Source organism: Streptomyces sp. NPDC017056 (assembly GCF_044332485.1).
Classification (GTDB): Bacteria; Actinomycetota; Actinomycetes; order Streptomycetales; family Streptomycetaceae; genus Streptomyces.
On record NZ_JBIRPD010000015.1, the window covers coordinates 112132 to 168815 of the forward strand.

The 56684-nt window shown below is 72.1% G+C and carries 49 protein-coding genes (1 of these 49 running past the window's edge); 20 read left to right on the top strand and 29 right to left on the bottom strand.

Features of this window, described 5'->3' with window-relative positions; genetic code table 11:
* Nucleotides 1-381: 381 nt before the first annotated feature.
* The 3 genes from ACH4OW_RS26430 (at nucleotide 382) to ACH4OW_RS26440 (ending at nucleotide 5211) form a co-directional block, all read left to right on the top strand.
* Complete coding sequence (locus ACH4OW_RS26430; protein ID WP_398030311.1) at nucleotides 382-2055, top strand: ABC-F family ATP-binding cassette domain-containing protein; 1674 nt, start codon at nucleotides 382-384, stop codon at nucleotides 2053-2055.
* Nucleotides 2056-2342: 287 nt separating this feature from the next.
* Nucleotides 2343-3470, top strand: a complete 1128-nt coding sequence (locus tag ACH4OW_RS26435) for a Vms1/Ankzf1 family peptidyl-tRNA hydrolase (RefSeq protein ID WP_360129762.1) — start codon at nucleotides 2343-2345, stop codon at nucleotides 3468-3470.
* Nucleotides 3471-4005: 535 nt separating this feature from the next.
* Complete coding sequence (locus tag ACH4OW_RS26440; RefSeq protein WP_398030312.1) at nucleotides 4006-5211, top strand: amidohydrolase; 1206 nt, start codon at nucleotides 4006-4008, stop codon at nucleotides 5209-5211.
* Here the strand turns inward: ACH4OW_RS26440 and ACH4OW_RS26445 are convergent.
* Nucleotides 5175-5375, bottom strand: coding sequence for a hypothetical protein (locus ACH4OW_RS26445; RefSeq protein WP_398030313.1), 201 nt, complete (start codon nucleotides 5373-5375; stop codon nucleotides 5175-5177). The two genes, ACH4OW_RS26440 and ACH4OW_RS26445, sit on opposite strands and share 37 nt — an antisense overlap.
* Nucleotides 5376-5554: 179 nt before the next feature.
* On the opposite strand from ACH4OW_RS26445, the gene ACH4OW_RS26450 reads away from it, so the two are divergent.
* Both ACH4OW_RS26450 and ACH4OW_RS26455 read left to right on the top strand, forming a co-directional pair.
* The gene (locus tag ACH4OW_RS26450) at nucleotides 5555-5674 is read left to right on the top strand and encodes an LPFR motif small protein (protein WP_360129771.1); all 120 of its coding nucleotides are present in this window, start codon (nucleotides 5555-5557) and stop codon (nucleotides 5672-5674) included.
* Between the two features lie 255 nt (nucleotides 5675-5929).
* The gene (locus tag ACH4OW_RS26455; RefSeq protein ID WP_398030314.1) at nucleotides 5930-6658 is read left to right on the top strand and encodes an ANTAR domain-containing protein; all 729 of its coding nucleotides are present in this window, start codon (nucleotides 5930-5932) and stop codon (nucleotides 6656-6658) included.
* Between the two features lie 52 nt (nucleotides 6659-6710).
* Here ACH4OW_RS26455 and ACH4OW_RS26460 read toward each other — a convergent pair whose 3' ends face one another.
* Entirely contained in the window at nucleotides 6711-8810 is a 2100-nt protein-coding gene (locus tag ACH4OW_RS26460) for a catalase (protein ID WP_360129776.1), read from the bottom strand.
* A gap of 354 nt (nucleotides 8811-9164) precedes the next feature.
* On the opposite strand from ACH4OW_RS26460, the gene ACH4OW_RS26465 reads away from it, so the two are divergent.
* Together ACH4OW_RS26465 and ACH4OW_RS26470 are read left to right on the top strand one after the other, a co-directional pair.
* Nucleotides 9165-10004, top strand: coding sequence for a SigB/SigF/SigG family RNA polymerase sigma factor (locus ACH4OW_RS26465; protein WP_360129779.1), 840 nt, complete (start codon nucleotides 9165-9167; stop codon nucleotides 10002-10004).
* A gap of 88 nt (nucleotides 10005-10092) precedes the next feature.
* On the top strand, nucleotides 10093-10890 hold the full coding sequence (locus ACH4OW_RS26470) for a VOC family protein (protein ID WP_398030315.1): 798 nt from the start codon (nucleotides 10093-10095) through the stop codon (nucleotides 10888-10890).
* An 18-nt stretch (nucleotides 10891-10908) separates the two neighbouring features.
* Here ACH4OW_RS26470 and ACH4OW_RS26475 read toward each other — a convergent pair whose 3' ends face one another.
* The 8 genes from ACH4OW_RS26475 to ACH4OW_RS26510 all read right to left on the bottom strand — a co-directional run bounded on the left by ACH4OW_RS26475 (nucleotide 10909) and on the right by ACH4OW_RS26510 (nucleotide 21761).
* On the bottom strand, nucleotides 10909-11667 hold the full coding sequence (locus ACH4OW_RS26475) for a class I SAM-dependent methyltransferase (RefSeq protein WP_398030316.1): 759 nt from the start codon (nucleotides 11665-11667) through the stop codon (nucleotides 10909-10911).
* A 99-nt stretch (nucleotides 11668-11766) separates the two neighbouring features.
* Nucleotides 11767-12978, bottom strand: coding sequence for an aminotransferase class V-fold PLP-dependent enzyme (locus ACH4OW_RS26480; RefSeq protein ID WP_398030317.1), 1212 nt, complete (start codon nucleotides 12976-12978; stop codon nucleotides 11767-11769).
* Nucleotides 12979-12984: 6 nt separating this feature from the next.
* On the bottom strand, nucleotides 12985-14331 hold the full coding sequence (locus ACH4OW_RS26485; RefSeq protein ID WP_398030318.1) for a pyridoxal-phosphate dependent enzyme: 1347 nt from the start codon (nucleotides 14329-14331) through the stop codon (nucleotides 12985-12987).
* Nucleotides 14328-15824 carry a Y4yA family PLP-dependent enzyme gene (locus ACH4OW_RS26490; RefSeq protein ID WP_398030319.1) on the bottom strand — a complete coding sequence of 499 codons (1497 nt, stop codon included), beginning with the start codon at nucleotides 15822-15824 and terminating at the stop codon, nucleotides 14328-14330. Before ACH4OW_RS26490 ends, ACH4OW_RS26485 begins: the two co-directional genes overlap by 4 nt.
* Before the next feature lie 104 nt (nucleotides 15825-15928).
* A complete protein-coding gene (locus ACH4OW_RS26495; protein ID WP_398030320.1) occupies nucleotides 15929-17572 on the bottom strand; it encodes an APC family permease in 1644 nt (547 codons plus the stop codon).
* Nucleotides 17573-17873: 301 nt separating this feature from the next.
* The gene (locus ACH4OW_RS26500; RefSeq protein ID WP_398030321.1) at nucleotides 17874-20213 is read right to left on the bottom strand and encodes a collagenase; all 2340 of its coding nucleotides are present in this window, start codon (nucleotides 20211-20213) and stop codon (nucleotides 17874-17876) included.
* Nucleotides 20214-20390: 177 nt separating this feature from the next.
* Nucleotides 20391-21050 (bottom strand): GntR family transcriptional regulator, encoded by a 660-nt coding sequence (locus tag ACH4OW_RS26505; protein WP_360129800.1) that lies wholly within the window; start codon nucleotides 21048-21050, stop codon nucleotides 20391-20393.
* Nucleotides 21051-21182: 132 nt separating this feature from the next.
* The gene (locus ACH4OW_RS26510; protein ID WP_398030322.1) at nucleotides 21183-21761 is read right to left on the bottom strand and encodes a TetR/AcrR family transcriptional regulator; all 579 of its coding nucleotides are present in this window, start codon (nucleotides 21759-21761) and stop codon (nucleotides 21183-21185) included.
* Between the two features lie 98 nt (nucleotides 21762-21859).
* Between ACH4OW_RS26510 and ACH4OW_RS26515 the strand changes: the two genes are divergently transcribed.
* Nucleotides 21860-22318: a nuclear transport factor 2 family protein gene (locus ACH4OW_RS26515; protein WP_398030323.1), complete on the top strand. Its 459-nt coding sequence runs from the start codon at nucleotides 21860-21862 to the stop codon at nucleotides 22316-22318.
* A 75-nt stretch (nucleotides 22319-22393) separates the two neighbouring features.
* Here ACH4OW_RS26515 and ACH4OW_RS26520 read toward each other — a convergent pair whose 3' ends face one another.
* From ACH4OW_RS26520 to ACH4OW_RS26535, 4 genes are all read right to left on the bottom strand, one after another.
* On the bottom strand, nucleotides 22394-24004 hold the full coding sequence (locus tag ACH4OW_RS26520; RefSeq protein ID WP_398030324.1) for a M4 family metallopeptidase: 1611 nt from the start codon (nucleotides 24002-24004) through the stop codon (nucleotides 22394-22396).
* A gap of 293 nt (nucleotides 24005-24297) precedes the next feature.
* The gene (locus tag ACH4OW_RS26525; protein ID WP_398030325.1) at nucleotides 24298-24825 is read right to left on the bottom strand and encodes a DUF4232 domain-containing protein; all 528 of its coding nucleotides are present in this window, start codon (nucleotides 24823-24825) and stop codon (nucleotides 24298-24300) included.
* Between the two features lie 232 nt (nucleotides 24826-25057).
* Nucleotides 25058-25663 carry a hypothetical protein gene (locus ACH4OW_RS26530; RefSeq protein WP_398030326.1) on the bottom strand — a complete coding sequence of 202 codons (606 nt, stop codon included), beginning with the start codon at nucleotides 25661-25663 and terminating at the stop codon, nucleotides 25058-25060.
* Between the two features lie 131 nt (nucleotides 25664-25794).
* Nucleotides 25795-26949 carry a right-handed parallel beta-helix repeat-containing protein gene (locus ACH4OW_RS26535; protein ID WP_398030327.1) on the bottom strand — a complete coding sequence of 385 codons (1155 nt, stop codon included), beginning with the start codon at nucleotides 26947-26949 and terminating at the stop codon, nucleotides 25795-25797.
* A gap of 157 nt (nucleotides 26950-27106) precedes the next feature.
* On the opposite strand from ACH4OW_RS26535, the gene ACH4OW_RS26540 reads away from it, so the two are divergent.
* Both ACH4OW_RS26540 and ACH4OW_RS26545 read left to right on the top strand, forming a co-directional pair.
* Entirely contained in the window at nucleotides 27107-27724 is a 618-nt protein-coding gene (locus tag ACH4OW_RS26540; protein ID WP_398030328.1) for a flavin reductase family protein, read from the top strand.
* 165 nt (nucleotides 27725-27889) lie between these two features.
* Nucleotides 27890-28879: an endonuclease/exonuclease/phosphatase family protein gene (locus tag ACH4OW_RS26545; RefSeq protein WP_398030329.1), complete on the top strand. Its 990-nt coding sequence runs from the start codon at nucleotides 27890-27892 to the stop codon at nucleotides 28877-28879.
* Nucleotides 28880-28891: 12 nt separating this feature from the next.
* On the opposite strand, the gene ACH4OW_RS26550 is transcribed toward ACH4OW_RS26545, so the two are convergent.
* The 4 genes from ACH4OW_RS26550 to ACH4OW_RS26565 form a co-directional block, all read right to left on the bottom strand.
* A complete protein-coding gene (locus ACH4OW_RS26550; protein ID WP_398030330.1) occupies nucleotides 28892-29128 on the bottom strand; it encodes a DUF2277 domain-containing protein in 237 nt (78 codons plus the stop codon).
* Between the two features lie 26 nt (nucleotides 29129-29154).
* Nucleotides 29155-29823 (bottom strand): alpha-ketoglutarate-dependent dioxygenase AlkB family protein, encoded by a 669-nt coding sequence (locus ACH4OW_RS26555; RefSeq protein WP_398030398.1) that lies wholly within the window; start codon nucleotides 29821-29823, stop codon nucleotides 29155-29157.
* A gap of 99 nt (nucleotides 29824-29922) precedes the next feature.
* Nucleotides 29923-30792, bottom strand: coding sequence for a GNAT family N-acetyltransferase (locus tag ACH4OW_RS26560; RefSeq protein ID WP_398030331.1), 870 nt, complete (start codon nucleotides 30790-30792; stop codon nucleotides 29923-29925).
* A 78-nt stretch (nucleotides 30793-30870) separates the two neighbouring features.
* Complete coding sequence (locus ACH4OW_RS26565; protein WP_398030332.1) at nucleotides 30871-31053, bottom strand: hypothetical protein; 183 nt, start codon at nucleotides 31051-31053, stop codon at nucleotides 30871-30873.
* A gap of 477 nt (nucleotides 31054-31530) precedes the next feature.
* Between ACH4OW_RS26565 and ACH4OW_RS26570 the strand changes: the two genes are divergently transcribed.
* Nucleotides 31531-31737, top strand: coding sequence for a hypothetical protein (locus ACH4OW_RS26570; RefSeq protein WP_360129836.1), 207 nt, complete (start codon nucleotides 31531-31533; stop codon nucleotides 31735-31737).
* Between the two features lie 278 nt (nucleotides 31738-32015).
* A complete protein-coding gene (locus ACH4OW_RS26575; protein WP_360129839.1) occupies nucleotides 32016-32522 on the top strand; it encodes a hypothetical protein in 507 nt (168 codons plus the stop codon).
* On the opposite strand, the gene ACH4OW_RS26580 is transcribed toward ACH4OW_RS26575, so the two are convergent.
* Together ACH4OW_RS26580 and ACH4OW_RS26585 are read right to left on the bottom strand one after the other, a co-directional pair.
* Entirely contained in the window at nucleotides 32501-33802 is a 1302-nt protein-coding gene (locus ACH4OW_RS26580; protein ID WP_398030333.1) for an MFS transporter, read from the bottom strand. The two genes, ACH4OW_RS26575 and ACH4OW_RS26580, sit on opposite strands and share 22 nt — an antisense overlap.
* Nucleotides 33796-34134 (bottom strand): hypothetical protein, encoded by a 339-nt coding sequence (locus tag ACH4OW_RS26585; protein ID WP_398030334.1) that lies wholly within the window; start codon nucleotides 34132-34134, stop codon nucleotides 33796-33798. The genes ACH4OW_RS26580 and ACH4OW_RS26585 overlap by 7 nt, the downstream gene beginning before the upstream one ends.
* Nucleotides 34135-34493: 359 nt before the next feature.
* Here ACH4OW_RS26585 and ACH4OW_RS26590 point away from each other — a divergent pair, with 359 nt between their 5' ends.
* Both ACH4OW_RS26590 and ACH4OW_RS26595 read left to right on the top strand, forming a co-directional pair.
* Nucleotides 34494-35489 (top strand): LysR substrate-binding domain-containing protein, encoded by a 996-nt coding sequence (locus ACH4OW_RS26590; RefSeq protein WP_398030335.1) that lies wholly within the window; start codon nucleotides 34494-34496, stop codon nucleotides 35487-35489.
* Nucleotides 35456-37018 (top strand): DUF885 family protein, encoded by a 1563-nt coding sequence (locus ACH4OW_RS26595; protein WP_398030336.1) that lies wholly within the window; start codon nucleotides 35456-35458, stop codon nucleotides 37016-37018. The genes ACH4OW_RS26590 and ACH4OW_RS26595 overlap by 34 nt, the downstream gene beginning before the upstream one ends.
* Here ACH4OW_RS26595 and ACH4OW_RS26600 read toward each other — a convergent pair.
* The 7 genes from ACH4OW_RS26600 to ACH4OW_RS26630 all read right to left on the bottom strand — a co-directional run bounded on the left by ACH4OW_RS26600 (nucleotide 36987) and on the right by ACH4OW_RS26630 (nucleotide 47255).
* Nucleotides 36987-38213, bottom strand: coding sequence for a cytochrome P450 (locus tag ACH4OW_RS26600; RefSeq protein ID WP_398030337.1), 1227 nt, complete (start codon nucleotides 38211-38213; stop codon nucleotides 36987-36989). The genes ACH4OW_RS26595 and ACH4OW_RS26600 overlap by 32 nt on opposite strands.
* A 52-nt stretch (nucleotides 38214-38265) precedes the next feature.
* Entirely contained in the window at nucleotides 38266-39477 is a 1212-nt protein-coding gene (locus ACH4OW_RS26605; RefSeq protein WP_398030338.1) for a cytochrome P450, read from the bottom strand.
* Nucleotides 39474-42650 carry an amino acid adenylation domain-containing protein gene (locus ACH4OW_RS26610; RefSeq protein ID WP_398030339.1) on the bottom strand — a complete coding sequence of 1059 codons (3177 nt, stop codon included), beginning with the start codon at nucleotides 42648-42650 and terminating at the stop codon, nucleotides 39474-39476. The genes ACH4OW_RS26605 and ACH4OW_RS26610 overlap by 4 nt, the downstream gene beginning before the upstream one ends.
* Before the next feature lie 58 nt (nucleotides 42651-42708).
* Nucleotides 42709-43197 (bottom strand): pyridoxamine 5'-phosphate oxidase family protein, encoded by a 489-nt coding sequence (locus tag ACH4OW_RS26615; RefSeq protein WP_360129859.1) that lies wholly within the window; start codon nucleotides 43195-43197, stop codon nucleotides 42709-42711.
* Between the two features lie 248 nt (nucleotides 43198-43445).
* Complete coding sequence (locus ACH4OW_RS26620) at nucleotides 43446-43847, bottom strand: hypothetical protein (protein ID WP_360129862.1); 402 nt, start codon at nucleotides 43845-43847, stop codon at nucleotides 43446-43448.
* 168 nt (nucleotides 43848-44015) lie between these two features.
* On the bottom strand, nucleotides 44016-44945 hold the full coding sequence (locus ACH4OW_RS26625; RefSeq protein ID WP_398030340.1) for a hypothetical protein: 930 nt from the start codon (nucleotides 44943-44945) through the stop codon (nucleotides 44016-44018).
* Nucleotides 44946-44978: 33 nt separating this feature from the next.
* Entirely contained in the window at nucleotides 44979-47255 is a 2277-nt protein-coding gene (locus ACH4OW_RS26630) for a BTAD domain-containing putative transcriptional regulator (protein WP_398030341.1), read from the bottom strand.
* Between the two features lie 170 nt (nucleotides 47256-47425).
* Here ACH4OW_RS26630 and ACH4OW_RS26635 point away from each other — a divergent pair, with 170 nt between their 5' ends.
* From ACH4OW_RS26635 to ACH4OW_RS26645, 3 genes are all read left to right on the top strand, one after another.
* The gene (locus ACH4OW_RS26635) at nucleotides 47426-48946 is read left to right on the top strand and encodes an FAD-dependent oxidoreductase (RefSeq protein ID WP_398030342.1); all 1521 of its coding nucleotides are present in this window, start codon (nucleotides 47426-47428) and stop codon (nucleotides 48944-48946) included.
* 67 nt (nucleotides 48947-49013) lie between these two features.
* On the top strand, nucleotides 49014-49676 hold the full coding sequence (locus ACH4OW_RS26640; RefSeq protein WP_398030343.1) for a GDSL-type esterase/lipase family protein: 663 nt from the start codon (nucleotides 49014-49016) through the stop codon (nucleotides 49674-49676).
* 422 nt (nucleotides 49677-50098) lie between these two features.
* Entirely contained in the window at nucleotides 50099-50260 is a 162-nt protein-coding gene (locus ACH4OW_RS26645; protein WP_398030344.1) for a hypothetical protein, read from the top strand.
* Here the strand turns inward: ACH4OW_RS26645 and ACH4OW_RS26650 are convergent.
* Complete coding sequence (locus ACH4OW_RS26650; protein ID WP_398030345.1) at nucleotides 50229-51473, bottom strand: helix-turn-helix domain-containing protein; 1245 nt, start codon at nucleotides 51471-51473, stop codon at nucleotides 50229-50231. The genes ACH4OW_RS26645 and ACH4OW_RS26650 overlap by 32 nt on opposite strands.
* A gap of 358 nt (nucleotides 51474-51831) precedes the next feature.
* On the opposite strand from ACH4OW_RS26650, the gene ACH4OW_RS26655 reads away from it, so the two are divergent.
* Nucleotides 51832-52677: a DUF4394 domain-containing protein gene (locus ACH4OW_RS26655; protein WP_398030346.1), complete on the top strand. Its 846-nt coding sequence runs from the start codon at nucleotides 51832-51834 to the stop codon at nucleotides 52675-52677.
* Nucleotides 52678-52761: 84 nt separating this feature from the next.
* Here the strand turns inward: ACH4OW_RS26655 and ACH4OW_RS26660 are convergent, their stop codons facing one another.
* The gene (locus ACH4OW_RS26660; protein ID WP_398030347.1) at nucleotides 52762-53481 is read right to left on the bottom strand and encodes an SCO2322 family protein; all 720 of its coding nucleotides are present in this window, start codon (nucleotides 53479-53481) and stop codon (nucleotides 52762-52764) included.
* Between the two features lie 371 nt (nucleotides 53482-53852).
* Between ACH4OW_RS26660 and ACH4OW_RS26665 the strand changes: the two genes are divergently transcribed.
* Both ACH4OW_RS26665 and ACH4OW_RS26670 read left to right on the top strand, forming a co-directional pair.
* Nucleotides 53853-55337, top strand: a complete 1485-nt coding sequence (locus tag ACH4OW_RS26665; protein ID WP_398030348.1) for a cobyrinate a,c-diamide synthase — start codon at nucleotides 53853-53855, stop codon at nucleotides 55335-55337.
* Nucleotides 55334-56684 carry the 5' portion of a nitrilase-related carbon-nitrogen hydrolase gene (locus ACH4OW_RS26670; protein WP_398030349.1) on the top strand. It continues 404 nt past the right edge of the window, so only the first 1351 of its 1755 coding nucleotides appear in the window; it begins with the start codon at nucleotides 55334-55336; the stop codon falls past the right edge of the window. Before ACH4OW_RS26665 ends, ACH4OW_RS26670 begins: the two co-directional genes overlap by 4 nt.

Consider the following 56684-nt stretch of genomic DNA (forward strand, 5'->3'; position numbering starts at 1 on the left):
GACCGCGGGGGCGTGGCGCATTACTCCGGAGGCCCGCCGCAGCGGCCGGCCGCGGTGGTATTGCGGGAGTATTTCCGCGCGCCCGGAGCGGCCCTCGGCTACAGTGGGGCACATGGCTTCCTGGTACTACTTTCTGTGAGTCCGGGCGTGGCCGCGGACGGCTGACGACGCGCCGTCCCGCCGCGCGACCGGCGGCGCCGCCCGTCCGGGCGGTGTGATCCGCCGAGCCGACGCGCGCTTGCCGCGGTCACCTTCTCCCCGCAGCCGCGTACACCGCCGCGCTGCCTCCCGGCCTTTTCGGAATCCGGCCCCCGCGCCGACGCGCGGTGCGGCCATGACGTACCCAGGGGATTTCCCGTGCGCCATCGCGCCCAATTGACCATGAAGGACGTATCCCGCGCCTACGGCGACCGCGCCGTGCTGGAGCAGGTGTCGCTGACCGTGCGCCCCGGCGACAAGGCCGGCGTCATCGGGGAGAACGGCTCCGGCAAGTCCACGCTGCTCCGGCTGCTGGCCGGTGCCGAGAAACCGGACACGGGGGAGATCACCGTGTCCTTTCCCGGCGGTACGGGCTACCTCGGCCAGCTCCCGGACCTCGACCCGCGCGGCACCGTCCAGGACGCCGTGGACGCCGCCCTCGCCGACCTGCGCGGCCTCGAAGCCCGCATGCGGGCGGCGGAAGCCGCGCTGGCCACCGCCACCCCGGACGAACTCGACGCGTACGGCGAGCTGTTGACCGCCTTCGAGGAGCGCGGCGGCTACCAGGCCGACGCGCGCGTCGACGCGGCCCTGCACGGCCTCGGCCTGTCCCACCTCACCCGCGACCGGGTGCTCGGCTCGCTCTCGGGTGGCGAGCAGTCGCGGCTGTCGCTGGCCTGCGTACTCGCCGCCGCGCCGGAACTGCTGCTGCTGGACGAGCCGACGAACCACCTCGACAGGCAGGCCACCGCCTGGCTGGAGGCGTACCTGAAAGCGCACCGCGGCACGGTGGTCGTCGTCACCCACGACCGGGTGTTCCTCGAAGCGGTCACCTCCGTCGTCCTCGAAGTCGACCGCGACCTGCGGACCGTCACGCGCTACGGCGACGGCTGGGACGGCTACCGCACGGCGAAGGCCGCGGCCCGCCGCCGCTGGGCGCAGGAGCACGACGAGTGGCTGGCGGAGGTCGCCAGGACCGCCGGGCTGGCGGCCTCGGCGGGACGCCGGCTCGCCGGTACCGGAAAGGACCCGCGCGAAGGGTTCGGCAAGCACCGCCGGTCCCATGAGGCGAAGCTGTCCGGCCAGGTCAGAGCGGCCAGGCAGCGGCTGGAGCGGCTGCGGAGCAGCCCGGTGCCGCCGCCACCCGTACCGCTGCGCTTCACCGCCGGACTGGCGACAGCGGCGGACACGCCCGGCGAGGAGGCCGAAGGTGCAGGCGCGGCGGCCCCGCAAGGCCCGCCGGGCGGCGCCGGGCCGCGGCGGCCCCTCGCCGAGCTGACGGACATCGCCGTCGGCGACCGGCTGCGGATCGCCGGTCTGACCGTCGCGGCGGGCGAACGCCTGCTGGTCACCGGCCCCAACGGCGCCGGCAAGACCACGCTGCTGCGGGTGCTGGCCGGGGACCTGGCGCCCGACCGGGGCACGGTGCGCCGGCCGGCCCGTACCGGTTACCTGGCGCAGGAACTGTCCGCCGCGCCGCCCCGGAAGTCGCTGCTGGCGGCCTTCGCCGCCGGACTGCCGGGCCCGCCCGAGGAGCACGCGCCCGGCCTGCTGTCCCTCGGCCTGTTCCGGGAGGCGGACCTGGCGGTGCCCGTGGCGGCCCTCTCCGTGGGCCAGCGGCGCAGGCTGGAGCTGGCACGCCTGGTGACACGCGCCGCCGACCTGCTCGTCCTCGACGAACCGACCAACCACGTCTCCCTCGCCCTGGTGGAGGAACTGGAAGAGGCGCTGGCGGCGTACCGCGGCGCGGTGGTCGTGGTCTCCCACGACCGCCGGTTCCGCAGCGGCTTCGGCGGGCGCCGGCTGGAACTGGACGGCGGCCGGGCGGTACGGGAGCGCGTCGCGAAGGCCCGCTGAGCCTCCGGGTGCGCCCCTGGACCCGAGGACCGAGAGTGGAGGGGAAGCCCGCGAGGAAAGGGTGAAGGGGCAACCACCCGGTGGCCCGGTGACATGACGGCCCGGCGAGCGGGCAGGGGGCGAAGAGGACGGAACGACGGACGGTGCGGGTGGTGCCCTCAGGGGACACAACGACCACACACGTTGTATCCGCTGAAAAACGGGCACCCAGCACACCGTCAGGACACAACCGTCAAGGCTGTCACGACCGTCAGCCGGCGATCCGCGACTTTCGAGGAGGAAGCGCCATGCACCTCTCGCTCCTTCAACCGATCATCGACCGGCCGGGCCCCTGGGCATCCGTGTACGCCGATGTCTCGCACGACACCGAGGACGCGGCCAAACAGCAGGAACTGGCGGCGCGCGCGGCGGCCAGGCAGCTCGCGGAGCAGGGCGCCGACCAGGCCACCTGCGACGCCGTGCGTGAAGCACTGGCCGGCCACCGCGCCAACGGGGACTCCGGGCGGGCGGTGTTCGCCACGGACGGCGAGGTCGTCCTGGACGCGCCGCTGGCCGGGCGGCCCGCGAGGCCGTTCGCGGCCTGGTCGCCGCTGCCCCGGATCACCCCGTGGGCCGAGTCCGCCGCGGACGACTCCCGCTGCCTCGTCGTGTACGTGGACCGGATGGGAGCCAACTTCGAGCTGCACAGCGACCACGGCGGCGAGGAAGCGGGCTCGGTCGAGGGTCTGGACTGGCCGATCCACCGGACCGCGACGGCGGACTGGTCCGAACGGCACTTCCAGACCGCGGTCGAGAACACGTGGGAGCAGAACGCGGGCGAGATCGCCGAGGCCGCGCAGCGGGTATTCCAGAGCTGCGGCGCCAAGCTCATGCTCCTGGCGGGCGACCCCCGCGAGCGCCGCTCGGTACACGACAAGCTCCCCGAACAACTGCGCGCCGTGGCCTACGAGACCGACCACGGCGGCCGCGCTGCCGGGTCGGACAGCACCGCCCTGGAACGCGACATCGCCCATATCCGCGCCGTGCACGAACGCGACCTCGTCGCGGACGTCCTGGACCGCTTCCGGGCGGGCGCCGGAGTGGGCGGCACGGACCCCGCGTACGCCGCGACCGGTGTGCCGGCCCTCGTCGAGGCGGCGCGCGAGCACCGTATCGACACGCTGATCATCGGCCCCGGTGGCGCCGACGCCGGCCGTGAGGTCTGGGTGGGCCCGGGACCCGACCAGCTGGCGGTGCGCAACTCCGAACTGCAGTACCTGGGCGAGGTGCACCCTTCGGCCGCCCGCGCGGACGACGCCCTGCTGCGCTCGGCCGCCGCGACCGGAGCGGAAGCCGTCGTCGTACGCGACCCCTCCGAGGCACCGACCGGCGGTCTGGGCGCGATCCTCCGCTGGAGCGAGCCGACCCAGCGCTGAAGCACCCCACCCCGGCGGGCCGCGTGACGACACACCGATGACGAGTCGTCGCGCGGCCCGCCGTGTGAGTGCGTGCGCCGGCGCCCCGGGCGGCCCCGGGCGGCCGCGCGCTCCTTCCGCCGGGGCGGGCCATCGGGCTCGGGCCGCCCCGGCAGCCAAGGCCGAGCCGGTCAGACGGCGCCCCGAAGAACGGGTGAAGGCGCCGCGACCGGCTTGGGTCCGGCCTTCTCGAAGACCGTCACGTCAATCTCGACCTTCCTTTCGCTCATCCTCCTGTGGCCCACGCTCGCAGGCTAGGAAAAGGCGTGCGGGCCGGACAGGGCGCACGTTCCGCGCCCGGTCGCGGAAATCGGGCGCACGGCGGGCGACACAGAGCGTCTGCCCCACGACGCGCGTTCCGTGTCACCCGTAGCGCGGCGGACGCAAGCGGAAAGAGGATGGCACAGGCGGACACCGGCGGAGCCCTCGTGACGCACGCCGTTCCGCCGCTCGCCGCGGCGGCCCGCGCCGTGCGCGTACCGACCGGGAGGTCACCGTGGCCCGTACCGCCCCCGCATCCGACGCCGCCCTCCGCGCCCGGCTCGACGCCGTCCGCGAGCGGTTGCTGCTGCTCGCCCGCGACCTGCACGCGCACCCGGAGACGGCCTTCGACGAACACCACGCGGCGGACGCCGTCACCGCGCTGCTGGCAGACACGGGCCTGGAGGTGGAGCGCGGTACGGCCGGGCTGCCGACCGCGTTCACCGCGACCGCCGGGCCCGCCGACGCGGACCTGACCGTGGGGCTGTGCCTGGAGTACGACGCGCTGCCCGACCTCGGGCACGCCTGCGGGCACCACCTGATCGCCGCCGCGGGCGCGGGCGCCGCCATCGCCCTGGCGGCCGTCGCCGACGACCTCGGACTGCGCGTGAAGGCGCTGGGCACGCCCGCCGAGGAGAGCGGCGGCGGCAAGATTCTCATGCTGCGGGCGGGCGCCTTCGACGACGTGTCGTGCGCGATGATGGTCCACCCCGGCCCGTCGGACGACTTCGGCGGCACGTCCATGGCTTCCCGCGGCGTCGAGGCGGAGTACCGGGGCCGCGCGGCGCACGCGGCCATGGCCCCGCACGACGGCCGCAACGCCGCCGACGCCTGCGTCGTCGCGCAGACCGCACTGGCCCTGCTGCGCCAGCAACTCCCGGACGGCGTACGGATGCACGGCATCGTCACGCACGGCGGTGACCGCACCAACATCATCCCGGCCCGGACCGTGCTGAGGTGGCAGCTGCGCGCCGGCACGCTCGGCGAACTGGAGTCGCTGTGGCCCCGGGTGCGGGCCTGCTTCGAAGCGGGCGCCGTGGCCACCGGCTGCGAACTGACGCTGAGCGAGCCGTCCGCCGCCTACGCCGACCTGCGCCAGGACCCGTGGCTCGGCGACACCTACGCGCGCCACGTGCGGGCACTCGGCCGTACGCCGGAAGCCGCCTCCATCGGGGCCTCCACCGACATGGGCAATGTCAGCCACGCCCTGCCCGCCATCCACCCCACCATCGGCCTGGGCTGCGCGGCCCGGCCGCACACGCTCGAATTCGCCGAGGCGGCGCTCGGCGAGGCCGCCGACCGCGCGGTGCTGGACGCCGCCCTCGCGCTGGCCCGCACCGCCGCCGACCTGGCCGCCGACCCGGACGAACGCCGCCGGGTCACGGACGCGCACCGGGCACGCGCCTACCGGCCTTCGTCGGCCGGCTCACCCCTCGGGTGACCCGCGGCGTTCTGCTGCTCCTCCAGATTGGTGGAGAAGGTGTCGCCCTCCTTGCCGACCCGCTCGTCCTCGTCCTCGTCGTCCGTGACGTCCAGCTCGGCGTCCGCGAACTCCTTGATCACTTCGTCGGCGGCGGAGTCGGTGTGCTTGCGCTCGTTTCCCATGGGCACCAGGTTCCCCGACCTGCGGTGATCATGCCCGGGGCCGCGGCGGCCCGTTGGCCCGTACGGGTTTCCGGGGCCGGGAAAGGGCTACCCGCAGGGGCGGCCGTTCGCGGCGGACCGGGGCCGGGCGTCCGGCCGGCCCCGGTCGGCGGCGCCACCGAGACCGGGAGGTGCGAGGGATGTTCCGTGCGATCGCGGAGGTGCTCAGGACCGTGGGAAGCACGCTCGCGGCAGTTGTCACCCTGCCGTTCAGAGCACTGGCCCGGCTCTTCGGCGGAGCCTCGCGGTCCGCCCGCTGAGACCGCCCGGCGCCGCGCCTGTCGGTGCGGTGCCGGGCACGCTACCGTGACACCCAGGCACCGTGAGGTCGCCCGAGGCCGCTTGGAACCGGCCGGCGCGGGACCTCGGACGGGCCAGACAGAGGCGGGACGCAGTACCTGTCAGCGGGCCTACAACGGTCCTCCGGAGGCCGGCCAACCTCCCACCGCCGGGCGCGCGCCCGGACCCCGTGCCCATCGTCGCGGTGGCGGGAGCCGTGTGAGAGGCGGCCTCCGATGCCTGCCACCGAACGAGAAGCGTGTGTCGCCGAAGCGGTGCGCGACCTGGTGTACCGCGCCTCCGACTTCGATCCGCTGGAACTGCTGCACGACCTGACCGACCACGCGCTGACCCTGCTGCCCGTGGCCGGCGCCGGCGTCACCGTCCTCGACGAACTGGGCCGGGTGGAGTACGCCACCGCGTCCGACGAACGCTGCCGCCGCCTGGAAGAGGCCCAGATCGACCTGGACGAGGGGCCCTGCCTGGAGGCCGCCCGCACCCGTACCGCCCTGACCACCACCGCGCTGAACGGCCCCGCTGCGCTGCGCTGGCCCCGCTTCGCCCACCACGCACGCCGCGCCGGCATCGCCGCGCTCGCCGCCGTGCCGCTGCGCACCCCCGCCACCACCGTCGGCGCCCTCAACCTGATGAGCACCACGGCACTCCTGCCGGACGCGCGCGAACTGCGCATCGCGCAGGCCCTGACGGACGCCACCGCCGCCTCCCTCGGCCACCGGCACGAGCTGCGCGGCCAGGCCGACCTGATCAAACAGCTGCGGACCGCGCTGGACAGCCGCCTGGTGATCGAACAGGCCAAAGGCGTCCTGTCCGAACGCCTCGCCATCAGCATCGACGAAGCCTTCCACCGGATGCGCAACCACGCCCGTGCCCGGCAGCAGAAACTCACCGACCTGGCCGCCGACGTCGCCGGCGGCTCCGTCCCCACGGAACTCCACGCCCAGTGACGGCCTGCGGGCGGCCACGGTGTGGCCGCCCGCCCTCGCCTCAGGTCACCTCTCAGCCGGGCAGTGCCGGCCGGTTCCAGTGCCGGTGTGCCGCGATCGCGTCGGCGAACGCGCCCGTGAACTCCTGGGCCGTTCCGCCGCCCGCCAGCCGGTCCGTGACGATGCCCGCCTCGGAGACCGCCTGGTCCCCTTCGCCGGCCGTGCGCAGTTCGCCCGGCAGCAGGCCGGCCAGCTTGTCCACGCTGACGCCCAGCGCGCCGATCGGCTTGCCGTGCCGGTACGCGCTGCGGACGAACCGCAGGGCCGCGTCGTCGGCGGCCGGGTTGCCGGAGTCCAGCCCGCCCGGGGGCAGCAGCACCGCGTCGTAGAGCACCGAGGCGACGGTGGGCAGCGCCCGGTCCACGGCCAGCGTGCTGCCGTCCTTGTCGTCGACGGTGCCGTCCTGCGGTGCGAGGAGCTCCACGATCGCGCCCCGCTCGGTCAGCGCGTCCCGGACCGCGATGGTCTGGGCGGCGTCCACGCCGTCGGACACCAGAACGGCGACTTGCCGGGTGCTGATCGAGCCGTCCCCGCGGTTGTTCTCGAAGCTCAGCGCGGGGGAGGGGGTCGGCTGCGGCGTGTTCGGGCGCTCCTGCGGCGCGGGGACGCCGATGCCCTCGGCGACCGCGACGGCCAGCGCGTGGTCGACGTACGAGAGCTGCTCGACGGTGCGGGCGCGGACCTCCTTCGCGCCGACCTTGCCCAGTTCGAAGCGGAAGGCGTCCACGATGTGCTTCTGCTCCCAGCCGGCCATGCTGTGCCAGAACATCGCCGTCTGCGTGTAGTGGTCGTCGAAGCTGGGGCTGCGGCGGCGGATCTTGCGGCCGTCCACTCGCTCGGTGTAGTGCCGGAAGGCCGGGTCGTCCGGGTCGGCCAGGGCGGGGCAGCCGCCGCCGAGCGAGTTCGGGAAGTAGTTGGTGCCCCGGTGGATCTCGTTCTGGTGGAAGCCGTCGCGCTGGTTGTTGCGGACCGGGGCCACCGGCCGGTTCACCGGGATCTGTGCGAAGTTCGGGCCGCCGAGGCGGAGCAGCTGGGTGTCGAGGTAGGAGAAGTTGCGGGCCTGGAGCAGCGGGTCGTTGGTGAAGTCGATGCCCGGCACGACGTTCGCCGTGTGGAAGGCGACCTGCTCGGTCTCGGCGAAGAAGTTGTCGGGGTTGCGGTCGAGCACCATCCGGCCGATGGGCTGTACCGGGACCTGCTCCTCCGGGATGATCTTGGTGGCGTCCAGCAGGTCGAAGTCGAAGTCGTGCTCCTCGGACTCCGGTACCAGCTGTACGCCCAGCTCCCACTCGGGGTACGCGCCGGCCTCGATGGTGTCCCACAGGTCCCGGCGGTTGAAGTCGGGGTCCCGGCCCTGGGCCTCCTGCGCCTCGTCCCACACCAGCGAGTGCACGCCCAGCTTCGGCTTCCAGTGGAACTTCACGAAGGTCCCTTGACCCTGCGCGTTGACGAACCGGAACGTGTGCACGCCGAAGCCCTGCATCATCCGGTAACTGCGCGGAATGGCGCGGTCGGACATCAGCCACATGATCGTGTGCAGCGTCTCGGGCTGGAGGGAGACGAAATCCCACAGGGTGTCGTGCGCGGAGGCGCCCGTCGGAATGTCGTTGTGCGGCTCGGGCTTCACCGCGTGCACGAAGTCCGGGAACTTGATGCCGTCCTGGATGAAGAAGACCGGGAAGTTGTTGCCGACCAGGTCGTAATTGCCCTCCGAGGTGTAGAACTTCGTCGCGAAACCACGCACGTCACGAACGGTGTCCGCACTGCCGCGCGGGCCCTGCACCGTGGAGAACCGGACGAAGACCGGGGTTTTCACGTCCGGGTCCTGGAGGAATGCCGCCTTGGTGAATTCCGCGCACGACCGGTACGGCTGGAACCAGCCGTACGCACCCGCGCCGCGCGCGTGCACCACCCGCTCCGGGATCCGCTCGTGATCGAAGCGGGTGATCTTCTCCCGGAAGTGAAAGTCCTCCATCAACGTGGGGCCGCGCTCCCCGGCCTGGAGGGAATCATCCGTATGGTCGACCGGCACACCCTGGTCGGTCGTCATCGGCCCGGCGGCCGGGTCCTCGGCGCGGAAGCGGTCTCGTTGTTCTTGCTTCGGGTCGGCCATCGGATTCTCGCTCCTTGTCTGCCCTGTGCGAAACCCGCAGAGGCATCCGCACATCGTTTAGCGCGCGCTGCGGTCCGCAGACGCCGCGGCGACGCTCCGCCGGGCTGGGTAACCGGGAAACCGCCCGGTCAAACATGCCTTTCGGGCCTTTCCAGAAGCGTTCTGTAGCCGTGCGTGACACCTCCGCAGGCGGGTACGCGCCGGTCGTCCTATGCTCAGTGGTGCAGACGTTGGGCGTGTGCCGCATGCCTGGTGGGACCGGGTGCGCGGACAGTCGGAAGCTGTCCGCTCGGTGTGCTTCCGCCGTCTCGGTGACGACGCCCAGACCCCGCGTCCGTTGGGAGAGTGGATCCCGTGAGCACAGCCGCCACGGCTCCGTCACGCCGCCGACGAGCCTTTCCGGACACCCCGGACGCTGCGGAGACGAACGCCGTTTTCACGCGCTTGGCAGAGCTTCCCGAAGGCCCCGAGAAGAAGCGGTTGCGCGATGAACTGACTCGTGCCTGGCTGCCCATGGCGGTGCGCCTCGCACTGCGTTTCCGTGACCGGGGCGAAAGCATGGACGATCTGAAACAGGTCGCGGCACTCGGCCTGGTGAAGGCCATCAGCGGATACCGCCCCGAGCGCGGCAGCGCTTTCGAGAGCTATGCCATTCCCACCATCGTCGGCGAGGTCAAACGGCACTTCCGCGACTGCACCTGGGGCGTACACGTACCCCGCCGGGTCCAGGAACTCCGCAATACCGTGCGCCTCGCCGTACGCGAACTGACCGCGGCCTGCGAAAACCGCTTCCCGACCGTCGCCGAGATCGCCGACCGCACCCGGCTCTGCGCCGACGACGTCATCCTCGGCCTGGAAGCCATCGAGAGCTACAAAACCCTTTCACTGGACGCCGAGCGGCCGGGTGCCGACGACGACTTCGCCCTCCGTGACAGTATCGGTTTCACGGAACCGCAGTACGAGCTGGTCCTCGCCAGGGAAACGGTGCGGGACGGTCTGCGGGGCCTGCCGGAACGTGAGCGCCGCATCCTTTACATGCGGTTCTTCTGCGATATGACACAGAGCCGTATCGGCGAGGAACTGGGGCTGTCCCAGATGCATGTGTGCCGCCTCATCAAGAGGACCTGCGCGCGCATTCGCGAGGAGGCCGACGGAACGGGGCCCGAGGCGCCCGCCAGTTCGGTTGCGGCATGAGCCGGTGACAAGACATGCGGTCCTGCCTTTCCTGGTAGGACCGCAGTAGCAGTTCTGGACAACAATGGTGGAGAAGGGCCGGCTTTACATGGGCGACTGCCAGATGACGTTCGTTCCCGGGGTGCCGTCGTGGGCCACCCTCCTGACGGGGGACCTCGACGTCGCGACGCATTTCTACGGGCCGCTGCTGGGCTGGCGGTTCGAGGCCGGACCGGACCGGTGGGGCCCGTACGTACGGGCGATGGCCGGGGACACGGCGGTGGCGGGGCTGAGCGCGGCCGCCCGCCACACCGAACTGCCCAACTCCTGGACGACGTACTTCGGTACCCGCAACGCGGACGACGCGGCCAACGGGGTCCGGGAACGCGGTGGTACGGTCGCCATCGGCCCGCTGGAGTTCGACGCGGGCCGGCTGGCGCTGGCCGCCGACCCGGCCGGTGCGCGCTTCGGCCTCTGGGAGTGCCGCGAGAGCACGCCGCAGACGAACCAGCAGCCGGTCGGCACCGGCGCGCCGACGTGGGTGGAGCTGCGGACCCGCGACGCGTTCGACGCCGCGCGCTTCTACGGCGACCTCTTCGACTGGTACAGCGAGGAGGACGGCACCCCCTTCGACGTGCGCTGGGAGGACGAGCGGGTGGTGCTCAGCGTCGCGGACCGCGACGCGGTGGGGCTCTACGGCGGCGCGATCGAGGCGGCGGCCGACCCCCAGGTCCGGCCGCGCTGGAACGTCCACTTCCAGGTGCCGAGCGTCGAGGACGCCATCGACACCGCGCAGAAGCTGGGCGGCCGGGTGGAGTCCAAGGCCGTGCGCACCCCGCACGGCCCCGTCGCCGAACTGCGCGACCCCGAGGGCACCCTTTTCCACATCATCAGTACGAGTCCCTGACCGCGCCGCGCGGCCGCCCTACCGCACCGCCACCAGCACCGCGTCCTCGCCGAACTGCCAGACCGCCGCGGCATGCCGGAAACCGGCCCGGCGCAGCAGCCGTACGTGGTGGGACAGGGGCAGCCCGTTGTGGACGCTGTGCGGCGTGTGCCGTGCGCGGCGGGCCGCGAAGGGGTCGGACAGCTCGGGGTCGGCGGCGGCAGCGGCCCACCAGGACGCCCAGTCCTCACGGCCGGCTGCCCGCTGCCGTTCGGCCCTGCGCAGCCCGACCTGCGCGGCGACCTCCGCCGCCCGGTCGCCTCGCGGGCTGCGGAACCGGTCGCTGTTGACGAGCACGCCGCCGGGCCTGAGCAGCGCGGCGAGGTCCCGGTAGGCGCGGCGCAGGGCGTCCGGCGCGAGGCAGTGCAGCGCCGTCGCGGAGACGGCCGCGTCCAGCGGGCGGTCCAGGCCCAGGGCGCGGGTCCAGCCGGCCGCGCCGACCGGCGCTTCGACGAACCGGGCGGCGGTGGCGTGGTGGGCCTGGCCGAGTGCGAGCAGCACCGGGTCCTTGTCCACGGCCACGATCTCCGCGCCGGGCAGCCGCCCGGCCAGCCGTGCCGCCAGTGACCCGGGCCCGCAGCCCAAGTCCAGTACCAGCGGCCGTGGCTGATCGGCCGTCACCTTTTCGACCGCGTCGGCGACGACCGTGAAGCGCTCCTCACGGTCGATCGCGTACCGCTGCTGCTGCCGTTCCCACCGCCGCACCCACAGTGCGGCCCTGGCCAAGCTCAGTCCCATCCGGTCGCGCCACCTCTGCCGTCTCGCACCTGTCCGCCGGGCGGTTCTCAACCTACAGGTGAAAACGGTTTCCAATCGCGCTGTGTCACTCCAAAGGGGTCAGGCATACGCTTCCAGGACTTCCAGCAGCCGGTCGATCTCCTCCGGCGAGTTGTACGCGTGCAGGCTCACCCGCACCGAATGCTGCCGCTCGCCGCCGCTGCCCTGGCACAGACTGTCGGAGCGGACCATGAAGCCGTGGTCGAACAGCGCGAAACCGAGGTCGCCCGAGGCGATGGCGCGGTGCCGGAAGGTCACGATGCCCTGGCGCCGCTGCACCGCCGCCCCGGCCGCCAGATTGCGTTGGCACCCCACGACCTCATACGCGGACAGGTGGCGCAGCCCCTCCGTCAGGCGGGCGGCCAAGGCGGTGGACCACCGCTCCACGCGGTCGGTGCCGGCCGCGTCCAGCCAGTCGAACGCGGCCCGCAGGCTGCAGATGCCGGTGGTGTTGGGGCTGCCGTGCCACCCGCCGGGCGCGAAGGCGGGCCCCCGCGCGTTGCGGGCCCACACGGCGCCGGACCCGGGCAGCGCCAGCGCCTTGTGCCCGGAGAAGACCGCGAAGTCCACGTCCAGGCCGGCCAGCGACACGGGAACGTGGCCGACGCTCTGCGCCGCGTCCAGGCAGATCGGCACGTCGGGACCCACCGCGCGGCGGATGCGGTGCACGTTCATGTCGCCGCCGTAGACGTGGTGGACGTGCGTGAGGGCCACGAAGCGGGTCCGCGGACCGGCCAGCGCGGCGAGCGCCGCCGGGTCGTAGTCGCCGGACCCGGCCTGGTACGGCATCGGGCGGACCCGGATGCGCACGCCCTGCCGGGCGAGCAGGTCCCGCACCTCCAGCCACGGGACGATGTTCGCCTGGTGGTCGGCGAGCGGCACCACGATCTCGTCCCCGTCGGCCAGGTACCCGGCCAGCCAGTCCCGCGCGACGGCCCGCAGCCCCTCGGTCGCCCCGCTGACGAAGTGCACACCGGAGCGGGCCGGCGCCGGATCGCCGAGGAACTCCTTGACCCGCTCCCGGGTCTCCTCGACGAGCGCCGTGGTGCGGTTGGCCCACGTGTAGGTGCCACGCCCGGCGTTGGCGTTGGCGGTGGCCAGGTAGTGCTGGACGGCGTCCAGGACCGCCTGCGGCTTCTGCGTCGTCGCGGCGTTGTCCAGGTACGCGAGCTGCGGCGCGCCCGCGATGATGGGGAACTGGGCGCGGACGGCGGTGTGCCAGTCGCGCAGTTCCTCCAGGGCGGCCGTCACGGGGGTCCCGGTCGTGGTCATGGGCCGTCACTCCCGTACCAGCGGGGCGCCGGCGTCGCGCCAGGCGATGATGCCGCCGCGCAGGCTGCGCGCGTCGGGGTGGCCCAGGCGGGTGAGCAGCGCGGCGTACCTGGCGGACTGCTCGCCGACCGGGCAGGCCAGCAGGACGGGGCGGCTCTTGCTGAACGGCAGCCCGCCGCGCACCAGTTCGCCGAAGAGCTCGTCGACGATGTTGACCGAACCGGCGATGTGCAGCGCGGCGTAGGCGAAGGGACTGCGCATGTCCACGACGAGTGGCTGGTCGCGTTCGATCCACCGCAGGGCGCCCGTGACGTCGACGTCCGGCGCCCCGCGCACCTCGGCGTCGGTGACCGTCTCGACGGAGTTCCTCTGCGGCGGCCTGCCCAGCAGCTCGGGACGCCGCTGCCGCACGTACCCCAGGTAGCTCTCGATACGGTCGCACACGATGAAGACGGCGGTCCTGCGCTGCGCGGGGCCGTCCTCGCCGGGCTCCGGCTCGGGGGCCGTATCCAGCTCGCGCAGGTGCCGTACGGCGCCGAAGTACGCGGCCCCGCTGGTCGGCCCGGCCAGGATGCCGCACCGCCGGGCCAGCGTCAGCATGCCGTCGATGGCCTCGTCGGCGGTGACCGGCGCGATGGTGTCGTAGGTGCCGGGCTCGAACAGGCCGACCTCCTGTACCTCGTCGATGGTGCGGATGCCCGGCACGAAGTCCGCCTTGTGCGACACCAGACCGACCACGCCCACCCCCGGATCGTGTTCCCGCAGCACCCTGGCCACCCCGGTGGACGAGCCGGCGGTGCCCACGCAGGCGATGAAGAAGTCCGGGGCCCGGCCGTCCAGGTCCTTGACGATCTCCGGCCCGGTGCCCTCCACGTGTGCCTGCGTATTGCGTTCGTTGTAGTACTGGTCGGTGTAGACATAGGCGCTGCCGGGCTCGGAGAGGGCCTGGTGGAAGTGGGTCAGCGGGTCGTCGGTATTGGTCGGGTCGAGACACTCGGTCTGCCCCGGCAGCTCCTCGACCTCCGCGCCCAGCAGCAGGAGGAGGTCCTTGATCTCCGGGATGCGCATGCGGTTCGTGACGGTCTTGAACGGCACCCCGTGCAGGCCGGCGAGGACGGCCAGCGCCTTGGCCGTGTTGCCGCTGGACAGCTCCACGACGGTGCGGCCCTCGTCCGCCGCGGTGGCCAGTCCGGGGCGCACCATGTTCCAGGCCGCCCGGTCCTTGACGGAGCCGAAGGGGTTGAGCATCTCCAGCTTGGCGTACAGATCGATGGTGCGCAGGCCGTGTACGGACGGATCGATGCGTACGAGCGGGGTGTTGCCGATGGCGTCGGTGATGCGCTCGAACCTCATGCAGGCCCTTTCGTCCGGCGGATCGTGTGCGGCCAGTACTGTTCGTCCAGGCTCCAGTGCCAGGCGGCGGCGTCCTGCCCGGCGTCTTCGGCCGTCTCGTCCTGCCATACGGCGACCTTGCGGGCGACGGGCTGCTGCTGCGCCTCGTCGGCGCTGAAATCCATGCAGTAGCCGGCCGTGTTCGCGAACGCCAGCAGATCGCCGGGGCGCGGCGCCGCCGGCAGGTGGACCGCCCGACGGGTGATCATGTCGGCCTCCAGGCACAGGTTGCCCGCGAGGTAGACCGCCACCGGCCCGGTGCCCGCGGCGTCGCACGGCGCGGCACGCGGTACGAGGACGGGGTCGACGAGGACGCCGTGCTCCTCCAGGCCGATGTCGTCCGCGTTGGCGTCCAGGCGCACCAGGAGGTGGTCCGATTCCGTGCCGCGCACCTCCAGCACCCGCGCCAGGGTGACGCCGCACTGGTCCACCAGCGCGCGCCCCGGCTCCGTGTGCAGCTCGTACAGGTTCTCCAGCAGCAAGGTGGCCAGCGGGCGGCCCAGCGAGGGGGCGGGGAGGGACAGCAGGGCGTCCAGGTACTGGGCGCCGGCGGTGGGGCGGTGCGCCGGGTACAGGGCCAGCGCGCCGCGCAGGGTGCCGTTCTCGTTGCGCAGGCCGTAGGTGTGCCGGCGCCAGGTCATGGGCGGGCGGGTGCCCAGCGCGGCGTTGGTCAGCTCCGTCGTGTACCGCTGCCACTGCGCGCCGTCGGCGAGGTAGTCGGTGCCGAAGCCGCCGCCGATGTCGACGGCCCGCGGGGTGAAGCCGCGGGCCCGGCACGTGTCCAGGGCCTTGACGCACCCTTCGAGCGCCACCGCCTTCTCGGCCGGGCTGGTGGTGTCGAGGTGGTAGCCGACCCCGGTCAGCTCCACCGCGTCGCCGTGCCGTTCGGCCGCCTTGAGCAGGCCGTCCAGCTCGCCTTGCGCGGTACCGAACCGGCTCTGCCGGGTCAGCAGCTTGACGCCGGAGGCGCAGAAGCCGGAGAGCCGCAGCAGGACGCGGGCGCGCGGGAGGCCGTAATCCCGTACCAGGGCGGCGAGTTCGTCCAGTTCGGCCGGGCTGTCGATGTTCACGGCGGCGCCCGTACGGGCCGCCAGCCACAGGAATTCCGGGTTCTTCGGGCCGGTCGCCATGATGCGGTCGGGCGCGAACCCGCATCCCATGGCGTGCTGGAGTTCGCCGAGGGAGGCGACGTCCACGGCGGCATCCGTGGCCGCGAGCCGCCGTACCAGGGCGCTGGACCGGTTCGCCTTGTGCGCGAAGAAGATCCCGCCGCTCAGGTGGTGACGGCGGTAGACGGCCCGGAAGGCGGCCAGGTTCTCGGCGATGCGGTCCGGTAACACCACGTTGAGCGGCGACCCGAGCCCGTCGGTGAGCGTATGGAGAAACGTCCTCGCGCGGAGGAGGGACGCCAGCCGGGATTCCAACCGCGGTTCCAGGTACAAGGGAACGTCCATACGGAATACTTCCCCCGGTAAGGACCCGAGGCCACCTCATCCGGGGAAACGGCCGGTGCGCACCGGCCGCGGGCGCGGCGGGCGCGCGCCGGGCCGGCAAGCGCTCACGCCGCGGCGGTGCGGGACTCCGCCAGGTGCCGGACGCCGGACCGTACCGCCCAGAAGAACACCGAGAGCGCGACGGCACCGACGACGACCGAGTCGTACGGGGCCGGCAGCCGCCCTGAGCCCTCGAAGGTGCCCAGCCACGACAGCAGGGTCAGGGCCGCCAGGTACGTCACCAGCCAGGCGCCGGTGCGCAGTTCGCCGAGCAGCGGCAGCCGCCGCCCGGAGCCGTCCCGGTCGCCGACGGCGGCGGCGTCCTTGCCGCCGGAGCGCCGCATGGCCAGGAAGATCAGCAGCCCGGCGAGGACCAGGGGCAGCGCCAGCCGGAGGTTGTGCCAGCCCGACCAGTACACGAACTCGCTCGCCACCACGAAGCTGACGGGCGCGATCCAGCGCAGGCCGGGCACCCAGCCGGCCGTGGTGCTGCCGGGGTCGGCGAGGAAGACCGCGGCGGCGACGGCGGAGGCCCCGTAGATCAGCAGGTACATGTTGCCCATCACGCTGACGATGTCCTGCCAGCCGCCGAACGGCAGCAGGAAGATGACGATCACCGCGAGGTTGACCGCCAGGGCCCGGCGCGGCACGCCGTACCGCTCGTTCACCTTCATGAAGAACCGGGGGATCGTACGGTTCTTGGCGAGCGCGTAGGTGTGCCGGGCGTTGATCGCCACGCCCACGTACGCCGAGCCGCCGGGAGAGATCACCGCGTCCGCGTACAGCAGGCTGGACAGCCAGTGCAGGTTCAGGACCAGCGCCAGCTGCCCGAACGGGGAGTCGAAGGACACGCCCTTCCAACCGCCGCCGAGCACGTTCTCGGGCACCGTGAACAGGAACGCCACCTGGAGGGCCAGGTACATGGCGACGGCCAGGCCGATGCCGGTGAGGACCGCGGCGGGGATGGTCTTGCGGGGGTTGCGAGCCTCGCCGGAGAAGTCCAGCGGCGCCTGGAAGCCGTTGACCGAGTAGACGATGCCGCCGCCGGCCAGCGCGGTCAGGCAGGCGGCGTAACCGTACGGCGCGAAGCCGCCGTGGTCCGTCAGCCGGCCCTCGTGCCAGCCGGAGGCGATCAGCGCGAGCACCGTGACCACCGGCACCGCGATCTTGAACACCGAGATCAGGTTGTTCAGCTTGGCGAACAGCCGCACCGCGAACCAGTTCAGCGCCGTCAGGACCACGCTGAGTGCGGCGGCGACGCCCACGCCGGTCAGGGTCAGGGTGTGGCCGCTGTACAGGCCGGGCACGTAGTGCGCGGCGTACTGCATGATCGCGCTGATCTCGGCCGCCGTGCCGCCCACCGAGAGCAGCACCGACCAGCCCACCAGGGTGCCGACCAGCCGGCCGCTGGCGAACAGCGGCCAGCGGACCGTACCGCCGCCCTCGGGCCGCGACGCGCCCAGCTCGATCATGACCAGGGCGACCAGGCCGCACAGCAGGCCCGCGCCGATCCACGACAGCAGCGACGCGGGGCCCGCCGTCTGCGCCGCGTACAGGGCGGCGAACAGCCACCCGGACCCGACGATGTTGGAGAACCCGATCGCCGTCAGCCCCCAGAACCCCAGGTCCCGGCGCAATCGGCGCTCCTGCGCCAGCACTCCTGGCGCACCGGCCTCCTCGACCTCACCCGTCACCTGACGTTCCGACACCGAACTTCCTCCCTGGCCCTTACCGACGGTGACACGCCGCCCGCGTCGCGACGTGCACATGCGGATTCTGCCGCTCCGTCGCGGTGCCGACGCACGTCACCACGCGTTGCCGGGCCTCGGGTGTCCGAATTGTCGGGTGACGGCGGGTGGTCTCCGGCGGCAACCGCGGTGGCACGCCTGCCGGAAGGGAGGGAGATTAAGGCTGTATGAAATCTGCGATCGGCTGTTCGAAAAGGGCGTCCGGTCCGGGCGGCAGGCGGGGCGCGGTCCCCGGCGCCGCGCCCCGCCCCGTTGCCGCCGGTCAGCTGCGCAGCGGTCCCTCGCACGTGAAGGGCGCGCTCCCGGCCCGGCCGTCGGACCACACGTCCACGGCCCCGAAGGAGCAGTCCATGTCGGCGAGGTTGTCGACCGCGGCGCCCGCGCGGTCCAGCAGGAAGTAGTCGACCGTCTCGGACATGTCGGCGAACACCCGGTCGGGGTCGCGGGCATCGGCGAGGTTGGCGGTGATCCGGCCGGTGCAGGTGAAGCGCGACCGGCCGCCCGTCTCGCCGGTGCCCGTGCAGGAAGGCGTGACGTACGTGGCGGCGGCGAAGGCCGACCGGACCTCGGACGCCTCGGCGAAGCGCAGCGAGGCGACGGGGTGGAAGGTGGTGCTGGGCACGTACAGGTCGTCGGCCTTGGCGATCTGGGCGTCGAGGAACGCGTCGTACGCCCGTTGCAGCGCGGCGTCCGCGCCCAGCCGGGTGCGCCAGGCGTCGAACCCCTTCGGATCGTCGGCGCGCTGGTACCCGTACATCTCCCGGATCAGCGACGGGCGCTGCTGCCACAGGAACTCGAAGAAGGTGCCGGCGTAGTTGTAGAAGCGGAAGCTGTCACCGGAGTACGTGGCGTGCAGCAGCCGGTCGACACTCATCCGCGGGCCGCCACCGGCCGTGTCGGCGATGATGCCCTTGACCAGCGACTTGCGTACCTTCACCCCGTCGTCGCGGGTGCCGCCCGCGAAGAACTCGGCGGTGCCCTCGTCCATGGCCGTGGTCAGGTCGCCGGTGTACCAGGGCGCGTCGCCGAAGCTGCCGGGAACGGCCCAGCGGCCGTTGAGGTAGTGGGTGTACTCGTGCCGGAAGAGCTCTTCGAGGGTGAGCGAGGAGTCCTGCGGCACGCGCCGCTGATAGGTGTAGAAGGTCGCCCCGTTCTCGATGTAGACGCCACCGTTGTCGGTGCCCATGCCGGTCAGCAGCGGGTGCATGATCTCGTACTCGGCGCGGGACGCGTACAGGTGGACGTGGAGCGTGGCGTTGGTGTCCCCGGCCAGCGGCTGGTCGCTGCCGAGCACCCGGAAGAACTGCGCCTTGACCTGCTTGCTCGCGTAGTAGAGCCGGTCGACGGTGGCCCGGTCGAGCGCGGTACGAACCTCTATGCCGCCCCGGTCGTAGGCGTACGTGTGCGGGAAGATCTCGTTCTCGATCTGCTGGACGCAGACGTTGTACCGCGCGCAGTCGCCGTAGTAGTTCAGCCAGCCCGCCACGCCGGCCCACGGCGCGCTGCGGCGGCCGAAGTTGGCCTCGGTGGCGCCCAGCAGCGTCCCGAGGTCGGTGACGACGGCGGGTTTGAGGGCGTCGATCTGGCCGAAGCGCCCGTACTCGCCCAGGGCGTCGCGGACCGCCCAGGCGTTCGCGGTGTCTTTCAGGTGGGTGTGGCCGGCGAAGGTGCGGAAGGCGGCGCGGTACGCGGCGTCGGCGGTCACCGCCGCCCGGAAGGCCGTGTCGTTGTTGCCCGGGTAGATGCCCAGGTAGTTGACGGTGAGTGCGGCGAGGGTGGCGCCGCCCCACATCGGGTCGGCGGCGGTCGGCGTACCGCGGTCCATCGTGCCCAGTACCCGCCGCACCAGCGGCAGTTGGTGCTGCCGCAGGCCGGGTGCGCTCGCGGCCGTGAGGGCTTCGCGCAGCGTCTCGGCGTTGTGCCGGGTAGGCTCGAACGTGCGGGCCGCGCCCCCGTACGCGGCGACGGCCGCCCGCATCGCCGCGACCGTGGGGGCGTCCGTGACGTCGATCTCGTCGCGCGAGAAGTCGTGGTACGCGACGGCGTGCAGGTAGGTGAACAGCTCGTACAGGTGGGTGGCGTCGGTGGCGTCGTGGCCCGGCGCGAGCGCGCTGATCCGGCGGGACACGGCCTGCACGTGCGCCCGCGACATCACGGGGGCCAGCCGCGCGTCCCAGGTCCAGATCAGCCCGCGCAGGCAGCCCTCGACGGTGACGGCGGGGTCGGTGAGGAAGTCCGCGAGCGCGTCGGGGCCGAGGCGGGTGAGGCTGTCCAGAGTGCAGGGGACGGCCGGGGTGCCGGGGCGGTCGCCGTCGGCTCTGCCGCGCCGGGCGGTGCCCGGTGAGAGGTCGCCCGGGACGCGTCCTTCGGAGATCCGGCCGTTGCCGGGAGGCAGGTCTCTGGCCGAGGGGCGCGGAGCGTCGGCGAACCGGTCGGCCCGGTCGGTCCTGTCGGGCACGCCGGGGGTGGGGGCCGCCGCGGGCGCGGCAGCCGACGGCCGGCCGGGCGCCGCGCCGTGGGCGGCCTGGGCCGCGGGAAGGGCGAGACCTACCGCCAGGACGGCACTCAGCAGGCCCTGGCGCACAGTGCGTAACGGAAACACCGGCTGCTCCTGGGTAGTGGGGGATAGCCGCACGTGAAGCTGCACTGCGGCTCAAATGCCGTGCTGGTACAGGTAGTTGACGTCACATCAGGCCGCCGCGCGCCCCGTAACCTAGTAATGTGACATTGCACTGACAACCCGTCGGGCCGGGATTTCGGCGGATCGGCTACGCGGTCCTCAGTGCCCGGACCGCGCCCACAGCGACCTGACGTGCCCGAGGTGCCGCGCCATGCACGCCTCCGCCCCCGCGGCGTCGCCCGCCAGGGCCAGGTCCAGCAGTTCCAGGTGCTCCTGCGCCGAGGGCAGCAGCTCACCGCGCTCGTCGAGGCCGGCCAGGCCGTAGAGGCGGGAGCGTTTGCGCAGGTCGCCGACGGTCTCGACGAGCCGCGCGTTGCCCGAGAGCGCCAGCAGGCCCAGGTGGAAGCGGCGGTCCGCCTCCAGGTAGCCGATGAGGTCGTGGGCCCGCGCGGCCGCGACGATCTCCTCGGCCGGCGGGCGGAGCGCGGCCAGCTCCTCGCGGCGGGCCAGCCGGGCCACCCGGCCCACGGTCGGCACCTCGATCAGGGCGCGGATCTCCGCGAACTGGTCGAGGTCGCGCTCGCTCACCTCGGTGACCCGGAACCCCTTGTTGCGTACGGGCTCGACCAGCCCCTCTCGCGTGAGGTCGAGCATGGCTTCCCGCACGGGCGTCGCCGAGATGCCGAAGCCGGCGGCGAGGGCGGGGGCGGAGTGCACGGTGCCGGGGCGGAGTTCGCCGGCGATGAGCGCGGCGCGCAGGGCGTGGGCGGCCCGGTCGCGCAGCCGCTCCTGGCCGGTGATCGGTCCGAGGTGCTTCACATGGCCCCCTGGGCGGCCCCTCGACGGGCCTTCCGTACCGGCGTCGGACAGGGCAACAGCGTACAAAGTGACGTTGCGCCGCGGAACGGTCCGGACGCCGGCCCGGGAAACCCGTGCCGTGGCCGCGCCGGGTCAGGCGTGCCGGGCCGCGCCCGCCGCCGCCGTCAGCGTCACGGCGGCCTGCCTGGCGAGCCGCGCCGCTTCGGGGCTGCCGCTGATCGTGGCCGTGGTGATCGCGCCGTCGACCAGGAGCGCCACCTGGTCGGCGAGCGGGCCGGGTTCGGCGACACCCAGGTCGCGTACGAGACCGGCGACGTACGCGTGGACGGCGTCCTTGTGGTCGCGTGCGGCGCGGGCCACGCCTTCCGAGACGGCGCCGAGTTCGCCGTACGCGTTGATGAACGCGCAGCCCCGGAAGCCGGGCGAGGTGAACCAGGCGTGCAGCCAGTCGAACACGGCCGCCGGGGCGTCCTGGGGTGTGGCGGCATGTTTGCCGACGTACTCGGCCAGGTCTACGCGCCAGCGCTCGTCGCGGCGCCGCAGGTACGCCTCCACCAGCTCGTGCTTGGCGGGAAATGCCTGGTAGAGCCGCTTGAGGGACACGCCGGAAGCGGTGCGGATCTCGTCCATGCCGACGGTCTGGATACCGCGTGCGTAGAAGAGTTCACCGGCGGCCCCGAGCAGTCGTTCCCGGGCTTCTTCCAGTTGCACAAGGGCCTCCCGCTACCGCTGAGAACGTTCGTTCTCTATAGTAGCCGACATCGGGAGAACGAACGTTCTCCCCGCGTTCCGCATGCAAGGAGTCCGACATGGCCCCCCGCCCCCCGCTCCCGCCCTTCACCCGGGAGACCGCACTGCAGAAGGTCCAGGCAGCCGAGGACGCCTGGAACACCCGCGACCCCGCACACGTCGCCCTCGCCTACACCGAGGACTCCGTCTGGCGGAACCGGGACACCTCCCTCACCGGCCGCGACGCGATCACGGCCTTCCTCCGCGACAAGTGGGCGCGGGAGCTCGACTACGCCCTGCGCAAGGAGCTGTGGGCCTTCGAGGACAACCGGATCGCGGTGCGCTTCCAGTACGAGTTCCACGACGCGGCGGGCCAGTGGTGGCGCGCCTACGGCAACGAACTGTGGGAGTTCACCGAGGAGGGCCTGATGCGGCGCCGGGAGGCGAGCATCAACGACGTCCGTATCGACGCCGGCGAGCGGCGCATCTTCGGCCCCCGGCCGGCGGCGGGCGGTGAGGTCCCCATGGCCGTCTGGTGACCGCCCCCCCGGCCCGCGGCGCCGGAACGCACCGCGCCCCGCCGGACTCCCGGCGGGGCGCAGCCGTGCGATGCCTTACTTCACGTTGATCGCGGTCCACGCGGCGGCGACCGCCTGGTACTCGGCGCTGGAGGCGCCGTACAGGTCGGCGGTGGCCTTGAGCGTGCCGGTGCGGGCGCCCGCGTACTTCGTGGTGGAGGTGAAGTACGTGGTCAGCGCGCGGTACCAGATCTTCTGGGCCTTGTCGCGGCCGATGCCGGTGACCTTCGAGTTGTCGTAGGTCGGGCTGTTGTAGGTCACGCCGTTGATCGTCTTCGTGCCGCTGCCCTCGGACAGCAGGTAGAAGAAGTGGTTGGCCGGACCCGAGGAGTAGTGCACGTCGATGCCGCCCAGCGACGAGGACCAGTAGTCCTTGGACGCGCCGTCCTTGGAGGGCTTGTCCATGTAGCGCAGCGGCGTGCCGTCACCGTTGATGTCGATCTTCTCGCCGATGAGGTAGTCGCCCTTGTCGACCGCGTTGTTGGCGTAGAACTCGGTCGCCGTGCCGAAGATGTCGGACGTGGCCTCGTTCAGGCCGCCGGACTCGCCGCTGTAGTTGAGCTTGGCGGTGGCGGCGGTGACGCCGTGGCTCATCTCGTGCGCGGCCACGTCCAGCGCGGTCAGCGGGTTGGCGTTGTTCTGGCCGTCGCCGTACGTCATGCAGAAGCAGGAGTCCTGCCAGAAGGCGTTGACGTAGCTGTTGCCGTAGTGGACGCGGGAGTAGGCGCCCTTGCCGTCGTTGCGAATGCCGTTGCGGCCGAGGACGTTCTTGTAGAAGTCCCAGGTGACCGCCGCGCCGTAGTGCGCGTCCACGGCCGCGGTCTGGCGGCCGCCGCCCCACTTGTCGTCGGCGTCGGTGAAGAGCGTGCCGGTGCCGGACGTGCCCTGCTTGAGGTCGTACGTCTTGTGGCCGCCGCGGGCGCCGTCGGTGAGGTTGTAGGTGCTGCCGCTCTTGGTCGTGGTGAGCGGCACGGTGCCGCTGTACGAGCTGGTGCCCGTGCCGGTCTCGATCGCCTCGTCCTGGAAGAGCTTGGCCCCGGTCTTCGCGTCGGTGATCACGTGCAGCTCGCTGGGCGTGCCGTCCTTCTGGACGCCGGTGACCACGGTCTCGTACGCCAGGACCGGCTTGCCGGAGGCGGCCCAGATCACCTTGCGCGGCGCGTCCTTGGCCGCGGCCTTGGTGTTCTTCTCGGCGGCGGAGGCGGACAGCGCGCTCTTCTTGGCGGCGGCGGCCGGCTGGGCGGCGTCCGTGGTGGACACGGCTATCTTGGCCTGCGTCGCCTTGTCGACCGTGCGGGTGCCGTTCTTCTTCTCGTGTACGACCAGGTCCCCGCCGAGGACCGGCAGGCCCTCGTACGTGCGCTCGTAGCGCGTGTGCACCGTGCCGTCCGCGTCCTTGATGACGTCGCGCGCGACGAGCTTCTCCTGGCCACCGAGGCCGATCTTCTCCGCGGTGACGGCGGCGTCCGCCTGGGCGCTCTTGATCGCGGTCACGCGCTGCTGGGCGGAGAGCGCGACGGCGCTGGTGCCGGTCGCGGCGTCGGGCTGCGCGGTCGCTGACCCGGTCTGGACGGCGACCGCGACCATCGCGGCGGAGGCGACCAGAGCGGCGGCACGGAGGGAGTGCTTGCGGGGGGTGGAGGTCATGCGTCTCAACTCAGTCTCCTAGCGCGGGCCGTATGGGTACGGCCCGTATGAGGGGGAGGGCACACCCTGTCGGGGCGCCCGGTGGTGCAGGAGTGAATCGAGAGGAGACTGCCATCACGAGACCGTGTTTGTCAGGGCTTCAACAAGGATTTCACAGGGGGTTTGACGAAATGCGATTGTTTGTCGGCTATTTATGATCGACAGATGTCGCTTTTGTGAACGGCGGGTCCGCACGCCGGAGGCCCGGCGCCGCAAGCGGACGCCGGGCCTCCGTACGGGACGGCTGCGCGCGATCAGGAAGTCGGCAGCTTCGGCGACCAAGCGGTCACGGACAGCGTGCCGTTATCCACCTCCTGATCGAACGGGATCACGCTGTGCGAGTTGCTGCCCGTGGGCGAGACCTGGAGGTACTTGGCGTGCGCGGTGCCCGCACCGGTGTGCGTCCACACCAGGTCGGCGTAGGCGCTCTTGCCCGGCTTGAGCGTGACCCGATGCACGCCCGGGTCCTTGGCGAAGTACGTGTCGCCCTGCCGCACCCGGGTCTTCAGCGCCGTGTGCCCGGCGCCCTCCAGCGCGAGCCCCGGGTACCCGGAGAACGAGCAGGTGCTCGTGCCGGTGTTCACCACCCGCAGGTACGTGCCCGCGTGATTCATCCCGGCCTGGCTGCCGCCCGCGTCCGTGGTGGTGACCTTCAGCGTCCCCGGCTGGCACGGTGCCGCTCCGGCCTGGCCGGTGCCGGCGGCGGACGCCGCTCCCGCGCCCGTCCCCGCGGCAAGGGCGACGGCGGCGGCAACGGCGGCAGCGGTACGCAGACCACGCATGGTCGATCAACTCCCTCTTCTCCGGCACACCGGAGAAAACGATCGGTAGTGCACCGGCCCGCCTGCCCCGCACGCGCGGTTCGATACGTGCCGGACACGGGCGATCCCCTTCCGCGGGCGCCCGTGCCGGGGCGGCGGGCCGGTGCGTTCCTCCCTGAACCCGCAGACACCACCCTGGGCGCCGGCGCTGTCGATCGGCTAACACACGGCTAACGCCCTGGGGCGGCGCCCTTCACGTACGGCGGCGCCGCCTCCAGTACGCCACGGTGAGCGCCCCCAGCAACGGCCCCCACAGCAGCAGCGGTGCATAGCTGGCATAGAACACCGACGCGCCCAAAGCGGAACCCATCGTGGGGAAGTCCGAGGGGAGCGGTTCGCCGGTGAGCGTGACCCCGCGCGCTTCGGAGACGGCGGCAACGGTCCACAGGGCCGTCAGTGCCACGGCCCCGAGCGCGGCGGGTACGACGGCGCCCGGCACCGGGACCCGGCGCCCGCCCACCAGCGGGAGCCACCGCGGGAACACCTCTCCCCACGTGGCGACCAGGCCGACCGCCGTGAACGCCACCGCCTCGGAGACGAGCGACAGAAGGCACACGTACACCTCGACCGGCAGCCAGGACGGCAGCGCGCCGCCCTCGGCGCCGGCGCCGTCCGGCGCGAGGAAGACGACCGTCACGATCCGCCAGACACTGGACGGCAGCACGAGGAAAGGGATGCCGTACGCGGCGACGCGGGCCCAGCGCGGAGCGCCGGCCACGGGGGCGTGCGCGGCCGTCCAGGCGGCACGGAGCCGCCCGGCCCGGGGCGGCGTCACGGTGTGGGTGGGGTGGGTGGTCATGGGCTTCCTTCGGTCCGGCGGGCGGTGTGTGCCCTTCCGACACGAAGATCGCAGGCACCTCGCACCCCGCGGATCATCAGCGCGGACGAACCGCCTCCCCCGCGCGGGGGAGACGGCTCGCCTGCCGCGCGTCAGTTCATGGTCGACCCGATGGGGGCGCCGCCGGTGGTCAGGAAGGTGGTCGCCGGGAGCGAGCCGTCCGCCCGGCGGGCGCCGTACGCGGTGCGCGCGTCGGTGGACCTGAAAGCGGGCGTCGCCACCCCCCTGTCCCAGTTGTTCCCTGCCGAGGCGGCGGCGGAGCCCAGCTTCGCCGGCTGGTCGCCGTTGGCGACGGCCAGGTTCTTCGCCAGGCGGCCCTTGCCCTTGGCGAAGTAGAAGCCCGCCTTCTTGTTGGCGTAGGCCGTGTTGCGCCGGAGGACGGTGGCGCCGGGATTGCTGTTCTCGGTGAAGCCGTGCATCGCGTTGTCCCAGGCCGCGTTGTTGCTCACCACGTGGGCGGCGACCGTACCGCCGCCGCCCAGCTTGAAGCCGTTGCCGTTGCCCTCGAACGCGGGGTCGTTCCAGCGGTTCTTTCCGTTGCCGTACGCCCAGGTGTGCTCGATGGTGACCGTACCCGCGAACTTCCACAGGTCCAGCCCGTCGTCCGCGTTGCCGGACAACCGCGCCCCGGTGATCCGGTTGCCCTGGCCCGAACCGAACTTCACGGCGATGCCGTCGGCGTTCTGGCCGTGCGTGGCCGGGTCGAAATTGCCGTGGCTGTCCAGGTTCTGCACGAGGTTGTCGTTGGTGCCGTCGCCGCGCAGCGTGAAGCCCGAGTCGCCGTTGTCGGCGGTGACCAGGTTCTTGAAGACGCCGCCGGTGGACGAGGTGGCGACGAAGCCGTGGGCGGGCGACTTCCGGAAGGTGAGGTTCTCGACGGTCCAGTAGTCGCCGGATATCCCGGCCAGCCAGGACCCGGCGGGCAGCTTCGAGCCGTCGATCCGCACCTGCTCGTTGCCGTACGCGACGAGGGAGATGCGCGCCGTGGGAGTGCCGTCGGCCGAGCTCTTCAAGGAGCGGGTCGGGTAGTACGTACCACCGCGCACCTGGATGGTGGTGCCGGCCTTGGCGCGCGCGACGGCGTCCTGGAGAGCCGCCGTGGAGGAGACGACGACGGTCTGGGAGGCCGCCCCTGCCGTACCGGGGGCGAGCGCCAGCCAGACACCTCCCGCACCGGCGGTCACGGCGACGGCGGTGGCGAGGGTCATGGTGCGGGTCCTGCGGTGGCGGCCGGTCCTGCTGCTCACGGCGGTGGTTCCTTTCGTGGGGGACAGGTGCGGAGCGGCCGCGTGGGTGTCGCGTCCACGCGGCCGCTCCCCTCCTTGTCGCCGCCGTGCGGAAGAAGGTTGCCGCCGGCACGGAAGTCCGTTGGCCGCTCGTGGGCCGGGATGGATACTGATCTTCATGCGTATCGACTTCGACCCCGAACAGTACGACCGGCAGGGCTTCTACCGGTTGCTCACGGCGACCGTGGTGCCGCGGCCCATCGCCTGGGTGTCCACCGTCTCCGCCGACGGCGTGGCCAACCTGGCCCCCCACTCCTTCTTCAACATCGCCTGTGTCGCGCCGCCCGTCGTGCAGTTCTCGGCCGTCGGGCGGAAGGACTCGCTCCGCAACGTCGAGGAGACCGGGCAGTTCGTGGTGAACTTCGCGCCGGAAGAGCTGGCCGCGCAGATCAACGAGACGGCGACCGACTTCCCGCGCGGCGTGAGCGAGTTCGACGCGGTGGGCGTGACCGCCGAACCGAGCCTGCGGGTGAAGCCGCCGCGGGTCGCCGCCTCGCCCGTGGCCTTCGAATGCGAACTGCACAGCACGATGCGGCTCGGCGACTCCACCGTCGTCTTCGGCAAGGTGGTGCACGCCGTCGTGTCGGAGGAGGTCATGACCGACGGGCACCCGGAGATCAGGAAGCTGCGGCCGCTGTCCCGGCTGGGCAAGGACGAGTGGGGCACGCTCGGCGACGTACGGGAGATCTCCCGTATCCGGTACGCGGAGTGGCAGGGACCGGCCGCACAGGGCTGAGCGGGCGGCGCCCCGGGGCGGCGGTGCGCGGGAGCCGGGAGCGGCGGGGGAGTAGCGCGTTTCCACCCCCTCTCCCTGCCGTCCACTTCCGCAACACCCCGGTCTCCGAGACTCTTCGGTGACCCGGCCCGCAGGCGTAGCGGGCCACCGGCCACTGGAGACGCGATGACGAGATCGACGGGCTGCCCTGCCGCCGCACCGGGCCTCTCACCGGGCGCCGCACCCGGCTCCGCGGGCGTGGCACACGCCGCCGTGGGCCCCTTCAGCCGCCGCGCCGCACTCCGCGTCGTCGCGGCGACGGCCGTCGCGACGCCCGCCCTGGCGTACGGGGGCGGCGCCGCGCACGCCGCCCGCGGCGACCGGAGGCTGCGCGCCATGACGTTCAACCTCCGGTACGCCTCGGACGAGCGGCCCAACTCGTGGCCCGAACGGCGACCGGTCATGCGCGACCTGCTGCACCGCGCGGCGCCCCACCTGCTCGGCACGCAGGAGGGCCTCTACCACCAGCTCCAGGACATCGCGGAGGACCTCGGCGAGGACTACGCCTGGCTGGGTACGGGCCGGGCCGGCGGCAGCCGCGACGAGTTCGCGGCCGTCTTCTACGACGTCCACCGGCTCGCCCCGGTCGAGTACGACCACTTCTGGCTGTCCGACACCCCGTATCTGATCGGTTCGGCGACCTGGGGCAACACGGTGATCCGGATGGCCACCTGGGTGCGCTTCCGCGACCTGCGGACCGGCGGCCAGTTCTACGCCCTCAACACCCACCTCGACCACCTGAACCAGTACTCGCGCGAGCGCTCCGCGACCCTGATCACCGACCGGCTGCGCGCGCTGGACCCGGCGCTGCCCCGCATCGTCACCGGCGACTTCAACGTCCCCGCCCACCGGAACCCGGTCTACGACACGATGCTCGGCCGGGGCGCCCTCGTGGACAGCTGGGACACCGCCGAGTCGCGCAGCACGCTGTACGCCACGTACCACGGCTACCGGCCGCTGCAACGCGACGGCGAACGCATCGACTGGATCCTCACCTCGCCGTCGGTCCGCACGCACCGCGCCGTCATCGACACCTACTCCGAGGACGGGCAGTTCCCCAGCGACCACCTGCCGGTACGGGCGGTGCTGGAGCTGCCCGAGGCGGGCAAGGGGTAGCCGGTCCGCCCGTCAGTCCGGCCGGATCCGGGGGCCGCTGCCGCCACCGCGTACCCGGATCCCGGCGAGCAGGTCGTGCGTCGCGGCCGCCACCGCGTCCACGGCCTGCTCGAACACCTCACGGTTGTGCGCGGCCGGCGCGCGGAACCCGGAGACCTTGCGGACGTATTGCAGAGCAGCCGCCCGGATGTCGTCCTCGGTCACCTCGGGGGTGGCGGGCGGTCGGAGAGTCCTGATGCTGCGGCACATACGTCCAGTGTGCCTCCGGGGCCCCGCTACGCCAGGCCGGTGACCCGCAGCGTGATGTTGAGGCGCCCGCTCGCCAGCCCGGTCGCGGGGTCACTGGTCCCCGGCCGTACCTTCGGCACCCCGTGGTACGCGAACCGCGACGGCCCGCCGAAGACGAAGAGGTCGCCGGAGGCCAGCTCGATGTCGGTGTAGGGCCGGTTGCGGGACTCGGTGTTGCCGAAGCGGAAGACGCAGGTGTCGCCGATGCTGAGCGAGACGACCGGCGCGCCGGACCGTTCGTCCTTGTCCTGGTGCATGCCCATCCTGGCCTGGCCGTCGTAGAAATTGACCAACGCGGTGTCCGGCGCGTAGCCGTCGCCCGCGGCCGCGTCCTCGTACGCGTCGACCAGCGCGGCCCGCCCCAGCTCGGCCAGCCAGCCGGGGAGCCCGGCGACGCGGGCGCCGTTGACGTCGTCGGCGGTGCGCTTGTAGGTGTACGGCTGCCAGTGCCAGCCGAGGCACACCGTCTGCACGGACATGACACCGCCGCCCGGCAGCCGGGTGTGCCGGATCGGCACCGGCCCCCGCGCCCAGCCGCGGCACGCGGCCACCAGCTCCCGCTGCCGCTCCAGGGGCAGCCAGCCGGGAACGTGCACGGCGCCCGGCGCGGGCCGGGCCCGCAGGCGCTCCGTACCGCCGAAGCCGGGCAGCGGCATGGTCACGAGGACATCACTCCTGGTCGGGGCGTGGCATGCGGGTCATACGGACCCGGCCACCACGCCTTCCGGGCCCGGCCCCTTCCGTTCCAGTTTCCCCTACTCGCCCGGCTCCGCGATCAGCGCGGTGGCGACCCGCCGGAAGCCCAGCCGCTCGTAGATCCGCGCCACCTCGTCGTTGTTGGCCGACAGGAACACGGTCCCGACGCCCCGCGCGCGGGCGTCGGCCACCAGCGCCGCGGTGACCGCGAGCCCGAGCCCGCGGCGGCGCGCGCTGGGCAGCGTACCGACACCGACGACCTCGCTGACCGCGCCGACCGGCTGATGCCGGCCCGCGCAGAGGGCCGAGCCGTCCTCCTCCGCCACCGCCACCACGGTGTACCCGTTCCGTATGCGCTCGGCCACCCCGTCCACCGAACCGTCCTCGACCAGCTCCCGGGCCGTCTCCGCCAGCTCCCGGGCCCCCGCCTCGCCCACCAGGGTGTCGGGCTGCCCGAAGGCGACGTGCGGTACGGCGACGGCGTACGCCAGCGCCGGATCACCGGCCTCCAGCACCCGCACGGTCACGCCGTCGGCCGTGCCCGCCGGGTCCGGCGCCCCGCCGCCGTCCAGGTCGAGGGCGAGCAGCGGGTGCTCGTGCACCGCCAGCCCGGTCTCCTCCACCGCGATCCGCAGCCCCGGCGTGGTCTCGGCGACCCACTCGAAGCTCTCGGGCGCGCCCAGCTCCCGCTGCCTGGCCCGGACCCGGTCCACCCCGGCGGCGCTCGCCGCTTCGCCCGTCCACCCCGGAGTCGGCCGCGCGTAGTACGGCCAGCCCCGCCCCTCGCGTACGAAGAGGGTCAGCGCGCCGAAGTCCTCGGCGCGGGCGGCGCTGCGCGGGACCGCGTCGTAATACACCTCGATGCGGGCGAGCAACTGATCCAACAGGGCGTCGGCGCGGCGGACGGCGTCACTTTCGGCAGGGTTCACGTGCGCATACAAGCAGCAGTGCGCCACGGGCCGCCAACGAATTCCGATGCGCGGCCGTACGCCGCGGCCGGCTCCGGATCAGGCGGCCCCGACGGTGGTGCGGCGCATCGCACGAGTCCATATCTCCAGCAACCGCGCGTACTCCGCGCGGTCCTCAGCCGTCCACGACCGGCCACGGCGGGCGCGCACGAACCGCCGGATCGCTTCGTTCGCGTCGGCGGCCACGGGCGCACCCATGGGAGGGGGAGGAATCGGGGACATGGCGTACATGCTAGGGGCGGGCACTGACAACGAACCCTCCCCGGAGCGCGCCCGGTTGCCGCACCGCCGCGCCGGCGCGACACGTGCAGCGCACATATGCGGCTGACCAGCGAAGACCGGTAAGAGCCCGAAGCGCGGATTGCTCCCTATGTGTCCAGCCCCACACCGTCCGTCCCCGCGCGGTCGGCTCCCGTGTCCGCCCCACCCGCCGCCACGGCCCCTGTCACCCGTTCGGCACCCACCGCCCACATCACCGCCACCGTGAACTCCGAACGCCGCACTTCCGCAAGGAGCCCGGAATTGCGGGCGCACGCCGGAATTTCCGCCTGCGCTCTTCCCGCACCAGCCTCTTTCGCTCTATAGGCCAACCGGGTATATCGCCAGAAAACTCGCGTTTCTCCTTTCATATGACCGGCCGCCGAGGGTTCAATCGGCAGTGTCAGTCACTCTCAGCACGCCTCAAAGGAGGATGTTGGTATGCGTTCTGTCATGCGTCCGCTTTTCGTCGGCCTCGCGGTGGTGGGCCTGTCCGCCGCCGGCGCCGTCGCGGCCCAGGCCCATGGTCACGACGACGACCTCGTGAACATCAGCAAGTACACCAGCGCGCCGAGCTACGCCTCGCACAACTGGGGCAGCGGCAACTGGAACTCGGCAGCCCGATTCGGGGACCTGGAGCAGGACTAATTGCTCCAGCGCGCCTTGATGGCGGGCACATCCGGCACCTCACCGGGTGTGCCTGCCGGCCCGCGACAGGAATGGGCGAGGCGCCTCTCCCGCCTCGCCCGCCGTTCCTCGCCCGACGACGTGACGGCGCCCCGGCAGGACCGGGGCCGCCCGCGCGCCGTCGCCCGCGGCCCGCACGATTGATCCCCCGGGCATTTCCTCCCCAACTCTCTTTCAGCGGCTCCGAAATGGGTATCACACAGGAAACTCACCCCCACTTGTGTGCCCCGGAGCCGCAGATGCAGCATGCCCAGCCGCCCATGCCCGGCGACATCGGCCTCACCCAAATAAGCGGCGACGTCGGCCGCTTGATCCGTATCGGCCAGTGGCTGAACGGCAATGGCTTCGGTGAGTATCAGCACGCCTTCCTCGTGCTTACCGACGGCATGCTCATCGAAGGCGAACCCGGCGGCGCCGTCATCCGCTCCTTGTCGGTCTACGACGGTGCGAACGTGCTGTACGTGTGCCCGGAAGGACTCACCGACAGGCAGCGCGACGCGGTCTGCGCCGCGGGCCGCCGCTACGAAGGCGTCCCGTACAGCTTCCTCGACTACCTGGCGATAGCCGTCCACCGCCTGCGCCTGCCCTTTCCCGGCCTGCGCCGCTATGTGGCCGCCACCGGACACATGATCTGTTCCCAACTCGTCGACCAGAGTTACCACGACGCGGGAATCCGTCTTTTCGACGACGGCCGCTGGCCGGGCTACGTCACCCCCATGGCCCTCTACGGCCGCCTGGCGGGCTGACCCGGGCCCTCTCGTGCCGGAGCGTCCAGGGCCGGTGCGTCCAGGATGCGGAGCAGGGGGATCAGCGTGAGCGCGGTGAGCACGGCGGCCAGGGCGAACACCGCGCGTGGGCCGGCCAGTTCGGCGAGCCCGGCGGCCAGCGCGGCCCCCAGCGGCATACCGCCCCAGCCGAGACACCTGACGGCGCCGCCGATCCGGCCCAACTGACCGTGCGGGACCAGGCGCTGGCGCAGGGAGACGACCTCCACGTTCCACAGCCCGCTGCCCACCCCTCCGAGGAACGTGGCGCAGGCGATCGCCGCGACGTCGGCACTCACGCCGGGGGTGCCCAGCATGACGACGCCGGCGACCACGTCGGCGGCCAGTATCCAGCGGATCCCCAGGGCCCGGGCCAGGCGCGGCGCCAGCGCGGCGCCGAGCACGGCACCGGAGCCCAGGGCCGTCAGCAGCAGCCCGTAGCCGGTCGGGGACAGGCCGACCGGGCCCTGGACGGTGTACACGACCAGTACGGCGAGCCACGCACTCCAGCAGCCCGCCATGACGGTGCTCATCAGCGTCAGGGTGCGCAACGGCCGGTTGCGCCACAGGATGCGCAGCCCTCCGGTGAGCAGGTGCCGTCCTTTTCCGGCGGCGTCCGCGCCGGGTGGCGGGCCCGCCGGCCGGAACCTCCCGCGCAGCATCAGCATGGCGCCGGCCGCGGCGAGGTAGAGCCCGCCGGCGCCGCCCGCGGCCCACACCGGGCCGACGGCGATCAGCAGTCCGCCCAGCGGCAGCCCCACGAACTCGTTCAGCACCGACTCCGTCCCCCGTATCCAGGAGTTCGCCCACTCCAGTCGGTGGCGCGGCACGACCGAGGGGACGAGCGCGGTCGTGGCGATGTCGGCGACGGCCTCGCCGACCGCGAGACAGAACGCGGCCACGTAGAGGAAGCAGAGGACGAACAGGGCGGCGGCGCCGAGGAGCAGGGCGGTCGTGAGGGCGGCCAGTACCGCCGCGCGCACGAGGTTGCAGAAGACGATCAGGTGGCGCCGGTCCATGCTGTCGACGAGCAGGCCGACCAGCAGCGGGGTCACCGCCCAGGGCAGGGTGTGCGCCAGCTTCGCCCCCGCGACCAGGCCCGAGGACGCGGTCAGCTGTACGGCGAGCAGCGGGACCAGGGCCAGCACCAGTCCGTCGCCGAGGTTCGCCGATGCCGTCGCGGCCCACAGGCGCGCGAAGACCCGGCCGTCCCCGTTCTGGTCGGGACGGCCGGATCGGCGCTGGGCCGCTGGTGTCAGCACAGAAGGGCGAACGTGGCGCGGGTGAACGTGCCTTCGCCGTGGGCACGGACGGTGTGGGCGAACGCCGCCCGGGCGTTGGCCGGCGCCGGCACCGTGGTGGGCGCGTCCGTGAGGTACGCGGACAGCAGGCCGCGCACCTGCTCGCCGACGCAGTTGACCCCCTTGTTCTTCAGGATGGTGTCGCCGAGTGCGCCGCCGACGCCGTCGAGGGACTCGCCGGTCCACGCGGAAACCGCGTATTTCTTGCCCGCCACCTGCTCGAAGAAACGGACCTGGGCCCGGCCTTCGCTCTCGGTGAGAAGAATGAAAATGCGACGCTCGGTGAGCTCCATGCTGAGCGAGTCCACCTTGCGCAGGATGGCCTCCGGGTCGCCGTACAAGTCGTGTACTTCCGGAGTCCAGGAGTACTGCCGGCAGGGCGCTGCCAAATCGGCGGCGCCCCGCTCGGGTGATTTCTGCTGGGGCGTGGGACTCATGGTATATCCCCTTCCTCTGCTTCCGGCCGACTGCCCGGAAGGGCAACCGTCTTCAGATTTCCGGATCCGGCGCAGAAGCACAATTGCAGGTTTCGCATGGCTGCTATACCGTCCGGACATGCGTGGCCCGCCGGGTTTACGTGTACTCGTCGAGATTGCCGAATCCGCAAAAGGGCGCAATTGCGGGTTTCGGTTGAGTGTTATACCTTCCGGGCATGCGGGACCTTCATCGCCTGCGCGTACTCGTCGAGATCGCCGATCGCGGGTCGATGTCGGCCGCGGCCAGGGCGCTGTCCTTCAGCCAGCCCGCCGTCTCGCGGCAGATCGAGGCGCTGGAGCACGAGACGGGTGCGCAACTCGTCCAGCGGCTGGGCCGTGGCGTGCGGCTGACCGAGGCGGGCGCGCTGCTGGCGGACCGGGCCCGCGGCATCCTGTCCCAGGTCGTCGCCGCCGAACAGGAGCTGCGGGCCATGGGCGGACTGCGCGGCGGGCGGCTGCGGATGGGCGGCTTCGCCAGCGCCAACGCGTACCTCCTGCCGCAGTCGCTGGCGCGCTTCGCCGAACACCACCCGCAGGTGGGGCTCTCCCTGTCCGGTTCGACCACCCGCCATCACGCCGCGGACCTGCGGTCCGGGCTGATCGACATCGCGCTGGTCACCGGCTGGGACCTGGCCGGGGAGCAGACCTGCGGGCTGGACGTGCTGCCGCTGCTCGAAGACGAATTGTTCCTCGCCGCCGCCACCGACAACCAGGCCGCTCGTGACAAGTTCTCCCCGCGTGAACTGTGCGACCTGGCGGGAGAATCGTGGATCGAGGGAACCCATCCGGACTGCCTCGGTCCGCAGTCGCAATTCAAGGGTGCACTCGGGTTCGAGCCGCAGGTCCATTTCCAGGTCGAGGGCTGGCATGCGGTCAGCCGGCTGGTGGAGATGTCGGCCGGCGTCACACTCGTTCCTGGGTTGCTCGCGGCAGTAGTGGAAAATTCGCTCTGCATTCTCTGGCTGGACAATTCCCGCCGCGCCGGGTGTATATTGCACTCCCCGAGGGGCGGCACTCGCCGGCGGCGGAACGCATGGCCGGTATTCTGCTGGAAGTGGCACGCAAGGAGCGCGAAATGGTTTCCGGCACGGTCGGCCGCTGATCGGACCAGGAACGGAACCGAAAGGAATACGCGGCCATGGACGCTCGGTTACGCGCGGTCTGCGACCTGATGATCGAGCAAGTGCGGGAACAGGCCGGCCTGCACGAATACGACGGCCGCGTCCAGGATCTCTCCCCCGGCGGCATCCGCTCCGGACTGGCCAAGCTCGGCGCCCCCGTACCCGGCGCCCGCGAGCCGGCCCCCCGCCCCGCCTCGGCCGACCCCCACGACGCCGCTCACCTCCGCGTCTTCGAGACGGCCCTGCGCACGGTCTACGGCGACCTGGAGATGCACCGCCGCAACCCGCTGCCCCACCTCCTCAACCTCGACCTGTGCTGCTACGACCGGGAGTACGCCCCGGCCGCCGACCGGGCCCGTGCCAAGCGCACCCACCTCGCGTCCTGGCCCGACGCGATCGACGGGTCCGTCCGCTCACTCGACCAGGTCGACGCCCCCACGGCCCGTGCCGTGCTCGACACGGCCGGCAGCCTCACCTCGGTCATCCCGCCCGGACTGGACGGCACCGGCATCGCCGTACGTGCCCGCGACGCACACGGGCGGCTGATGGCGTGCCTCCGGCACGCGGCCGCCCACGGCGACCCGCGCTCCGCACTCGGCGAGCGGGACCTCGCCCTGCTCATGGGCGCGCCCGAAGGGCTCGACGTCAGCCTGCCCCGGCTGGCCGACCGGGCGGACCGGGAAACGGAACGGCTGCGCCTGCTGTTGCGCGAGGGCTGCCACCGGCTGGACCCCGGCCGCCGCCCGCACGACCTGGTGCGCGATCTCGTACGGGAACACCCGCCGGCCGGCGCCGTACTGGACCGGGCGCGAGCCGTCACCGCGGAGCTGATGGCCTTCACCCGCGCCCGTGCGCTCCTCCCGCACCTGGACGGCGAGGTGCGGGTCGGCCCCACGCCGCCGGCACGGCAGGACACCTGGGCCATGATGGCGTTCGCCGCGCCGGGGGAGCCCGACGCCCCCTCCTGGTACCACATCACCTTGCCGGGGCCCGGCTGGAAGCAGGAGGACGCCGAGGAGTGGCTGACCGTCTTCAGCCCGGCCGTACTGCCCGCCGTCACGGCGCACGAGGTGGTGCCAGGACACTTCGCGCACGCCCGCTCCTTGCGCCGGGCCGCCGGTCCCGTCCGGCAGATCCTCCAGTCCCTCACCTTCATGGAGGGCTGGGCCCACTACGGCGAAGAACTGATGGTGGAGGAGGGCTTCCGGGCCGCCGACCCCCGCTTCGCCATCGGCGTCTGCATGGAAGCACTGATCAGGGTGGTCCGGCTCGCCTGCGCGATCGGTGTGCACACCGGAGCCATGGACGTGCCGGAGGCCGCCCGGCGCTTCGAGGCGGACACCTACCTGTCGGGCCGGGCGGCCCGCGCGGAGGCCGAGCGCGCCACCTTCGCCCCCACCTACGGCCGCTACACCTGGGGCAAACTCGCCCTGCGCGACCTGCGGGACGAGGCCCGGCGGCGCTGGGGAAACGTTTATTCCGCCTTGCGTTTCCACAGCGCCGTTCTCGCGCTCGGCTCCCCGCCGCTGGGCCTGCTGCCGGCGGCTCTCACCAGGTCACGGGAATCCCGGCCGGCATGATGGCCATGCGGTTCGGGTGCCAGGGGACCTCTTCCGGCGGTACGGCCAGGCGGATGCCGGGCAGGCGGTCGAGCAGGACGCGGAAGGCGACGTCGGACTGGCGGCGGACCAGGTGGGCTCCGGGGCAGTGGTGACGGCCGTAGCCGAAGCGCAGATGCGGGTTGGGGGAGCGGGCGGGGTCGAAGGTCTCCGGGTCGGAGAACGCCGCGGAGTCGTAGTTGACCGCGTCCAGGGAGAGCAGGATCATCTCGCCCTCCTTGACCCGGGCAGGCCCGAGTTCGGCGTCGCCGGTGACGAAGCGGGGAATCGCGTTGCCCAGGACGACGCTGCACCGCAGCAGCTCTTCCACGCACTGCGGCATCGTCTCCGGCCGCTCGCGCACCGCGCTCATGACGTCGGGGCGCTGGAGCAGGTTGAAGGCCGCCACGCCCAGGAAGCTGGCGAAGTCCTCGTAGCCGCTGACGAAGAGGACGGCCAGGATGTTCGACAGCTGCCGCGCCGTCAGCCCTTGCCGCGCGGCGTTGAGGTCGGCGAGGCGGTCCGCGAGGCCGCGCGGCGCGCCGGGGCGGCGGCCGTCCATGTGCGCCTCCATGTACGCCCGGATCTCCTCCCAGTTGCGGGCGAGATCCTCCTGGGAGGGCGTGACCATGGTCAGGTCCAGGTCGGCCCGTACGGCGAGCCAGTCGCGGTCCTCGAAGGGCAGGCCGATGAGCCTGCACATGCACTGGGCGGCGACCCACTCCGCGAAGCAGCGCTGGAGGTCGCCGGGACTGCCGTCCCCGACCATCGCGTCCAGCCCTTCGCCGGTGATGCCCGCGACCCAGTCGGCGGGCAGTTCGGGCTGGTCACGGCCGAGGGACCGGAGCACTTCGTCGCGTAACCCGGCCTTTTGCAGGTGGTTCATGGCGTCGAGCAGTTCGGGCGCGAGGATCGGGGCGTCCTGCCCCGGGCTGTCCGCCTCGGCCAGCACGGAGCGGGAGTAGAAGCGGTCCCGCAGTACGTGCTGGGCCAGCTCGTAGCCGGTCACCAGCCACGCCTGCTCACCGGAGTTGGTGCTGACCCGTGCCACGGGGCAGCGGCTGCGCAGCTCGCCGAGTTCGGGGGCGAGCCGGTCGCCGCGCGTGCTGAACGGGTAGTGGGGGAGGGGCTTGTCGTGCGGGCATTCCTCGGATGCGGGCGCCTGCCATGCGGTCACGTGGTGCGGGCCTCTTTCCTGGGGTCGTCTGGGGTGGGGTGCCGGGGCTGGCTCACCAGCGCACGGGGAGCCGGGCCGGTGCGCGCAGCGGAGTGGACTCGTCCCAGGGGACGGTCTCCGCCGGGACGGCCAGTTCGATGCCGGGCAGTCGTTCCAGCAGCACCTGGATGGCGATGGTGAGCTGCATACGGGTCAGGTGCCCGCCCGTGCAGGCGTGCGGTCCGTGCCCGAACGCGACGTGCGCGTTGGGGGTCCGGGTCAGCAGGAGGCGGTCGGGCTCGGCGAACGCCTCCGGGTCGCGGTTGGCGGACGCCGGCACGGGGACGACCGCGTCACCGGCGCTGATCCGCTGCCCGTGCAGGGTGAAGTCCTCGGTCGCGACAAGGATGTTGATGGCGTTCATCAGCGGGACGTACCGCAGCAGTTCCTCCACCGCCGTCCCGGTCTTCTCGGGCGCCTCGCGCAGTTCTTTGAGCTGCTCGGGGTGGGTGAGCAGCGCGAGCAGGGCGTTGCCCGTGTGCTGGATGTTGGTCTTGTAGCCGGCCATGAGCATGGTGACCACGAAGCTGACGACGTCGTCCCGGGTGATCTCGCTGCCCGGCCGGCGCGCCTCGGCCAGCAGCAGCCGGATATAGTCCTCGCCCCCGCCGTCCCGTTCCTTGCGGGCGATGAGTTCGCCGGCGTAGTCCTGGAGGGCGTAGAGGGCGGCGAGCACCTCCTCCATGGACAGCCCGGACGCGCCGAGGAGCGCCAGGGTGTGCGGCAGGTAGACGTCGCGGTCCTCGTACGGCAGGCCGACGGTCTCGCACAGCACCCGCAGCGGCAACGGCTCGGCGTAGGAAGCGACGAGGTCCGCCGTACCGCCGTCCGCCCCGGCGGCCATCGTGTCGACGAGCTCCCCGGCCATCGCCCGGATGCGGGGCTCCATGAACGCCAGCTGCCGCCGCCCGAACATCGGCAGGACGGTACGGCGCACGCGCTCGTGGTGTGCGCCGGTCATCTCCAGGAAGGTCGGCAGGCACGGCGGCGGGGCGTCGGCCCCTTCGCGGGGCGGCCAGGCCGACAGCAGCGGCCGTACGAGCCGGGGGTCGGCGAACGCGGCGCGCACGTCCTCGTAGCGGCTGAGGAGCCAGCCGGTCTCGCCATTGGGAAGCCGCGCCTTGACGACAGGTGCCTCGGAACGCAGGCGGGCGTAGGCACACGGCGGCCCCGCGGTGCCGGGCTCGACCTCCGGCACCGGAATGAGGGCTTCGGGGAGGCTCATCCGGTGGGCTCCGTTCCCGTCGTGGCGGTGCGCGGCGCTGCCTGGTCCGGCGCGGGGCGCGCGATGTAGCCGGAGGTGAAGAAGTACTCCAGGTACCGGTCCAGCAGCGTGGAGTCGACCGGCGGGCAGTGCAGCCCGCTGTCCGACAGCGCCTCCTCGGCGTTGCGCCGGCCCAGGACCGGGAAGGTGCCCTTGAGGTACATCTCCTTGACGGACATGTCGGCGTTGCGGCTGCGGTCCACGCACAGGGACACGAACGGCGCCGTGGCGCTCGTCGGGTTGGCGGCGACATGGCGGACCAGCTCGCCGACCCATTGGTCGTACGGCAGCGTGCGCAGGGCGAAGCCCGCGGCGCGCATCCGGTCCAGGACGTCCGTCAGCATCGCGGGGCGCGGGTTGGTGAGGTGGTAGACCCGGCCGTCGGCCGGGCGGTGCGTGGCGATGTGCACCAGGGACTCGGCGAGGTGGTCGACGGGCACGAAGTCCATCGGCAGCTCGATGTCGGGCGCCAGCCCCGTTTCGGCGATCGTCTTGAACAGCGAGCAGATGGCCGTCTCGGTGTTGCACGCGCCGTGCGTACGGTCCCCCGTCACCTCGTACGGCCGGTACACGGCCACCGGCAGGCCCTGCTCGGCGGCCCGCCGCAGCACGCCCTCGGCGACCCACTTGCTCTCCGCGTAGCCCATGGTCAGCCCGTCGGCGTGGGCCGGCGGCAGGTCCTCGGCCACCTCGCGCACCCCGGCGGTACCGAATCCGGCGACGACGGCGACGGTCGACACGAAGTGCACCGGCACCCGGCGGGGTGCCGCGATCCGGACGACCTCGCGGGTGCCGTCGACGTTCGCCGGGCGCAACTGCTCGTAGGGGTAGAGGAAGTTGACCCGGGCACCGTTGTGCACGACCAGGTCCAGGCACCGGGCCAGTTCGGCGGCATGACCGGCTTCGAGCCCCAGCCGGGGCTGGGTCAGGTCCCCGGGGAAACACACCACACGCTGCCAGTCGGCCTCGTCGAGACGCAGGCCGTAGCGGGCGAGCGCGGTGCGGATCCGCTGCCGGGCGTGCGTCGGGTTCGTCGCCCGTACCGGGCAGTGGACGCGGGCGGCCGTCGAGTGCAGCAGGCGGTGCAGCAGGAACGCGCCGACGAAGCCCGAAGCACCGGTGAGCAGTACGTCCTTCGGGTCGTGCGGGTGCGGGGTCGGGCCTTCGGCGGGCGGGAGGGCGAAGCCGAGTTCGGTCTCCCGCTCGAAGTCGACCCCGTCCGCCTGCTGCCGGCGGCCGCCGCGTGCCTCGCGTACGGCAGCGGTGAAGCTCTCCGGAGTGGGCGCGGCCAGCAGCGCCCTGATGAGGGACGAACCCAGGGCGGCGTCGAGGCCGAGCACGGCGAGGGTACGGGTGACGGCCTCCGAGGCGAGCAGGGAGTCCCCGCCGAGGAGGAAGAAGTCGTCCTGCGGCGCGGGCCGGACGCGCAGCACCCGCTGCCACACTTCGGTGACGACTGTGAGCAGCCCCTCGGCCTCCGGCTCGTCCGCGCCCTGCGCGGCCACCGCGGCGCCCTCGCCGGGCAGCTGCGCGGCGGCCGCGGACTTCAAACGGGTGCGGTCGACCTTGCCGCCGCTGGTCACCGGGAAGCGGTCCATGGGCACCAGCGTCGGGACGGCCTGCGGAGCCAGCCACTGGGCGCAGTAAGCGCGCAGGGCGGGCACCGGCAGGGGACGGCCGGGCGCGGCGGCCGTGACGTAGGCGGTCAGAGCATCCGCCTCGGCCTCGACGACCGCTTCGCCGACCTCCGGGTGGGCCCGTAACCGGGTCTCCACCTCGTCGAGCTCTATGCGCGCGCCGCGCACCTTGACCTGGCGGTCGAGCCGCCCGCGGTACTCCAGCAGCCCCTCGGCGTGCCGTACGACCCGGTCGCCGGTCCGGTACAGGAGCCCGCCCGGCTCCACCGCCGGCAGCGGCACGAACCGCTCGGCGGTCAGCTTCGGGTCGCCGAGGTAGCCCAGGGCCAGCCCGTCCCCGCCCACGTACAGCTCGCCTTCCTCGCCCGGCCCCGCGACCGAGCCGTCGGCCCGCAGGACGTGGCAGGTGGTGGCGCCGAAGGAGCGGCCCAAGGGGACGTGCGCGGCGTCTTCGGGGAGGGGGCTGAGCACATGGGCCGTGGAGACCACGGCGTTCTCGGTCGGCCCGTAGAAGTTGACCACCGTGGTGCCGGGGCAGGCCGCGAGGACGGCGTTGGCCAGGCGCGGGTCCATCGCCTCCCCGCCGGCGGAGACGAAGCGCAGCGGGGCCAGCGCCTCCGGCCGGGTCCGCGCGACGAGGTGGAAGACGCTCGTCGTCAGATAGGCCACGGTGACCCCGCCCGCACGGATCAGCCGCTCCAGAGCGGCGGGCGAGAGCAGCTCTTCCCGGTCGGCGATGACCAGGCAGGCGCCGGTGAGCAGCGCGCCCCAGATCTCGATCGTCGAGGCGTCGGAGGACAGGCCGTAGGCGTGCAGCACCCCGTCACCGGGCGCGGGCGCGGGGAGTTCGGGGTCGGACAGCACCAGGCGGACCACGCCGCGGTGGGATATCGCGACCGGCTTGGGGCGGCCGGTCGTACCGGAGGTGAACACCACGTAGGCGCAGTCGGAGGCGGAGCCGGTGCGCGGGGAGCTGGCGCGCGCGTCGGCGGAAGACGGCGGTCCGCCGGCGGGACGCCCGGGCTCGGCATCGAGGTCGAGGGGGTCGACCCCGACGGTCGCGCGCAGCCCGCGCACCCGGCGCGAGCTGCCAGGCAAGGTGACCGCTGCACGCAGCCCCGCGTCCTCGGCCATGGCCCGTAACCGCGCCGGCGGCAGGTCCTCGTCGAGCGGTACGTACGCACAGCCGGCCTTGAGGATGCCCACCAGCGCCACCAGTGCTTCCAGTGAGCGGCTGCCGCACACTCCGATCAGGTCGCCGGGCCGGGCCCCGAGGGCCGTCAGGCGTGCCGCCAACGCGTCGGCGTGCGCGTCGAGTTGCCCGTAGGTGACGGTGCGCTCCCCGTGCCGGGCCGCCGGGGCGTGCGGCGTCGCCGCGGCCCGTGCCTCGAACAGCTCGGGGATGCGGCTGTCCCGGGGGTAGCCGGGCGCGAGCGTGCCGGTGGGCCGGTGGGGGGAGCGCGGTAACAGGCATGACGAAACGTAGGTGTCGGTCATCAGGACTCTCTCGCTCGAACGACTTTCGTGTGGTGCGGCGGTGCGGGCGCGGGGGCGTTCAGTCCGTACGGACGGCCTCGCCGGCGCCCCCTTCGGCGAAGTCGGCCGCGAAGGCGGCGAAGTCGGCGCTGCGCCAGTGCTGCGGGCGCATGCGGAAGACGACGTCGTCCTTGAGCTGGTCCGCGGTCGCCGCCAGGTACCCGCGCGCCTCCTCGGCGTCCAGGTACCGCTGGGCCAGTGCCTCGCGCACGGCGGGATCCACCGGGTCCTCGACCGCGGTGACCGGCCCCTCGACGCTGACGAACCGGTACGGCCGCCCTTCGTCCTGCACGCAGAGGCTGAACCGCCCGGCGGCGCGCAGCAGCCGGGCCTTGATGGTCTCCCGCCCCGTCTCGACGACGACCTCGCCCCCGGGCTCGTAGCCGAACCAGACCGGCACGATCAGGGGCGCCCGGTCCCCGCCTCTGGAGTCGGTGACGCCCAGGACCCCGACGCGCGGTTCGGCGAGGAATCGCTCACGGTCGTGGCGCGGCATGGCGGGCAGCATGGCGGGCTCCTGTCTCGGTAACTGCGGCTGAGTGGTCCTGGCGCGGTGAAGCCACCACGACAGCAATCTTGAGAGCGAGGAGATCACTCCCCGACCAAAAGGCCGACAAACATACGCTTTAGACGGTTTTGCGAACCACGCTGTGGCCCTCATCACGGTCCACGCGACCTTCAGGACAGGGGAATTCCGGCCGCATGGCGCGATGGCTCATTACGGCCGGTTCTGCCGGAACTCCGAAGCCGGAATCCTCAGGAAACGCGCTCCAGCAGCCAGGCGTTCGGCTGCGTTCCCGGGACCAGGAACGCCCGGCAGCCACTGTTGTGGTACGTGTTCACCTGCCGCCAGCCCTGCGGCGGCAGCGTGGTGGCGCAGGCGTCGACCCGGGTGCCGACCGGCAGGCCGTCCAGCTGCTTGACGAGTTTGACGTTGGGGCTGGTGGACACTCCGCACGCACCGCTGTTGCCCCAGTTCACGTCGACCCAGCCGGGCGGGGTGGCCACGGAACCGCACAGCGTTCTGGTCTCGCCGGGCGCGGCGTGGGCCGGGGCCGCGGCTGCTGCCGCGAAGAGGCCGGCGCCCACGAGGACCGGCACGAGACGGCGAACCCGCCCCGCGCGTTCCGTGGACCCGTTGCGTCCCGTGTGCTCCATGTGTTCCACGTGACCCCCTGATCGCCCAAGTGATCGCCTGTGAGGAGTGATCGCCTGTGAGGAGCGTAGAGCCGAACATCGTTTTGCCGGTCGTCCGGCGATCATTTCAGGGCAAGCGGCGCACGGGCGTGTCGAGGGCGGGGCCGCCGGCCGGCGGTGACCACGCGATCACCCCCGCCCCTCCCGTGCGCCAAGGGGATCGGCCCTGACCAGGGCCGCTGCCGCGGCCAGGCACCAGCCGCTCTCGTACGCCTCGGCGAAGCGCTCGTCGCCGAGCGCGGCCCTGCTGCGGCCGCTCAGCGCGCGGACCTGCGGATCGGTACGGTCGTGTGCGCCGCGCAGACGCGCCGCCGCGCCGAGCAGGACGGCGGCGTCGCGGTGCCGCCCGTACAGCGCGGCGAGACCGGCCACCGCCACCGCCACCGTCGCCACGATCGGCAGGTCCCCGCTGTCGACCGCCGCCGCGTACGCCCGGCCCATCGCCTCTTCGGCGCCCGGCCCGTCGCCGAGTTCGAGACAGAGCGTGCCCCGCGCCGCGCCGACCAGCGCCTGCCCCTGGTCGCCGTCGAACATGACCTGTTCGGTCAGGCCGGCCTCGGCCGACTCGACCAGCTCGCGTGCCCGGGCCGGGTCACCGGCGTGCACCCACAGAGCCGCTTCCCGCGCGTCGAGCAGAATCGCCGTCTCGGGCGCCGCCGAGCGAAGCGCACGCTCCCGGGCCACGGCGATCATTTCGGCCGCCCGCGCGGTGTCACCGAGCCGCGCGTGCAGGTCGACCAGGCGCAGATCGACGAAGATCTCGTCGCCGGGGCTGAGCGACCCGAACTCGCGGGCCAGCCGTTTGGCCCGGTCCAGGTCGGCGAGCGCACCGTCGAGATCGCCGTCGTACTGCCGGATGAGCGCGCGCAGCGGCAGCGCCTTGGCCGGGCCCCAGCGGTCGCCCGCTCGGGCGAAGCACTCCAGCGCGGCGCGCACGTCGCTGCGGACCTGGTCGAGGTGGCCCTCGTTCTCGGCCTGCTGGGCCCGGAACATGCGGGCCATGCCGGCCAGCCACACATCGGGCCCGTCGATCAGCCGCTGGAGGACCGCCGGCGGCACCTCGGCCCTGGCCAGGGTGGCCAGCCCGCGCGGTCAGTACGCCGCGGAGGCCCGGCAGCTCCGGGTAACCCAGCAACCGGTCGGCCAGTGCCCGCAGTTCCGCGCGCCGCTCCCTGATCCAGTCGTTGACCAGCGAGCCCTGGGTGGCGGCGGTGTTGAGCGCCAGCAGCCCTTCGGCGATGTCGCGTTGCATGCCCGGCCGTTCGACCGGCAGCGCCACCGCCCGGCCGAGCCAGTAGGCCGCGTCGGGGTGCCGGCCGGGGGTTTGCCAGTACCAGGCCAGGTCCACCGCGAGGGCGGTCGCGCCGTCGGCGTCGCCGGTGTCGCAGAGATGACGCAGGGCGGCCAGCACGTTGTCGTACTCGGCGTGCAGCACCCGGAGCGCGTCGAGCTGCTCGGGGCCGCGGAGCAGCGCGTCGTGGCGGGCGACCAGTCCGGCGTGGTGGCGGGCGGCCAGGTCCCGCACGCCGGCCAGGGCGCCTTGCTCTGCCAGGCGCTCCAAGCCGTACTCGCGGAGGGTCTCCAGCATCCGGTACCGGCCGGTGTCCGGCGCGAGTTGGAGCAACGACCGGTCGACCAGGCCCGCGAGCAGCTCCGGGATCTCGGCGGCAGGCACCCCGGTGTCCGCGCAGACAGCGGCGGCCGAGGCCGGTGTGACGCCCCCGGGCAGGACCGAGACGCGCTCCGCGACCGTACGGGCGTCCGCACCGAGCAGGTCCCAGCTCCACGCGATGACCGCGCGCAGCGTGCGATGCCGGGGAAGGCGGTCCGGCTGCCGGTGGTGAGCAGGCGGAACCGGTCGGAAAGGCCGCTGGCCAGGTCGGCGAGCGCGAGCGTACGCAGGCGGGCCGCGGCCAGTTCGAGCGCGAGCGGCAGGCCGTCCAGGCTGCGTACGACGTGCAGCACCTCGGCGAGGTTGTGCTCGTCGACCTCGAAGCCGGGCCGTACGGCCGCCGCCCGCTCGCTGAACAGGCGTACCGACGCCGTACGGCAGGCCCGCCCGGCCTCCTCGTCCGGCCCCGGCAGGGCGAGCGGGCCGAGCGGGACCAGCGCTTCGCCGTCGACCGCCAGCGGCTCCCGGCTCGTGGCCAGCACCCGCAGCGCGGCGCAGCGGGACAACAGCGCCGCGATCAGGTGCGCCACAGCGTCGATCACGTGCTCGCAGTTGTCCACCAGCAGCAGGCTCTCCCGGCCGTCCAGCCGGTCCGCCAGCACGTCCAGCTCGCCGACCGGGTCGCCGCGCAGCCCGGCCGAGGTCTCGAACAGCGCCGAGCCGCGCAGCCCGATCGTGGCCGGCAGCGCCGCGCCGAACTTGGCGGGCTCGGTGACCGGGGCGAGGTCGATCATCCACACGCCGTCGCGGTACGCGTGCCGGTGGCGGCGGGCGGCCTCGACCGCCAGGCGCGTCTTGCCGGCGCCGCCGGGACCGAGCACCGTCACCAGGCGCCCGGAGCCGAGCAGCGTGCCGATCCGGGCGAGGTCGTCGTCGCGGCCGACGAAACTGGTCAGCGGCGCGGGCAGGTTGCTCCGTCCGGCCTGCGCGGTGTCGGTGGCGGGCCGCTCGGCGCGCAGCAGGCGCAGGTGGCGTTCGCGCAGGGCGGCGCCGGGGTCGGCGCCGAGGACGTCGGCCAGGGTTTCGCGAACCCGTTCGTACAGGGCGAGGGCGTCGGCCTGGCGCCCTTGGGCGGCGAGCGCGTCCACGAGCAACGCGGCGGCGCGCTCGTGGGCGGGGTGCTCGGCAAGCAGTGCGGTCAGCCGGGCGGCGGCCGCCTCGGCCCGGCCCAGCGCCAGTTCGGCGTCGGCCAGGCCCGCGACGGCCTCGGCCGACGCGTGGGCCAGCCGGGTCGCGACGGCGGGCGCCACCGCGGCGACGACCGTGGGTTCGGCGCCGGGACGGTCGCCCCACAGCGCCACGGCCTCGCCGAGCGCGGCCGCCGCGGCCTGCGGGGCGCCGGCCCGCAGGTGGTCACGGCCTTCGGCGGCGAGCCGCTCGAACCGCAGCGCGTCCACGTCGGCCGCGTCAACGGCCAGCCGGTAGCCGCCCGCGAGCTGCGCGACGTCGCCGGCCGAGCCGAGGGCGCGGCGCAACCGCGAGACGAGGGCCTGGAGGGCGTGGGCGGGGCCGGCCGGCGGGGCCTCGGCCCAGATCGCGTCGATCAGGCCGCTCTGCTCGACCGCGTGCCCGCCGGCGAGGGCCAGCCGTACGGCCAGAGCCCGCAACCGGGCACCCGGTACGGGCAGGGCGGTGTCACCATGAGACACCCGAAAGGCGCCGAGCAGCGTGACACGAAGCCGTACACCCCCGTCCATCGTCCGATCGTCGCACGCACACGGACGGGCCCTCACCACAGGGCCCTCGCATCGGGGCCGTGCCCGTGCGACCTCGTGCGACCTCGTGTGAGCGCGGTGTGCGCCCGGTGTGAGCGGCCCGCAGCAATCTGGGCGCGTTGCCGAGAACCGGCTGCGGAAAGGAAGTTGTCGTGCATGACGTGGTGATCGTGGGCGCCGGGCCGGTCGGTCTGTTCCTCGCCTGCGAACTCGGCCTGGCAGGCTGCTCTGTCCTGGTGCTTGAGCGGGAGCCGGCACCCGGCTCCCCGTGGCGGGCGGACCCGCTCGGGATGCGGGGCTTGCCCGCCGGGTCGGTCGAGGCGTTCTACCGCCGCGGGATGCTGGACCCGCTGCTGACGGCGTCGGGCGTCCACGACGCTCCCGGCCCGTACCCCGAAGCGGACGAGCCGCGGCCTCCTCGCGGCGTGGGCCACTTGGCCGGCATGGTGCTCGATCCGGCCAAAGTCGATCTCGCCGCCCTGCCGTTCCGCCTTCCCAACCCGGCGATGGACGGCATGCTCACGAGCCTCGAAGCGATCGAAACGGTGCTGTCCGAGCGGGCGTCCAAACTGGGCGTGGAGATCAGGCGCGGCGTTACGGTCTCAGCCCTCACGCAGGGCGACGAGAGCGTGGTCGCCCACGCCGGCGGGCACGCGTACGCGGCGCGCTGGCTGGTCGGCTGCGATGGCGGACGCAGCGCGGTCCGCGGCCTCGCGGGCTTCGAATTCACCGGCAGCGAGCCGCTGTTCACCGGTTACGTCATGCTCGCCACCGTCGCCGGCCCCGACGAGTGGAGCCCCGGGATCAACCTGACGCCGACAGGCATGTACCTCCGGATGCCCGCCGAGGGGCACATCGGGATGATGGACTTCGACGGCGGCGCGTTCGACCGCTCGCGGCAGCCGACCCGCGACCACCTCCAGGCGGTGCTGCGCCGCGTGTCCGGCACCGGAGTGACGCTGAGCGACGTCCACCGCGTGTCGAGCTTCACCGACCGGGCGATGCAGGCGACGACCTACCGGCTCGGGCGGGTCCTGCTCGCAGGCGACGCCGCCCACATCCACTCGCCCCTCGGCGGACAGGGACTCAACCTCGGCATCGGCGACGCCGTGAACCTGGGGTGGAAACTGGCGGCAACCGTACAGGGGTACGCGCCGGACGGCCTGGTCGACACCTACACCCGCGAGCGGCATCCGGTCGGCGCGTGGGTGCTCGACTGGACACGTGCCCAGGCGGCGGTGATGCGGCCGGACCCGCACGGCCAAGCGGTCCAGGCACTGATCCGCGACCTGCTCGGCACCCGTGACGGAACGACCCACGTGTACGAGAAGGTGTCGGGCACGTCGATCCGCTGCGACCTGGGCGGCGAGCACCCGCTGACCGGCCGCAACGCCCCCGACTTCCGCCTCGGAGACGGCACCCGCCTCGGCGGGCTGTTGCAGGACGGGCGAGCCGTCGCGCTCGATTTCAGCACCGACCGCCGACTGCGTGAACCGGCGGCGTCCCGCCTCAGCCGCCTGCGTTACGCGGCCGGGACGGCGAAGAACGACCTCGGACTGGGCGCCGTGCTCGTCCGGCCGGACGGCATCGTTGCCTGGGCAGATGACCGCGACTTCGACCGGACGGCGTTCGATCGGGCCGCCGACCAGTGGCTCGGCGGCCCGAAAACCTGAGCCGCCACTCCGTTACGCAGGGGACCGTCCCCTTTCCCAACCCAGCCCCGCATGTCAAGGAGCACACATGACGATCACCCTCCGCCCGGGAACCACGGTGATGTTCACCGGCGACTCGATCACCGACTGCCGGCGGCTGGACAGCGAGGACGGCCTCGGTTTCGGCTACCCGCTGCGCATCGCGGGGGAGTGGGGCCTCAGGCACCCGGACCGGCCCGTGATCTGGCTGAACTCCGGGACCGGCGGCCACAAGGTGAGGGACCTCGAACCCCGGTGGCAGGCGGATGTGCTCGACGCGCGCCCGGACGTGGTGTCGATCCTCGTCGGGGTCAACGACATGGGCTGGCACACATTGGACCCGGAAGGGCGCGTGATCCCCGTGGAGGAATTCCAGGCGGGCTACGACCGCCTGCTCGCGCCCCTCGCCGAGGCGGGCACGGAGCTGATCCTCATCGAGCCGTTCCTCCTGCCGATCCACGGCGTCGTCGAAGCCGGTGACGTGCGCGTCGGAGAGGAAGAGCGGAAGGAATGGCGCGCCGACCTGGGCCCGAAGATCCAGGCCGTACGCGAACTCGCCGGCACGTACGGTGCCCAACTGCTCGCCGCCGACCGGATGTTCGCCGAACTCGCCGCGACAACCGCACCGGAACACTGGGCCGAGGACGGCGTACACCCGACGCCGGCCGGCCATGCCGCACTCGCGGCTGCCTGGCTGCGCCTGGTCGAGTGACCGTATCGCTGCGGGCGGGGTTTACGGGTGAGGAGGACGCACCCCAACGGCGCACGGGATCGCCGGAGGGCGAGCGCGGGGGCTGACGTCCCCGCGAACAGCACGTCGGCCGCGACCACACCGAACCGCTCCGAAGCCCTGGCGTACCCGTCGGCCATCATCGCGGCGCCACCCTCGGCCCACAGCGAGTCCAGGATCACCGCGACACATCCGGCATCGGCTGCTACCCCTGTTCCGTGATACCGGCCAATGCGCGTGCGTAAGAGGCTGCGCCAACCCCGGTTCACCCTGGGCCCTTGGCCCGCCCGCGCCCCCAAGGGATCGGGCCGGCCCCTGGAGGTAGCCGTGATCCAATCGTCGAACCGGGTGTTGGTCTCCTGTCTGCGCGAGCATGTCGGGCAGACCTGTCGATCGCGGGGTGGGTGGACACGCTGCGGCGGCAGCGCGCCATGCAGTTCGTGCTGGTACGGGACCACACCGGAACGGTGCAGGTGACCCACCGGCGCGGCGGCGTCCACGACCGGGTCGAAGCCGAACTGGAGCGCCTTCGGTTCAGCGCCACGCTCCCGACAGGCGCCGGGTGACGGCCGCGCTGAGTGTGCGCACGCCCCGCGTCGAGCCCGGGTTGATGCCCGTGAGGTCCCGTACCCGGCGGAGGCGGTAGTCCAGGGTGCGGGTGTGGACGTTGAGGGCGGTCGCCGTGGCGCCGCGGTGCATGTCGTGGCGGTAGTACGCGTCGAGGGTGACGAGCAGGTCAGGCCCGGAGTCCAGACGTCGGGCCACGTCGCGCAGCCATGCGTCGACGCACGGCACGTCCGCGGCGGCGAGTTCGACGAACACGTCGGCCAAGGTGTGCGGCCGGAGCCGGGCGGACGCCGGGCGCAGCGGGGCCGCCCGGCTGATGCGTCGGGCCCGGGCGAGGGCGTCGGCCAGTTCGGGCGGCGGTGCGGTGGCGGTGCCGACGGCGCAGGGCCGGCCGATGGCCCGGGCGAAGTCCCGTACGAGTTCGGGCAGGTGGCCGGGGGCGAGCTCGGGCAAGAGGTCGGGCGTGGCGTGCGCAGGTACGGATTCCGCCCCCGCCGTACCGGAAATCAGGGGAACCAGGGCGATCAGCTCACCACTCCCGTCTCCGCCCTCCGGCCCCCACATAACCGGCACCTGATGGCTTTTCACCAACGTCTCGATCTCGCTGTCCAGGAACCGATCAGCGGCGGGACGGACCGGCATCCGGAATACCGTCACCACCCAGCACTCCGCCAATTCGATCTCGACGGCCGAGGCGAGTTCCACCGATAGCGGATCTCCGTTCAGCAGCGACCGGGTCAACAGGGCGACCTGCTCGGCATAGCGCAGCCGGCGGCGCAGTACCCGTACGAATCCCTGACAGTAGGCGCCAATGCCCCGTTCTCCTTGCGGGGCGAACCATTGCACCATGCGCATGAGTTCCTCGACACCGCCACCGCGCTGGGCATCGGTCGCCTCGTTGATCTCGCGCAGCATGAGCGCGGTGTGTAGCCGCAGGACCCGCTGCCGTGCGTCGAGCGACATGCCCGCCCCGGCCCGCAGTTCCCCCATCGAGGCGATGTGGCCGAGGTCGTCGCCGGTCAACGGGCTGCTGTCCGGCGAGAGTTCGATGGTCCGGCGCCGGAGCCACAGTGCGTGCTCCAGCGTCTCGGCCCGCGCCCGGGCGTCCTTGTCCAGGAAGCCGAACTCCGGGATCTCGCGCGTGTACGCCTCGACCTCCCGGCGGGCGTTGGCCGACGCCTGCCGGGCCAGTTCGACGAACAGGCTTCCCACGGGCGCGAGCATGCCATTGCGGCCGAACCGGCCGACAGGCGGTATCCGGACGGCGTTCATCACTGCGCACAAATCGGCGGTACGCAGAGCGGCCAGGCTTTTGTCACAGTGCGCAAAGTTCCCGAAGCGAGGCGTTCTCGTCACCTCTTCCGCTTGTGGAGGAGCCGTGAAACGGCCTTAATGAGGACCACGTACACGCCCGTGGGGGGCACCGCGGCAGTCATTCCGGGCGCGATTTCGGCAGGTCCGCGGTCATCGGTACGGGCGGCGTACGCAAATTCTCAGCCAGGCGCCGCACGATGGCGCTCGCCCAAATGGGAGGGATGCTCCGATGAAAGCTGGCACGAGAAAGAGAACCATGGCGGCGGTTGCGGTCATGGTCACGTCGGCGGCGCTCGTGCTCGGCACGCCGGGTACGGGTTCGGCCGCGCCCGCCGCCCCCAGCCTGCGGGCGTTCGGGATTAGCGGCGACGGCACCCTGATGGCCATGTTCACGACCGACCGGCCCAACGTCCTCGACTGGGTCAGGGTCGTCACCGGCCTCAGCGGCGACACGGGCCTGATCGGGATCGACTTCCGAGTGCAGAACGGCCTGCTGTACGGCGTCGGCAACCAGGGCGGCATCTACACGATCAAGACCCCGCCGGCCACCCCGGAAGTCGAGGTCACCAAGGTCTCCCAGCTCCAGTACGCGCTGCACGGCACGACATTCGGCGTCGACTTCAACCCGGCCGCCGACCGGCTCCGCGTCATCAGCGACACCGGCCAGAACCTGCGGCACAACCTCAACGACCACACGACCACTCAGGACCAGAACCTCAACACCCCGCCGATCGAGGGCACGACCAAGGGCGTCACCGCCGCCGCATACACGAACAACGACCTCAACGCGGCCACCGGGACCACCCTGGTCGACATCAACACGACCAGCGACCAGGCCGTCCTCCAGTCCCCGGCCAACAGCGGCACACTCGTGCCGACCGGCAACCTCGGCATCAACGCCGGCCTCAACGCCGGACTGGACATCTACAGCACCCTGTCCAACGGCAAGACGGTCGACAACGCCGCCTTCGCCTCCCTCACCCCGAACGGCGCCAGCACCCCGTCCCTCTACAGCATCAACGTCTTCACCGGCCAGGCCACCCCCATCGCCCAGTTCCCCTTGAACATCACCGACCTGGCCATCACCCTCACCGGCACCTGACCCGTCACCCGTGCCCGCGCCGCGTCCCAACCACCACCGGGCCGCGGCGCGCCACCGCTACGGGCCCGTGCCACTGGGATACGTTCACGAGGTGTTGCGGCGGCGCCGGGCCTGCCACGCGGCTGCGCCGACCAAGGCAACGACGATGCCACCTCCGAGCAGCAGCCCCACGGACGGCCCGCCGCCTGAACCGCTGTCACTGCGAGAGCTGTCACTGCGAGGACTGTTACTGCGAGAACCGTTACCGCGAGGGACGTCGCTGCCGCTCGCGCGTTCGGAGCTGTCGGTCACGGCTTCGGCGCAGCCGCGCCGCGGATAGCCCGCGATGGCGCACAACAACCCCGAAGTTCCGTACCGCAGGGGAGGCGCGGCCTTGGCCAGCGCCTCCGCGGTGGTGGCTTCCGGCGGCAACTGCACGCAGTGCGTACGTACCGACGGGGGCCTCTCCCCGTCCGGGGCGTCCTGTGCCGTACCGAAGTCCAGGACCAAGGCAACCCGCTTGGTGCCCGACTTCGCCGGGGTGGAGGCGCACATCGCCTCGAAGTCGGCGGGGGCACGGGGGACGACGGATTCCTTCGTCTCTGCTCGGAAGACGGCGAAGCGCAGCCCTTCAACAGCGCCATCGGCAGGACGGTAGGTGCCCGGCCCCTCGGCTGTGGTGCGCCAACTGCCGTTGTCTCCGTGCCGTAGCGACCAGTAGCGGTAGTCGGCGGCGTGGGCGGGCGCTGCGGCGGTCAGCGCGAGGGCCCCTGCGGTGACTGTTGTGGCCAGGCTGTAAGTGACGGGTCTGACGCTGCGTTTCACGGTGCCTTTCGCCTGCCTGATGCGGAGAGCTGCGGACTGATGCGGATAGCTACGGAGAGATATGGAGGGCGACCGAGGGCTATGGAGGGCTACGGAGGGTTACGGAAAGAAGGTGCTTCCAGCGGAGCTCCTGGTGCTTGCTGGAACGGAGTGTACGTAACCGGCCGCCGCACACCGGTGACCCGATATCCCGCATCATGACTCTTGCGGCCGCGTCGCCGGCGGCCGGTGAAGAAGCATCGACCAGCTGACCGCCCTGACTGCCCTGACCGCCCCCGGATCAACCTCTTCACCGCTGCCTCCTGCGCTGGCTTCTGCGCTGTACTCTGCGTCACTGCACGGAATATCCGGCTTGTTCTGGAGGGGCAGCAGTGAAGAACACGGCCAGCACCGATCCCGCACCGCGGTCGCGGCCCGCATTCGTGGTCGCCGCGACGCACAGCAGCGCAGGCAAGACAACCGTTACGGCCATTCTGCTGCGCCTCTTGCGCGAACGCGGCCTGAAAGTGCAAGCGTTCAAGATCGGCCCTGACTTCATCGACCCCGGATATCACCGGGAAATCACCGGACGCCCCTCCATCAATCTGGACCTGTGGATGATGGGGGCCGAGGGAGTGCGCGGCTCGTTCAGTCGCTGGTCCGCGGGGGCGGATGTGTGCGTGATCGAGGCCATGGGCGGGCTGTACGACGGGGAGAACGGCACGGAGAAGGGGAGCGCGGCGCATATCGCCAAGCTCCTCGGACTTCCCGTCGTGGTCGTCATGGACGTATGGGGAATGACCCGCACCTCCGGAGCCGTGCTCGGCGGCCTGATGGCCTTCGACCCAGAGGTCCGGATCGCGGCCTGCGTCCTGAACCAGGTCGGCAGCCGCACCCACGCCGAGATGGTGCTCGCCGCGCTGCCGGGCCAGCTGCGCGAACTCGTGGCCGGCTGGGTCGAGCGCAGCGAGCATCTGCGTGTCGACGAGCGGCACCTCGGGCTGACCACGGTCGAAGAGAACCCGACCGCCGCCGCGGAACGCGCTGCCGCACAAATCGCTTCCGGCCGCACGGTGAATGTCGACCGGCTGCTGGCAACCACCCGCACCGCACTGCCCCACCCCGCTGCACCGCCCGACCCCGCCGCACTGCCTGACCCCACCGCCATGCCTGACCCTGGCGAAACATCCGCACTCCATTCGCCACGCGGAATCGGCCCCGGTGCGTCCCCCGTACGACTGGCGGTGGCCCGGGACGCCGCCTTCTGTTTCTACTACGAGGAGAACCTGCGCGCGTTGGAGGACGCCGGGTTCACGTTGGTGCCGTTCCGGCCCACCGTCGATTCCCAACTGCCGGACGGCGCCGACGCGGTCTACCTCGGCGGTGGCTACCCGGAGAGTTTCACCGCAGAGCTGGCTGCCAACCGTTCACTGGCGCACGAGCTGAGGACGCGCGCCGGTCACGGAATGCCGATCTACGCGGAGTGCGGCGGGATGATGTACCTCGCCCGGTCGCTGACCGGATTCGACGGAAAAGCCGCGACCATGACCGGTATCCTCCCGATCGACGTGGTGATGGACCGTCGGTACCTCGCCATCCACTACGTCGATGTGCGCACACAGACGCTGTCTCCGCTCGGCGAGGCGGGGCAGCGAGCCCGCGGTCAGGAGTTTCACCAGTCCCGTATCACCGCTGCCGAGATCGAACCGAACCTGTACGAGGTGACCACGAGCACGGGTGAACGCCGCCGTGCAGGCTTCCTGCTCGACAACGTAGCGGCCAGCTACATCCATCTCCATTTCAGCATGCACCCGGAAATCCCGCGCAACTTCCTGAGTGCTGCTCTGAGGTACTCGAAGAAGGTGCCCGTCGTATGAGATCGGAGACATCCTTGAAGCGGATTCCGCTGTTCCGTCGCCACCGGATCCGGTCGACCGTGGTGGCGGCCGTACTGGCAGGGCTGATTCCCCTGCTGCCGGGCCACGAACCCACGAGCGCCGCCGCAGCGAACGCATCCCCAGCACCCAAGTCCCTCAAGACCGCGACAATTCACTTCGCCCCGGAGGAAGGGAAGGTCGAGAACAACCGCGCCAAGATGGTCGAACTGGCCAACCAGGCAGCCGGCAAGGGCGCCAAGCTCATCGTGCTGCCGGAGATGGCCACGAGCGGCTACTCCTTCTTCAGCCGCGCGGAGATGTCAAAGGCCGCGGAGCAGGTCCCCGGAAAAACGACCGAAGCACTCGGCGCTGTCGCCGGACAGCATCACGCCTACATAGCGTTCGGCATGCCCGTCTACGAGCCGGAGACGAACCGGTACTACAACTCGGCCGTGCTCCTCGGCCCGGACGGCAAGGTCCGCGGCGTCTATCACAAGCGCAACCACCTGATCGAATCCTCGTACAACGCCTCCGGCTTCGAACCGATCCCGACCTTCGACACCGAATACGGCAGGATGGCGTTGGTCATCTGCTCCGACATGTTCAACTCCCAATTCCCCAGAGCGGCCGCGGTGCAGGGAGCGAACATCCTGATCGCGCCCGCCAACGTCGGGATCGACACCGACTTCGTTCGCGTCCGGACATTCGAGAACGACTTCTCCATGATTGTCGCGAACCGCTGGGGCAAGGGCACCAAGGGAACCAAGCCCGAGGTGTTCACGCAGAACACCTTCACCGTGCCGTCACCGTTCCCCTACGACTTCGATTACGGGTCGCGCAGCATCATCATGACCCATGACGGCAAGGTCCTCGCGGACGTGAGCGGCCAGTCCGATCAGATCGGCTACGGCGAGATTCCCGTGCGCGCGTCGCGGACCTTCCCGGTGGAGCGCAAACCCGCGATGTACTCCCTGATGGGCCAGGACACCCTGGAGCCGTACACGCAAAAGCAGTTCCACCAGCCTGACCCGACCACCTTCACCGCCGCCGCAGTCGACCCCGGCCCCAGCGCAACACCCTGGCAGGCAGCCCTCGATGCGGCGACCAAGGCCACATCCCAGGCCGAGTCATCCGGCAAGAAGCTGCGCCTGATCGTCTTTCCGGCCAACTACTTCCCCGGCTCCGACACGGCTGGCCTCGCGAAGCTCAAGTCGTTCGCGACGGGAAACGGGACCGACCTGCTCATCCACTACCCGGCCACCGGCACCGAGGTGCCAAAGAGCACCCTGATCGCCTCGACGGGGCAGTCGTACGACTACAACCGCACCCACCACAAGCGCGGCGAAA

What these genes read in the sequence shown, in the direction of transcription:
- ACH4OW_RS26430 (WP_398030311.1), top strand. Translation starts at nt 382, where the DNA reads ATGAAGGACGTATCCCGCGCCTACGGCGACCGCGCCGTGCTGGAGCAG.
- ACH4OW_RS26435 (WP_360129762.1), top strand. Translation starts at nt 2,343, where the DNA reads ATGCACCTCTCGCTCCTTCAACCGATCATCGACCGGCCGGGCCCCTGG.
- ACH4OW_RS26445 (WP_398030313.1), bottom strand. Translation starts at nt 5,375, where the DNA reads ATGGGAAACGAGCGCAAGCACACCGACTCCGCCGCCGACGAAGTGATC.
- ACH4OW_RS26450 (WP_360129771.1), top strand. Translation starts at nt 5,555, where the DNA reads ATGTTCCGTGCGATCGCGGAGGTGCTCAGGACCGTGGGAAGCACGCTC.
- ACH4OW_RS26455 (WP_398030314.1), top strand. Translation starts at nt 5,930, where the DNA reads ATGCCTGCCACCGAACGAGAAGCGTGTGTCGCCGAAGCGGTGCGCGAC.
- ACH4OW_RS26460 (WP_360129776.1), bottom strand. Translation starts at nt 8,810, where the DNA reads ATGGCCGACCCGAAGCAAGAACAACGAGACCGCTTCCGCGCCGAGGAC.
- ACH4OW_RS26470 (WP_398030315.1), top strand. Translation starts at nt 10,093, where the DNA reads ATGGGCGACTGCCAGATGACGTTCGTTCCCGGGGTGCCGTCGTGGGCC.
- ACH4OW_RS26475 (WP_398030316.1), bottom strand. Translation starts at nt 11,667, where the DNA reads ATGGGACTGAGCTTGGCCAGGGCCGCACTGTGGGTGCGGCGGTGGGAA.
- ACH4OW_RS26480 (WP_398030317.1), bottom strand. Translation starts at nt 12,978, where the DNA reads ATGACCACGACCGGGACCCCCGTGACGGCCGCCCTGGAGGAACTGCGC.
- ACH4OW_RS26485 (WP_398030318.1), bottom strand. Translation starts at nt 14,331, where the DNA reads ATGAGGTTCGAGCGCATCACCGACGCCATCGGCAACACCCCGCTCGTA.
- ACH4OW_RS26490 (WP_398030319.1), bottom strand. Translation starts at nt 15,824, where the DNA reads ATGGACGTTCCCTTGTACCTGGAACCGCGGTTGGAATCCCGGCTGGCG.
- ACH4OW_RS26515 (WP_398030323.1), top strand. Translation starts at nt 21,860, where the DNA reads ATGGCCCCCCGCCCCCCGCTCCCGCCCTTCACCCGGGAGACCGCACTG.
- ACH4OW_RS26520 (WP_398030324.1), bottom strand. Translation starts at nt 24,004, where the DNA reads ATGACCTCCACCCCCCGCAAGCACTCCCTCCGTGCCGCCGCTCTGGTC.
- ACH4OW_RS26525 (WP_398030325.1), bottom strand. Translation starts at nt 24,825, where the DNA reads ATGCGTGGTCTGCGTACCGCTGCCGCCGTTGCCGCCGCCGTCGCCCTT.
- ACH4OW_RS26530 (WP_398030326.1), bottom strand. Translation starts at nt 25,663, where the DNA reads ATGACCACCCACCCCACCCACACCGTGACGCCGCCCCGGGCCGGGCGG.
- ACH4OW_RS26540 (WP_398030328.1), top strand. Translation starts at nt 27,107, where the DNA reads ATGCGTATCGACTTCGACCCCGAACAGTACGACCGGCAGGGCTTCTAC.
- ACH4OW_RS26545 (WP_398030329.1), top strand. Translation starts at nt 27,890, where the DNA reads ATGACGAGATCGACGGGCTGCCCTGCCGCCGCACCGGGCCTCTCACCG.
- ACH4OW_RS26550 (WP_398030330.1), bottom strand. Translation starts at nt 29,128, where the DNA reads ATGTGCCGCAGCATCAGGACTCTCCGACCGCCCGCCACCCCCGAGGTG.
- ACH4OW_RS26555 (WP_398030398.1), bottom strand. Translation starts at nt 29,823, where the DNA reads ATGCCGCTGCCCGGCTTCGGCGGTACGGAGCGCCTGCGGGCCCGGCCC.
- ACH4OW_RS26565 (WP_398030332.1), bottom strand. Translation starts at nt 31,053, where the DNA reads ATGTCCCCGATTCCTCCCCCTCCCATGGGTGCGCCCGTGGCCGCCGAC.
- ACH4OW_RS26570 (WP_360129836.1), top strand. Translation starts at nt 31,531, where the DNA reads ATGCGTTCTGTCATGCGTCCGCTTTTCGTCGGCCTCGCGGTGGTGGGC.
- ACH4OW_RS26575 (WP_360129839.1), top strand. Translation starts at nt 32,016, where the DNA reads ATGCAGCATGCCCAGCCGCCCATGCCCGGCGACATCGGCCTCACCCAA.
- ACH4OW_RS26585 (WP_398030334.1), bottom strand. Translation starts at nt 34,134, where the DNA reads ATGGAGCTCACCGAGCGTCGCATTTTCATTCTTCTCACCGAGAGCGAA.
- ACH4OW_RS26590 (WP_398030335.1), top strand. Translation starts at nt 34,494, where the DNA reads ATGCGGGACCTTCATCGCCTGCGCGTACTCGTCGAGATCGCCGATCGC.
- ACH4OW_RS26595 (WP_398030336.1), top strand. Translation starts at nt 35,456, where the DNA reads ATGGACGCTCGGTTACGCGCGGTCTGCGACCTGATGATCGAGCAAGTG.
- ACH4OW_RS26605 (WP_398030338.1), bottom strand. Translation starts at nt 39,477, where the DNA reads ATGAGCCTCCCCGAAGCCCTCATTCCGGTGCCGGAGGTCGAGCCCGGC.
- ACH4OW_RS26610 (WP_398030339.1), bottom strand. Translation starts at nt 42,650, where the DNA reads ATGACCGACACCTACGTTTCGTCATGCCTGTTACCGCGCTCCCCCCAC.
- ACH4OW_RS26615 (WP_360129859.1), bottom strand. Translation starts at nt 43,197, where the DNA reads ATGCTGCCCGCCATGCCGCGCCACGACCGTGAGCGATTCCTCGCCGAA.
- ACH4OW_RS26620 (WP_360129862.1), bottom strand. Translation starts at nt 43,847, where the DNA reads ATGGAGCACACGGGACGCAACGGGTCCACGGAACGCGCGGGGCGGGTT.
- ACH4OW_RS26630 (WP_398030341.1), bottom strand. Translation starts at nt 47,255, where the DNA reads ATGGACGGGGGTGTACGGCTTCGTGTCACGCTGCTCGGCGCCTTTCGG.
- ACH4OW_RS26640 (WP_398030343.1), top strand. Translation starts at nt 49,014, where the DNA reads ATGACGATCACCCTCCGCCCGGGAACCACGGTGATGTTCACCGGCGAC.
- ACH4OW_RS26655 (WP_398030346.1), top strand. Translation starts at nt 51,832, where the DNA reads ATGGCGGCGGTTGCGGTCATGGTCACGTCGGCGGCGCTCGTGCTCGGC.